A 55,080-nucleotide genomic window follows, 5' to 3' on the forward strand; every position below is an offset into this window, starting at 1 on the left:
GCGGCCCTCCTGGTGAATCGGGAAGTGAACCGCTTCACCTCATGGGACCCGTCCGGGTCGGGCGGACCGCACGCGGGAGACTGGTCGGGTGGGCAGGAACGAGACGGGGGCCGGCCGGGTCACGCTGGCAACGATCGCCGAGGCGCTCGGTGTCTCCCGGGCGACGGTGTCGAACGCCTACAACCGGCCGGACAGGCTCAGTGCCCAGCTGCGGGCACAGGTGCTCCGCACCGCCCACGAGCTGGGCTACGCCGGGCCGGACCCGGTCGCGGCGACCCTCGCGCGGGGGCGGATCGCGGCGATCGGCGTCGTCCTGGAGGACCCGATGTCGTTCACCTTCGCCGACCCCGCGGCCTCCCTGTTGCTGCAGGGCATCAGCGAGGTCTGCGGGCAGCAGGACTCCGCGCTGGTCCTGATCCCCGGCCCGAGCGGGCCGATCGCGCGGGTCGCCCTGGTGGACGGGGTCATCTGCTACTGCGACCTGCCCGACGGGGCCGCGCTGGAGACGATCCGGGAACGCAGGCTCCCGTTCGTCGTCGTGGACGGCCCCACGCACGACGGCGCCGGGCACGTGGGCATCGACGACCGGACCGCGGCCCGGGCCGCCGCACGTCACCTGCTTGACCTCGGGCACCGCCGGTTCGGCGTCGTCGCCATGCCGATGCACCCCGACGGGTGGGAGGGTCGGCCGTCGCCCGAGCGGGAGGCCACCGCCCACTTCCTGGGCACCCGTCGACGGCTGGCCGGGTACCGGGACGCGCTCGCCGAGGCCGGCCTCGGTCACGACGCGGCGGTCGTGGAGGAGCGGGCCCCCTACGGCCGGGACGCGGGCCGGCGGGCCGCCCACGCGCTGCTCGCGCGCGACCCCCGGCCGACCGCGGTGCTGGCGATGAGCGACGAGCTCGCCCTCGGAGTGCTCGACGCGGCCCTGTCGCTCGGGCTGGACGTGCCGGGGGACCTGTCGGTGGTCGGTTTCGACGACGTCCCGGGCGCGGCCCTCGCGCGGCCGGCACTGACGACCGTCCGGCAGCCGCACCGGGAGAAGGGCCGGGCGGCCGCGTCGATGCTGCTGCCGGGCCCCGTCCGGAAGGACCCCGTGGTCCTGCCCACCGACCTGGTGGTCCGGGGCTCGACCGGGCCCCGCCGGCCCTGAGCGTTCACCGGTGGTGTCCGGGACGGGAGCCCGGTGTCCACCCCAGCTCCGCCGACACCGCCGCGGCGGCGGCCGCGGTCGCCCGGCCCACCTCGTCGAACCGGCCGTCCAGGCGCGTGACCGGCCCGGACACGTTGAGTGCGGCGACCACCCGGCCGCGGAAGTCGCGCACCGGTGCCGACACCCCGGCCACGCCCGGCTCGAACTCCTCGTGCGACTCGGCCCAGCCGTGCTCGGCGGCCTCCCGGATCGCGCGCCACAGCTGCGGGACCGTCCGCACCCGCGAGCGCGGGTAGTCCGGCACCAGGTCCTCGACGGCGCCGAAGCGTACGAACAGCTCGTCGGGGGTGGCGTCGGAGAGCAGCACCCGGCCCGCCGAGGTGCACGGCAGCGGCGCGCGCCTGCCCTCCCAGCCGGTCGTGCGGAACGAGTGCCCGGACACCGTCCGCGCCGTCAGCAGCGCGTCGTCGCGCAGCACGCACAGGTGCACGGTCTCCTCGGTCGCGGCGGCCAGCCGGTGCATCACCGGTTCGGCGACGGCCGTCAGCCGGCTGTCCGTCCCCCGCGCGGCCAGGGAGAACAGCCGCCATCCCAGCCGGTAGACGAGCGTGTCCTCGTCCCGCTCGACCAGTCCCGCGTCGGCGAGGGCCCGCAGCGCGCGCGAGACCTGGCTCTTCTCCCGCCCGGTCAGCCGGGCGACGGCGGTGACGCCCAGCCCGTCGGTGCGCACGGCCTCGTCCGACGCCAGTGCCTCCAGCAGCGCGACGTCGCGGCCGAGCCCGTAGCCGTTGTGCACCCCGGCCACGCTAGTACCGGTTGCCCTGAGCGCAACGATGATCTCGATTCCCGGCCGGACCTGGCGCGGCCGCGCGGCCGTCGGAGATTCTGCGCTCAACCGGCTCGGGGCGCACCGCCCCCGATCGCGCCCCGAGCCGGAACCAGCTCCCGACACGATCCCGAACCTGATGAAGATCACCGACATCACGCTGGACCGGGTTCGGCTCCCGCTGGACCCGCCGCTGCGCGCCGCCTGGGACCCCGATCCCCGCACCGTGTTCGACGCGACGATCGTCCGCGTCCACACCGACGACGGCGTCGTCGGCATCGGTTCCGGCGACACGATGGACGGCTTCGACGCCTACCGGCACCTCTTCGTCGGCACCGACCCGCTCGCGATCGCCCGGCACGTCCGCGCGATCGAGACCTGCGCGCTGCACGGCGGTCACTACTGGCCACTGGAGGCGGCGCTGTGGGACCTCGCGGGCAAGGTCGCGGGCCTGCCCGTCGCGACCCTGTTCGGCGGCACGTACGAGGCCGTCCCCGCCTACGCGTCGTTCTGCGTGCTGCGCCCGCCCGCCGAGCGCGCCGAGGTGGCGCACCGGGTCGCCGAGGAGGGCTTCCGCGCGGTCAAGATCCGGGTCGACCGGGACCGCGCCGACGAGGGCGTCGCCGCCGTCGCCGCGGTGCGGGAGGCGCTCGGCACGGATTTCGCGATCATGGTGGACCTCAACCAGGCGTGGCGGATGGCCGGCGACGTCGCCCCCGCCACCGACCTCGCCGCGACCCGGCGCCTCGTCCGGCGGCTCGCCGAGCTGGACGTGTTCTGGGTCGAGGAGCCCCTGCCCTACGCCGACGCCGACGGCATGCGCACCCTGCGCGCCGACAACCCGGGACTGCGGATCGCGGCGGGGGAGATGCAGCGCTCGTTCGGCGAGCTGCTGCGCCTGCTCGACGGCGACGCGCTCGACGTGTACCAGCCCGACGTCGTCCTGGCGGCCGGGATGAGCCGGGTCCGCACGCTGGCCGAGCTCGCGTTGCTGCGCCACCGCGCGTTCACCCCGCACAGCTGGACCAACGGGATCGGCGTGCTCGCGAACCTGCACGTCAGCGCCGGCGTCGGCGGCGGACCGTACTTCGAGTTCCCCTACGACCCGCCGGACTGGACACCGGCGCGTCGCGACTTCCCACTGGCGCAGCCCCTGACCGTCGGCGACGACGGCATGCTGGCGGTCCCGAGCACCCCCGGCCTCGGGTTCACCCTCGACGAGGAGGCGATCGCACGGTGGCGGGTCCGGTGAACGGGTTCACGGTCGAGGCGACCTGCGCCCTGGAGTTCGGTCCCGGCGCGGTCGCCCGGGTCCCCGCGCTGGTCGACGGCCTCGGCGGAGCGGCGGCGTTCGTCGTCACCGACGCGGGGCTGCGCGCCACCGGCATCGTCGACCGGGTCGTCGGCGACCTCACCGCGGCCGGGCTGCGGACCGAGGTGTTCGACGGCATCGGCCCCAACCCGTCGACGACGGCCGTCGAGCACGGCGCGACGACGCTGCGCGCGTTCGGCTCCTGCGTGGTCGTCGCGATCGGCGGCGGCTCGGTGCTCGACGCGGCCAAGGGCATCGCGCTGCTCGCCACCCACCACGGCGCCCGCGCCACCGACGACCTGTGGTCCTCCCCGACCTCCGGGCTGCCGCTGGTCGCGGTCCCCACCACGGCCGGGACGGGCGCGGAGACCAACGGGTTCGGCGTCGTCGAGGACACCTGCGCCAAGCGGAAGGTCTACCTGGGCCACGCCTCGGTCCGGCCCCGCGTCGCCGTCCTCGACCCGGAGCTGACCGTCGGCCTGCCACCCGCGGCGACGGCCGCGACCGGCTTCGACGCGCTCGTCCACGGCGTCGAGTCGCTCGCCTCCCGCGGCGCCAACCCGGTCTCCGACGCCGCCGCGGCGCAGGCCGTCGCGCTGGTGGGCCGGTGGCTGCCCGTCGCCGTCGACGACGGCACCGACTTGGAGGCCCGCGCGCAGCTGCTGCTCGGCGCGCACCTGGCGGGCCAGGCGCTGACCGTCTCCGGGCTCGGTCTGGTCCACGGCATCGCGCACGCGGTCACCGCGCACACGGGCACCCCGCACGGGATCGCGCTCGCGTCGGTGAACGAGCAGGTCATGCGCTGGAGCGCCGACGCCGCGGCGCAGGCGTACTCCCGGGCCGGAGCCGCGCTGGGGACCGGCGACGCCGTGGCCGGGATCGCCGCGCTCGTCGAGGGCATCGGTGTCCGGCGCCCGCTCCACGAGCTCGGCGTGGACCGGGAGCTGCTGCCGGTGCTGGCGGCCGCCGCCGTCGTGGACCCGGTGACGGCCAACGCGCCGCGGACACCGACCGAGGACGACGTGCGGGAGATCCTCGACGCGGCCTGGTGACTCAGAGCCGCGCCGCCACCGACCGGAGCAACCGGGCCACCCGCGCCCGGCCGCCCACCGCCCGGCTGCCGTGGACGAACCCGAACCGCGCACCGCGGGAGCGCAGCACGGCGGCGGCCTCCGCGCGCAGGGCCGGTCCGTCCATGTCGCCGGTCCGGCACGGTCGGTGACCCGGACGATCCACACCGCTCACCCGCCGCGCCCGCCCGCCTCCCGGCTCCCGCACCGTGCGCGGCTACGCTCGCGCACGACTCCACCCGGACCCGGGCGGACCGGCAGCGCCGCCGCCCGGGACCCCAGCGCCCCCGCGACGACAGAGGCAGCTCCTGCGATGACCACGACGGACCAGCGAGGTCAGGTGTCCCCCACCACCCCGGCCACGACCAGCGGCGAGACGCTGCTGCAGCGGGTGGTCCTGCCCAGGCCCGCCGACCCCACCGCCGTCCGCGCGCTCTACCTCGACGAGCGCCCCGGCACCACGCTCACCCCGGTCGAGCCGCTCGCCGACGAGCGCGCGCGTCCGCTCTCGCTGACCGTGTCGACCATCGGCGGCCGCCGCACCCGCATCCTCGACCGCACCGGCGCCACCGTCCCCGCGGCCACCGAGGTCTCCTTCGGCGCCTACTTCAACGCCTTCGCCGCGGGCTACTGGCGGGCCTGGTCGACGCTCACCAGCATCGAGCTGCGGCTGGACCTGGAGGGCTCGGGCCGCGTCGACGTGTACCGGACCAAGGCCGACGGGTCGCAGATCGTCGTCGCGGGTGAGGTCGTCGAGGGCCGTCGCCGGGTCACCCTCGAGCTGGACCTGCGCCCCTTCGAGGACGGCGGCTGGTACTGGTTCGACCTGTCCACCGACGACGCCGACCTCACCCTGCACGGCGGCGGCTGGCACGCCCCGCACGACGCGCCGGGGCGCGCGGCCGTCGTCGTCGGGATGCCGACGTTCAACCGGCCCGCCGACTGCGTCGCCACCCTCACCGCGCTCGGTTCCGACCCGCAGGTGCGGGACGCGATCACCGCGGTGATCCTCCCGGACCAGGGCACCCGCAAGGTCCGCGACGAGGCCGGCTACGAGCAGGCCGCGGCCGCGCTCGGGGACCGGCTGCGGATCATCGACCAGCCCAACCTGGGCGGCTCCGGCGGCTACGCCCGGATCATGTACGAGGTCCTGCACGGCACCGGCCCGCACGCGGGCGGGATCGACTGCGAGCAGATCCTCTACATGGACGACGACATCCTGCTGGAGCCCGAGTCGGTGCTGCGCGCGATCGCGTTCAGCCGGTTCGCCCGCGAGCCGATGCTCGTCGGCGGGCAGATGCTGTCGCTGCAGGCGCGCTCGCAGCTGTCCACGATGGGCGAGGTCGTCGACCGCAACCAGTTCCTGTGGCGCCCCGCCCCGGAGACCGAGGCCCACCACGACCTCGCCGCCCGCACCCTGCGCCAGACCCGCTGGCTGCACCGCCGCGTCGACGTCGACTACAACGCCTGGTGGATGTGCCTGATCCCGCGCCGCGCCGCGGAGCAGCTGGGCCTGCCGCTGCCGCTGTTCATCAAGTGGGACGACGCCGAGTACGGCCTGCGGGCCCGCGCCGCCGGCTTCCGCACCGCGACCGTCCCGGGCGTCGCGATCTGGCACATGTCCTTCATCGAGAAGGACGACTCCTCGGACTGGCAGGCCTACTTCCACTACCGCAACCGGCTCGTCGCCGCGGCCCTGCACGGCCCCGACGACCCGCGCGCGATGCTGAAGGAGACCTTCAAGCGCACCCTGCGCCACCTGATGCTCATGGAGTACTCGGCGGTCGCGCTGCAGATCAAGGGCTTCACCGACTTTCTCGCGGGCCCCGAGGCGCTGTTCCCGAAGCTGCCCGTGGTGCTCGACGAGATCCGGGCCCTGCGCGCGCAGTACGACGACGGCCGCCCGCTCGAGTCCGCCACCGAGGTGCCGCCGGCCGAGCTCGACGCGCTCGGCGCGCAGCTGTTCCCGAAGCCCCCGGTGGGCCGGGCGAAGGCCGCGGTCGGTCTCGCCCGCGGGGTGCTGCGCAACCTGCGCACCCCGGACCCGGCGCTGCGCGAGCGCCCGCAGCGCAACGTGCCGTGGCGCAACGCCCAGTGGTTCGTGCTGGCCGGCCTGGACTCCGCGACGGTGTCCACCCCGGACGGCCGCGGGGTCACCTTCCGCCGTCGTGACCCGGCGATGTTCAAGGAGATGGTCGCGGAGTCGTTCCGGCTGCACCGCGCCGTCGCCGCGGACTGGGAGGGCCTGCGCGCCCGTTACCGGGCGGCGGCGCCCGTGCTGACCGGCAAGGACGGTTGGAAGCAGATCTTCGAGTGAGCCCCGCCCGCCGGGGGCCGCTGCTGCTCCTGCTCGGCGTCGTCACCTGTCTGCTCGGCCTCGCCGCCGCGCTCGCCCCGGTCGACGCCGAGGACCCGGTCGTCACCTGGCCCCGGGCCGGCCAGGCACCGGAGAGCACGGTGCTGCCGCTCGCGCCGTACCGGCCGCTGGAGTTCTCCGCGACCGTCCCGTGCGCCGCGGCGGCCGCTCTCGGCGAGGGCGACGTGCTGCGGACGATGCCCGCCGCGCAGGAGAACCCGGTGACGGCGCCGGGCTTCGTCGCGAGCGTGTCCGGCGGGACGCTCACGCTGCGCACCGGCGACCGGGTGCTCGCCACCGCACCCGCCGCGTCGGGCTGTGTGTTCGAGGTGACCTCCGCCGACGGCGGCACCGTCGTCACCCGCGACGGGGCGGTCCTCGCCGAGCGCCTCGACGTCGCCCCGCCGCAGGTCGCCGAGCTCGCCACCGACGTCACCGGGCCCGCCGCGGCCGGGCTCGCGGTCACCCTGTACACCGATGCGCGCTACGCGTCGTCGCCGTCGCCGCTGAAGGTGGCGCTGCTGGTCGCGCACCTGCTCGCCCTGGCCGCCACCCTCGCCGTCGCCGTGCGGACCTGGACCGGCACCCGCCGGGTGTTCGACGCGCCGGTCCGCCCGGGGGTCGCCGACCTCGTCGTGCTCGTCGTGAGCTGCGCCTGGGCGGTGCTCGGGCCGCTCAACATCGACGACTCCTGGTACGCGCTGATGGCCCGCCAGGGTGCGGAGACCGGGACGATCGGCAACGCGATCTACCAGTTCGACGTCACCGAGGCACCGTTCACGACCAGCCAGTACCTGCTGCAGTGGTGGGGGTCGCTGGTCGGCTGGGGCCTCGGACCGCTGCGCGTGGTGCCGGTCGTGCTGGGCCTGCTGACCTGGGTGCTGCTGCGGTACACCCTCGCCGCGCTCGCGGGTCGGGTCGGGGTCCGGCCCGGGGTGGTCGCCGCGCTCGCCGTCGCGCACCTGGCCTGGTTCCTGCCCTACGGCATCTCCCTGCGCCCCGAGCCCGCCGGGACCGCGGCCGCCGCCGGGGTGCTGCTGCTCGTCGCCGCCGCCTGCCGCACCGGGGCGGTCGGGCTGCTGGCGCCGGCCGTCGTCGTCGCGGTGGTGGGGATGACGACCGCGCCGACCGCGCTGGTCGCCGCGGTGCCGTTGCTGCTCGCGCTGCCGCTGGTGTGGTGGCACCTCGTGCACGCGCGGTGGGCGACCCGGCTCGCGACGGTCGCTGTCGCGTTCGCCGCCGCGAGCGCCGTCGTACCGCTCGGGCTGGCCGACCAGAGCCTCGCCGACGTGCGCGAGTCCGTCGCCGTGCACCGCTGGTACTACTTCCAGTACCAGTGGTACTCCGAGTTCGTCCACTACGCGAACCTGCTCGGCCCCGACGACCAGGGCACCTGGGGGCGACGCCTGCCGGTCCTGCTGACCGTCGCCGTCCTCGCGCTGGGCGCGGTGCGGCTCGCGACGCGGCGCGGCACCGGCGGCCCGCTCGGCCGGGCACTCGGGTTCGCGCTCGCGGCGACCGCGCTCGGCCTCGTCGCCGTCGCGGTCAGCCCGACCAAGTGGGTGAACCACTTCGGTGCCGTCGCCGCACCCGCGACGCTGCTGCTCGGCATCGCGCTCGCCCGCGGCCCGCTGCCGCGCCACGCCCCGCTCCGGCTCGTCGCGGTGGGGACGGCCGTGCTCGGCGTCGTCGCCGCGGTGGTCTACGCCGGGCCGAACCTGTGGCGCCCGTTCTCCGACTGGGGCCAGCCCTTCGGCAACCACTCGGTCCTCGACGCGCCGATCAACCAGCAGGTCCTGGCCCCGCACCTCGGGCCGCTGTACCTGCGCAGCCCGCTGCTGTGGCTGCTCGTGGCCGCCGCCGCGCTGTGGTGGGCCGGGCGGCGGGGGCGGACTCCCCGGCCGGACCGGGCGGTGCTGCGCGTCGCCACGGCGGGCGGCGTCGCGCTGATGCTCGTCGTGTTCGGCGTGGCTCCGGTGCAACAGGCCCCCGGCGCGTCGGTGGCCTCGATGAACCTGGCCATGCTGACCGGCGACGGCTGCGGGCTGGCCGACGCACTGGCCGTCACCGTCCCCGACGAGGCGACGTCCCCGCCCCCGCCCCCGAGCGCGCCGCCCCGCCTCACCGGGGTGATGCGGGAGGGCCCGCCGCCCGACCGGCCGTCGATCCCCGGCCCCGTCTGGCACACCGAGGACGCCGGCACCGGCACCCTCGACGCCGGCTGGTTCGCCGTCCCGGCCGGGACCACGCGGCTGCTCCTGCCGCTGACCGGGGACCTGCGGAGCGACCAGAGCGTCCGGATCGACACCGGCGCGGGCGCGGTCACGGTCGACCTGCCCGGGGAGAAGCTCGGCGACTGGCGGGACGTGGCGGTCGACCTGCCCGGCCCGGCCGACCGGGTCCGGCTCGTCGTCGACGACCGGACGGACGGTCCGGACACCTGGCTCGCCGTCGGCGCCCCGCTGCCCGCCCGCGAGCTGCCCGCCCGCGCGGTGCTCGGCGACGCCCCGGTGTTCGCCGACCAGGCCTCGGCAGTGCTGTGGCCCTGCCAGGACCAGATCGCGGTACGCCACGGCATCGCGCAGGCCCCGCAGTGGCGGCTGCGCACCGGCGACAATCTGGAGGGCGCGACCGAGTCCACCGCGTTCTTCGCGGCGAACGGCGGGACGCTCGCCGGCATCGACCGCACCGCGACCTTCGACGAGCTGCCCTCGCGGCTCGACCCGCCGGCCGGGCGCGCCATGTTCGCGCCGGCGCACGTCGAGCGGGTGCGCTACGAGCACCCGACCGACGGCTACGACCTCACCGTGGGCACCCAGCGGCGGTGGGGGTGGGAGCGGCTGCCGACCCTGGCCACCCGCGACTACACCGGCCGGGACTTCCTGGGCTGAGCGGCGCACGCCCGTCCGTCGCCGGTGTCCACACCCGTTCTCCGGCGTCCACACCGGTCACGACCGGTGTGGACACCTGCGGAGGGGTGTGGATGCCGCGGAGCCTGGTGGGCTCAGCCGGCGTCGTAGAGCCGCGCCCAGGTCTCCCGCGAGGTGAGCCGCGGCTCGGCGGCCTTCCACTCCCTGGCGGCCTGCGGGCCCTCGTTCCAGAGCCGGCGCACCGTCTGCACCCCGCGCGTGGTGAGTTCGCGCAGCCGCTCCCGGTCGCGGGTCCGGATCCGGACACCGGTCTCGGCCATGTCGGTGACGATCGCGCGCTCGAACAGCGACACGTGCCACCAGTGCGCCTCACCGGCCGGGACCATCCCGGAGCGGAACGGCACCCGCCCGGTGGCCTGCAGCACGGCGCGCTTCACCCAGGTCCGCACGACCTTCGACGGCTTGTGCCCGGCCAGGTGCACGACGGACTCGCGCACGTCGAGCCCGGCCTGGGCCAGCGGCACCGCCGTCGTCTCGGGGTAGGCGGCCCGGATCCGGCGGATCTCCGCCGCCGCGGCGGCGGAGCCGTCGTCGAGCACCGAGGGGCCGCGCAGGAAGTCGTCGACGGCGGTCAGCAGCGTCGCCGCCAGCCCGTACTGCATCGCGACCAGGTACTGGGCCAGCAGCTCGACGATCGTCGTGGTCACCGTGCGCCGGTCGAAGCCGGTGCGCAGGGCGGCGGTGATCAGGCCGTTGCGCTGGTTGAAGTAGCGGTGCCACTCGTCCCAGTCCTTCCAGCCGAAGTCGGCGTGCCACACGGCGGCACCGGGCAGCGACACCGTGGCGAAGCCGCGCTCGCGGGCGCGGTAGCCGAACTCGACGTCGTCCCACTGGAAGAACAGCGGCAGCGGGTAGCCGATGGCCCGCACGACCGGTGCGGGGATCAGGCAGGACCACCAGCCGTTGTACTCGGTGTCGACCCGCTGCTCCTGCACGATCGGCAGCAGCCGCTCGTCGCGGCCGAGGAGGAAGCCCTCCTCCAGGGCGCCGGGGACGGGCATGCCCACCCGCAGCTTCTCGGGCACGGCGTACTCGGCGGTGATGTGGACGTGCCCCGGGTGGAGCAGGTTCAGCATCTGCCCGCCGACGATCGTCGGCGCGGTGGTGCACGCGGCGAACCCGGTCAGCCGGACGACGATCTCCGGGTCGAGCAGCACGTCGTCGTCCATGAGCAGGACGTCGTGGTCGTCGGCCGGGTCGCCTGCGGTCGCCTCGTAGAGCCCGCGGGTGAAGCCGCCCGCGCCGCCCAGGTTGGGCTGGCGCTGGTAGGCGAGCCGGTCGCCGAACGCCGCGGCCAGCGGCGCGAACCGGTCGCGCGACTCCAGCGGGTCGCTGCCCTGGTCGACCACCCGGACGGTCGCCACGCGGGCCAGCGCAGCCGGGTCGTCGAGCAGCGCCTGCAGCGTGTTCAGGCAGTCCTCGACGCGGTTGTGGGTGCAGATCGTGATCGAGGTGGGCCGCGGCGGGCGGGGCACCGCGACCGTCCACTCGACGTCGGACACGGTCAGCGTGCCGGTGTCGGTCGCGAACTCCAGCCAGAGCCCGCCGCCGTCGACGAAGCGGTCGATCGCCCCGGTCAGCTCGACGACGCCGCCGCCGTCGACGCCCGTGGTGGCGACGGCGCGGGCGACCTTGTTCGTGTCCGAGGCCATCAGCCACACCCGGCCGCGACCCGCGGCGCGCAGGGACACCCGCACCTCGGGTACCGCGGTCCAGCGCTGCCAGTAGGTGGCGTGCAGCCGCCCCCAGTAGGTGTTGGTGGTGACGTGGGTGGCCGGGACCAGCTCGATCAGGCCCCGCTCGCGGCGGGCGGCGCCGCGCAGGACCTCGGCGTAGAGGTCCTCGGGCACCAGGTGCGTCGGCCCGGTGAAGGGGCCACGCTGTACGACCAGCCGTCCGGGGCGGGCCCCACCGGCGGTGTCGTCGGCCGGGGCGGGCTCGCCCCCGCGGAGGGGCCGGGCGGTGTCCAGCATGGCTCTCGCTCTCGCTCTCGCCTCACATCTCGGATCGGACAGGACGAAGTCTGCCGGGGCCTCAGTCCGGCAGTGGCGTCGGGTCCGGCGAGGGTGCCCCGGCCTGCCCGACCTGCTGCCAGCCCCACAGGGTCCGCTCGCCGTCCTGCACCGGGGCGGGGACCGCCCGCGGGTCGTAGGGCTCGACGAGCCGGATCTGGCCCCAGTCGAAGTCCCAGGCGCCGGGTAGGTAGGTCGGGACGTAGCGCTGGGCGGCGGTCCGGACCAGCCAGCCCTGCGGGCCGCCGAACCGGCTGCGGCCCCACTCGTCGGCGACGGTGCGCTGCTGCGGGTCGGCGAGCATCCGGAACACCGGCACGTCGGCGATGCCCCGGTGCACGCCGAAGCGCGTCACACAGGGATGCACGAACGACGTCGCCCAGTCCAGGTACGCGGTGCCGCGGGCGGCGATCGTCGTCAGCGGGGTCAGCCGCGGCACCCGGGGCTGCGCGACGGCGACCCACGCCCCGGTGCCGATGCCGCGGTCGGACACGATCACCCGCACCCGGTCGGCGTCGGCGGCCGGCCGGCCCGCGAGGTCGACGCGCAGGTCCCGCCACGCCTGGCCGCCCGAGGCGCCGCCGGAGTAGTCCGAGGTGCTGCTGACGGCCCCGCCGGGCTCGATCTCGTCGACGACGGCGCCGTCGCGGGCGAACTGCAGGGTCACGGTGTTGCCGCCGCCGATCGTCCCGGCGACGCCGAGGACCAGCGGTGCGGAGCCGTCGCGGGCCGCGGCGGGCAGCGTGTGCCACGCCGAGCGGTAGTCGCCGACGTTCTCCGGGTCCGGCGACCAGCTGCCCATGACCGGTCCGCCCAGCGGGCCGGTGCCGGTGACGCCGGGGCGGTCGTCGCCGTCGCCGGTGTTGTCGCGCAGTGATCCCGGTCCGGTCGGCGGCAGACCCTCGGGCGTGAAGCCCTCGGCCAGCGGGCCCGGGTCCGCGACGCCCGCCGGTTCCGGCGCGGTCGGCAGCACGTTCGCGGCCGGGTCGGTCTCCACCTGGATGCGCCCGGCGAGCCCGCAGCGCGACCCGGTGGGGTCGGTCAGCACGTCGGCACCCAGGGAGTACGAACCGGCCTGCTTCTCCATGCCCTTGGCCATCGAGGCGACCTGGAACAGGACCATGAGCGCGCAGATCACCGCGAGCGGCGCCGACCCGAGGCGGACGGCCTGGACGGTGCCGATGCGGCCGCGCCGGCGACCGAGGGTCCGTCGCACCGGGCGCGGCACCCCGGAGGTCGAGCGCAGATGCTCCACCCCGGCGACGACGAGCGACAGGAACGCCAGGACCAGCAGCACCGTCGTCGCCTGGATCCCGCTCACCGACACCGGCTTGTCGAACCACGGCACGCCCCAGTTCGAGACGTACCACCAGGTGTTCGGACCGCGGAACGCCAGCGCCGTCACCGCGAGCACCGCGGCCAGGAACAGCGCCTGGTTGCGTCGCGAGCGCAGGACCCCGGTGCTCGTCGCGAGCGCGGCCAGCGCCGCGACACCCGAGGCGAGCGCGGCGAACGCGCCGAAGTGGTGGGTCCACTTCGTCGGGGTGAGGGCCAGCACGGCGAACGACAGCGCGGTGCTCGCGAGCAGCCGCCGCGAGAACCCGAGTGCGGCGCCGGGGATGCGGCCCCGGCGCAGCAGCACGACCGTCGAGACGGTCATGCACAGCCACAGCAGCAGGACCGGGAAGCGACGCTGCAGCGAGCCGTCGCGGCTGTCGCTGAACAGCAGGTCGTAGCGGGCGAGCTCCTGGTACCAGGGCAGGTTCGGGCCGATGTCCTGTCGGACCCGGGTGGCCTCGGCGACGGTGGCGAGGGTCTGGTCGCCGAACACGGCGGTGAGCACGATCAGCCCGGCCGCGAGCAGCGGCCCGAAGGTCGCCGCCCAGCCGGTGGTGCGGATCCGTTCGGTGAACAGCCGCAGCAGGGGGCGGGCCGCGGCCAGGAACGGGGCCAGCGCGATGAGGCCGGTCGGCGTCGCCGCGACGGCGAACGCCCCCGCGACGAGCGCCCCCGCGACCGGCAGCAGCCGCCGGGTGGCCAGCGCGCGCTCCAGCATCACGAACGACACCAGCGCCGCGATCACGACGACCGTCTCCGGGCGCAGCCCGTTGTTGAACGGCAGCCAGAAGCAGAGGAACACCCCGGCCGCGGCCCATCCCGCGGACCGGCTGCGCCGGACCTGGGCGCCGAGGCGGGGCAGCAGTGCCCGGCTGATCAGGAACCAGGACGCGACGCCCATCGCCAGCGCCGGGACCCGCAGCCACAGCACCGACTCCGAGACCCCGCTCCACAGCGAGTACAGCTGGTAGAACCAGCCGAACGGCGCCTCGGGGACGTCGAACCAGCGGTGGTAGTTGCCGATGTAGCCGGCGGTGTCGTTGCCCCGGGAGATGTCGAGGATGTACCCGTCGTCGCTGGTCATCGACCCGATGAGGGCCCACACGACCAGGACGCCGACGACGACGGCGTCCCGCAGGTCGTCCTGCCCGCGCAGCCGCCGGGCCAGCCGGCGGCCGTGCACGACGCGGCGGGCGTCGGCGTCGTCGATCCGGCGCAGGAAGAACAGCGCGCCGAACAGCGCGACGATCGCGACGCCCCCCGCGACGAGCTTGAGCGTCGAGGCGTCGGAGTCGTAGCGGTTGTCGGTGTCGAACCGGACGCTCGTGCCGCCCATCGGGTCACGGCCCGCGTCGAGGTCGGAGTGGATCCCGGTGAGCTGCGGGCGGCCGTCACCGGCGAACTCGTACAGCGTGGCGCCGCCCAGCGTCGCCGTCGTCGCGTCGAAGTCCGAGGTGAACGTGAGGGCGCAGGGCCCGCCCGGCAGGGGGAGCGGCGCGGTGGCGATGCGCTGGCCGCGGTTGTCGAGGGTGACCACCCCGTCGGCGACGGCGACGCGCAGACCGACCGTGTCGCCGTCCGGGGCGTCGGTGGGCGTCGTGGACAGGACGGTCGCGCGGCCGGGGGACCGGTCGTCGAGGCTGCGGATCGCGTCGCAGCCGATCGTCGCGGTCAGGCTCTCCGGCCGGTACGCGACCAGCGGGGCGTTCAGCGGCGCGGTGCCGGTCGTGGCGTTCGGCCAGGTGACGGTCGCCGTGTTCTGCACGACCGGCAGGAACGGGATCGCCAGCGCCAGCACCGCCGACAGCAGGCCCAGCGCGGCGGCGAGGAGGCGGTCGGTCGGACGCGACCGGCGGTCGGTGGAGCCCGATCCCGGGCGGGGATCGGCCTCCGTTGCGGCGGTCAGCACCCGGACGAGGCTAGACGCCACCCCGTGATCATCCGTGACACCCCCGTGACCCGTCACCGTTGGACCGGTCGGCCTAGTCCACTCGGCTGGGTGCTCAAGGTCGACTGCACCCTGTTTCCATGACGCAGCGTGATGAACTGCGACGATCGGGCACTGTTCGGGTGTCACCGGTGACGGTGGTGATCGACTCTCGTTGGGTCGGGTGTGAGCATCTGCACCGATTCGCGCACGACGGCCGACGACCCGGCCGGCGTCGCGTCCGCCGTCGGCGGCACCGCGCCCGAACAGGGTGCTCCGTCCGTCCGAAGTGGAGGAGACGGCGGCGGTGAGGTGCTCGCGCTGACCGGTCTGCGGATCGTCGCCGCGCTCTGGGTCGTCGCGTTCCACTTCCACTTCACCCCGATGGCGGGTGTGGAGACGGTGAACGACTGGCTCGGACCGCTGATCACGCAGGGCGCGCTCGGCGTCGACCTCTTCTTCGTCCTGAGCGGTTTCGTGATCGCCTGGACCTACCTCGACCAGCTGGGCCCGCGGCTGCGGCTGCGCGAGGCCGGCGGGTTCGTGTGGGCCCGTGCGGCGCGGATGTGGCCCGCCTACGTGGTGGTCCTCCACCTCTTCGGCGTGTGGCTCGTGGCGCGGCTGGTGTTCGGGTCGACGACCGACGTCGTCTACCAGTCGGTGCAGCCGTCGTTCACCGTCGGCGCGTGGTTGGAGCAGCTGTTCGGCGTACAGATGTGGGACGAGCAGTACCTCGACGGCGCGTCCTGGGTCGGCCCGACGTGGTCGATCAGCGCCGAGTGGCTCGCCTACCTGCTGTTCCCGCTGCTGGCCCTCGGCTTCTTCCGGCTGCGGAACCTGCCGTTCGCGGTGCTGGCGGCAGGGTCGCTGCTCTGCACCGCACCGATGGCGGCCGCGTTCCTCGTGGTCGGGTCGCCGTACTACCCGTACAGCTGGCTGGTCCGGGTCCTCGGCGGGTTCTCCGCGGGCGTCCTGGCGATGCTGGCCGTGCGGCGGCTGCGCACCACCGAGCGGACCCGCTCCGCAGCCTCGACGACGGCGACGTTCACCGTCGCCGCGGTCCCGTTCGTCCTGCTGGCGGGGTCGGTCCTCGGCGGCGGGCTGCACGGCCTGGCCGTCGTCGCCTTCCCGATCCTGGTCGGGGCACTCGCGCTCGCCGACCGCGGACCGGTGCACCACCTGCTGACCCGTGGCCCGGTGGTGCACGGAGGGCGGATCTCCTACGCCCTCTACCTGGTCCACATCCCGATGTTCGAGATCTTCTGGTTCCTGAGCGACTCCGGTGTCCTCCCCCGCGGCGGGGAGACGGGGCATCTGATCGCGCTCACCGTCTTCGTGGGGACTCTGCCCGTGGCACACCTGCTGTACTCGCTCGTCGAACGTCCCGCGCGCCGGTGGATGCGGGGCCGTACCCGGCCCGCCCCCGAGGCGGTCGAGGCGGTCGTCGCCCCCGACCCGGTCCCCGCCGCCCGTCGCGTCGTGGACAACGACGCGGCGCGCCGTGACCCGGAGACCTCCGTGCTGGCGGTGGTCACCGACGAGCCGGTGACCTCGGTGCTGCCCGTTGTGTCGGCCGGACCGGCCGCGGACCCCGCCCCGGCTGCAGCTACCCGGCGGACGGCGCCGGAACCCGCCCCGTCGCGGGCGTTCGCGCCGACGCACGGCGCACCTGCGCAGGGCGCGCCGACGCAGGGTGCCCCTTCACAGGGCGCACCGATGCACCAGGGCACGCCGACGCACCAGGGCACGCCGACGCACCAGGGCGCAGCGCAGAACGTGCCGACGCAGCAGAGCTCGTCGTCCGAGCAGGGCGCCGTGCAGCGGCCCGCCTCGTCGCAGCCCGCCGTGCCGCAGCCCGCCCGGCCGCAGCCGGTCGCCGCTCGGCCCGGCGCCGGAGAGCAGCAGGTCGCCGCTCGGCCCGGCCCCGGGGAGCAGCAGGTCGCCGCTCGGCCCCGCACCGGGGAGCAGCCGGTCGTCCCGGGCCGGCCGGTGGCCGGGGACGAGCCCGGCGACGTGCCGCCGGTGACCGAGGCGCTGCCGGTGGTCCGCCGCCGCTCGGCGGGCCCCGCCGTCGCCACGACGTCGGGCTGGACGCCCACCACACCTGCGGAGCAGGACCCGGCCGACGACGCGCGCACCGCGGCCATGCCGCTCGTCCGGCCCGTCGCGGCCCCGTCCGCGCCGGTCGCCGAGCCCGAGCCCACCGCCCCGGCGTCCGAGCCGGCTCCGGCCGACCCGATCGCCGTCCCGGCGCCCGCGCTGCCCACCCGGGCACCGCGCCGCCCCGAGGCCGACCCCGCCGACGTGCCCGCCGCGGCCGAGATCGACGTCCCGGCCCCGGCCGGTTCGGCCCGCTGGGTGCTGGAGCGCCTGGCCGCGGCCCGGGCCGCCGACTTCGACGGCGCCGGGCACAGCGACCTCTCGGAGGACCTGGTGGCCGTCGCCCGGATGCGCAGCGGCGGCGCCGGGACCGGCGGGGACCTGTTCACCCCGGTAGTCGAGGGCACCGGCACCACCTCCGGCGTCGACCGGATGGAGCGGCTGCGGTCGCTGCACATCGCTGCCCGTGAGCTCGCCGACGACCGTGGTGTCGTCCCGGCGCCGCGGGCGATCCGCTCCGCCTCGGCGCTGCCCGGCACGCGGACCGGCGTCGAGAACTGCGGCCGCGCCGGCCGTCGTCGCGACGACGCCCACGCCAGCGCCGCGACCCCGATCGTCGCCGCCTCGGGTGCGGCCGCATCCCGTCGCCCCCGGAAGAAGCCGGCGCACGGGGCCTGAGACACCGCTGGGGAGCGGGTAACACGGCCGTGCCCCCGGACCACCACCGTGGTCCGGGGGCACGGCCGCGTCCGCCGACCCGCGCCGGATCCGGTCCGCGGGGCGGGGAGACCGGGCGGTGCCCGCCGGGCGGCGGTCCGCGCACCGCGCGAGCGGTCCGGCGACGCCGCATCCCGGTGCCCGGGACGTGACGCCGGTGCCCGGACACCGCGGCGCCGCGTCGGCGACAATGGACGTGCCCGCCCGTCGCGCCCCAGGACGGGTCCCGCCCACCGACGCGATGGACCGATGATCCCCACGACCCCGCCCCTCGCCGACCTGCCCGAGCCCACCGGTGCCGCACCGCCGGAGCGGGCCGCACTGCACTGGTACCTGCGCCTGGTCCGTCACCACCTGGGCCGTGGCCCCTACCTCGACGTGGCGGGTGCCGGCGGGGCGCTGCTCGCCGGGCTGGCGCGGCTCGGCCCGGCCTCGGGGCTGGCCGGCTCGGAGGCCGAGGCGGAGCGGATGCGTGCCGGTGCGCCGGGCTGCCCCGTGCACCTGAGCCTCGACGCCCTGCCGGGTCCGGTCGCGTCGGTGACCGCGGTGGAAGTGCTCGACCGGCTGCCGGACGTCGCGCTCGCCGGTGACCTCGGCCCGGGAGGCTGGTTCCGGGCGCTCGAACCGGGCGGGCACGCACTCGTCGTCGCCGCCGACGCCGAGGGCCGCGGCCGCGAGCTGGCCGGTGCCCGCTGGGTGCCGCCACGCGTCCCGCGCGGGCACCTGCGGATCCGGGAGATCCTCGTCGAGGCCGGGTTCGAGATCGTCCGGGAGGGCTCGGACGGGCTGACCCGTGGCCCCTACGGCGGCATCCCCACCTGGGCCGACCCGCGTCTGGCCGCGACCCGCGCGCAGCGGTCCGCGGGGCGGCTCACGTGCGAGGCGGGCGCGGGTGAGCGCGCGGTGATCATCGCGAGGAGGCCGGCGGCGCCGTAGCGTGCAGGGCATGAGCGATGTGCTGCCCATCGGCCCCGACGAGCTGCTCACCACCACCCGGTCGGTCCGCAAGCGCCTTGACCTGGAGCGTCCGGTCCCGCTGGAGGTGGTCCGGGACAGTCTCGAGGTCGCGTTGCAGGCCCCGAGCGGTTCGAACCAGCAGGGCTGGCACTGGCTGGTGCTCACCGACGCCGAGAAGCGGAAGGCCGTCGGCGAGTACTACCGGAAGGCGTTCACCGCCTACCGGAACTCCGCGCAGTACCCGACGACCCGCTCCCACGGCGACGCCGACCGCGACGCCACCCAGCTCCGCGTCGCCGACAGCGCGCAGTACCTCGCGGACCGGATGGGCGAGGTCCCGGTGCTGGTCATCGGCGCGATCAACGCCAAGGCCGAGCTGCCGGCGTCGAACCAGGCCGGGCTGTGGGGCTCGCTGCTGCCGGCCGCGTGGAGCCTGCAGCTCGCCCTGCGCGCGCGTGGTCTGGGCAGCGCCTGGACGACGCTGCACCTGCAGTACGAGAAGGAGATCGCCGAGCTGCTGGGCATCCCGGACGACGTGCGGCAGGGAGTCCTGCTGCCGGTCGCGTACTACACCGGCGACACGTTCAAGCCCGCGAAGCGCCAGCCGCTCGACACCGTCCTGCACGTCGACGGCTGGTAGGCCGCCCCGTCCGGGCTCAGATCGGGAGCTTCCGGAAGATCGGCCGCGGCACGTGGCGCAGGGCGCTCATCACGAAGCGCATCGGCGCCGGTGCCCAGACCAGCTCCTTGCCCGTCCGCACCGCGTCGACGATGACGTCGGCGACGGCCTGCGGGGTGGTCGCGAGCGGTGCGGCGTCGAGGCCCTCGGTCATCTTCGAGTGCACGAAGCCGGGCCGGACGATCGTCACGGTCACGCCGAACTCGCGCAGCGCCTCGGTCAGCCCGGTGTAGAACGCGTCCATCCCGGCCTTGGTGGAGCCGTAGACGAAGTTCGAGCGGCGGGCCCGCTCCCCGGCGACCGAGGAGATCGCGACGATCGAGCCGTGGCCCTGCGCGCGGAACCGCTCGGCCAGCGCGACCCCGGTGGAGACGGTCGCGGTGTAGTTGACCTGCGCCAGCTCGACGGCGTGGTCGACGTCGGTCCAGGCCTTCTCGTTGTCGCTGAGCAGCCCGAACGCGACGACGGCGACGTCGATGTCCCCGCCCGCGAAGGCCTTCTTGATGACCTCGGGGTGGGTCTCGATGTCCCGGGCGTCGAACTCGACGGTCTCCACGCCGCACCCGAGCGCCTCGAGCTCGGTGCGGGCGGCGTCGAGCCGGGGGCCGGGGCGGGCGGCGAGCACGACCCGCAACGGGCGGTCCGCGGCGAACGCGCGCACGGTGGCCAGGCCGATCTCGGAGGTGCCGCCGAGGAGCAGGATGCTCTGCGGGTTGCCGACTGCGTCGATCATGATGGTGCTGGCTCCGGACGTCAGAGGGTCAGTGCGAGGCGGCGGGACATGTCGGAGGCGAAGACGCCGGTGGGGTCGACGCCGTCGCGGATCGCCTTCCACTCGGCGAACCGCGGGTAGCCGGCGGCGAAGGCCTCCGGCGACGTGCGCGACTCCTTCGCCAGGTACAGGCGCCCGCCGGCGGCCAGCACCATCTCGTCGAGCTCGGTGCAGAAGCGGGACAGGCCGCGTGCGATCGGGAAGTCGACGGTGATCGTCCAGCCCTCCGTCGGGAACGACAGCGGTGCGTCGTTGCCCGCGCCGAAGCGCTTGAACACGTTCAGCCCGGACTTGTGCGGCGAGGCCGCGATCTTCGACACGATGCGGCGCAGCTCGGTCTCGGCTCCCATCGGGACGACGAACTGGTACTGCAGGAAGCCCTTCGAGCCGTAGACCCGGTTCCAGTCCCCGAACACGTCGAGCACCTGGTAGAAGGCCGTGATGTTCTGCACCGAGCCACGCTGGCGCTTCGGTGCCTTGCGGAACCACAGCTCGGAGAACGCGGTCAGCGACAGCTTGTTGGCCAGCCCGTTCGGGAAGACGTCCGGGAAGGTCAGCAGCTGCGGCGCGTCGAACTTGAGCGGCTCGGACCGCAGCTTCGCGGGGAGCTGGTCGACGGTGGCGAGCGAGCCGCGGGTCAGCACCGACCGGCCCATCCGGGCGCCGGTCGCGGTGGTGTCGAACCAGGCCGCGGAGTAGCCGTAGGTGTCGTCGGAGCCGTCGGTGAGCAGCTCGAGCAGGCCGTCGAGGTCGTCGGTGCGGTCGGTGTCGACCACGAAGTACGCCGACTCGGTCCGGTGCAGCCGCACCCTGGCCCGCACGATCACCCCGGTCAGGCCCATCCCGCCGACGGTCGCCCAGAACAGCTCGGCGTCCGGCCCGGAGGGGGTCAGCTCGCGCACCGAGCCGTCCGCGGTCACCAGCGCCAGCCACTCGACGTGGTTGCCGAAGCTGCCCTTGGTGTGGTGGTTCTTGCCGTGCACGTCGGCGCCGATCGCTCCGCCGATCGTGACCTGACGGGTGCCCGGCAGCACCGGGACCCACAGCCCGAGCGGGAGCGCGGCGCGCATGAGCTGGTCGAGGCTGACGCCCGCGTCGACGTCCGCGACGCCGGTGTCCGGGTCGATGGCGTGGATCCGGTTCAGCCCCGGCATGTCGAGGACGACGCCGCCCGCGTTCTGTGCCGGGTCGCCGTAGGACCGGCCGAGCCCGCGCGCGATCACGCCGCGCTCGCCCGCCGTGCGGACGGCCTCGGCCACGTCCTCGGCGTCGCGTGGGGTGACGAGCTGGGCGATCGTCGGCGCGGTCCGCCCCCAGCCGTGCAGGGAGGCGGTCCGTCGCGCCGGGGCGTCGGTCCTGGTGCTGCGGGGAACGGTCGTGTCCGTCATCGTCGCTAGGGTAGCGAGGGGCCCCGACGGCGACGGGTGCGACCCTGGGCGGGTGCTCGACGAGCGGCAGGTCCGCCTCCCGCTGCCACCGGCGCGGGGCCGGGGCACGACCGCGGGGCTGTACGTGCTGCTCGGGGTCGGCTACCTGCTGGTCTCGCTGTGGCTGCAGCGCCGGGTGCTCGCCGACCCGGGCGGTCTGCTGATCGGCCACGTCACCGCCGACGCCGACATGTTCTCCTGGTGGATCCACTGGTTCCCGTTCGCCGTGACGCACGGGGAGAACCCGCTGGTCACCGACTGGATGCACTGGCCGTACGGGCTCAACGCACTGTGGAACACCGCGGTGCCGCTGCTGGCGCTGGCGCTCGCCCCGGTCACCCTGGTCGCGGGCTCGGTGACCGCGTTCAACGTCGGCCTGATCCTCGGCCCGGTCGTCTCCGGGCTGGTGCTGGTCGTCGCGCTCGGCCCGTACGTGGGCCGGGCCGGTCGCGGCTGGGCCGCCCGCGGGATCGCCGGAGCGCTGTACGCGTTCTCCCCGTTCCACCTCGCGCACGCGATCGCCGGGCACCTCAACCTCACGTGGTCGCTGCTGCCGCCGCTGCTCCTGCTGCTGGCCCACCACCTGTTCGCACGGGGGCCGCTGCGCCGGCCGTGGACGGTCGGGGCGGTGGCCGGGCTCGTCCTGGTCGGGCAGCTCGTCCTCTACACCCAGACCCTCGCGATCGGCGTGATCTTCCTGGTCGTCACCGCGATCGTGCTCGCGCTGCGGTTCCCGCGCCGGGTCCCGGCCCACCTGCCGGGGCTGGTCCGGGCCGGACTGGCCTGCGTCGGGGTGTTCGTGGTGCTAGGCGCGTACCCGCTGTACCTGGTGCTGGCCGGGCCGAACCGGCCGCGCGGCCCGATCCGCAACGTGCACGCCACGGGGGCGGACCTGGCGAACCTGCTGGTCCCGACCCGGCTGACCGCCGTTCGTGCGGTCCCTGACGGCACGGACGCCGAGCTCGGCGGCCACATCGGTGAGCAGGGCGGCTACGTCGGCCTCGCCGCGCTGGCGCTGGTCGTCGTCGCGGTGCTGGTCGTCCGGTCGACGACGCTGCGGGTGGTCGCGGCGGTCGGGTTCCTGTCCTGGGTCGCCTCGCTCGGCACGAGCGTGGTGCTGCTGGGCGACTACACCGGGATCCCGCTGCCCTGGCTGGTGTTCGCCGAGGTGCCGCTGCTGTCGGAGGTCGAGCCGGTCCGGATCGAGGTGGTGACGGCGATGTGCGTGGCCGTCGTCGTCGCGCTGTGGGTGGACCGGATGCCGCTCGACACCCCGGCGACGGCGGTCGGCGCCGTCGCCCTGACCGGGCTGGCCGTGGTGTCGTGGCTGCCCGCCGACGCCCAGGAGGTCCGGCCCGCTCCGGTGCCCGCCTTCTTCGCGGCCGGGGCGGCGCCGCTGGGCCCGGCCGACGTCGTCGAGATCTACCCACGCATCACCGCGGCCTGGGACGACGGTGCACAGGGCCTGCGGTGGCAGGCGGCCTCCGGCCCGGCGTTCCGCATCCGCGGCGGCTACTTCATCGCCTCCGATCCCGACGACGACGTCGCGATCCAGTCCCGCTGGAACCGCTACCAGATCGGGGCGCAGTGGGTCGCCGACGGCAAGGACGAGCCCAGCGACGACTACGCCGCCGCCGCTCACCGCGAGCTGCGCGACCTGGGGATCACCGCCGTCGCGTTCGTTCCCGGGTACGCCGGGGGAGACGAGGCCAGGGCGCTGGCCTGGACCCGCCGGGTGACCGGCGACCCCGGCCGGTTCGACGGCGGGGTGTGGCTCTTCCGGCTGCCGGACGGCGCACCCGTCGGCTAGGTGTTTACCCTGGTGGGGTGACCGGCGCGCGGCTACCCGGAGAGGGTCGGGAGATCAGGATCTCCGACGCCGACCGCGAGCGCGTCGCGGCGCGGCTCAACCACGCGTTGGGCGAGGGCCGCATCTCGGTCGAGGAGCTGCAGGAGCGGCTGTCGGTCGTCTACGGCGCCCGGTTCGGCTCCGAGCTGCTCCCCGTGCTGTCCGACCTGCCCGGGGACCCGCTGAACCTGTCCGCGGACGTCCTCGCCACGCCGGTCGGCCCGCCCACGGTGCTGCGCGGCGGCATGAGCGGGGTCAAGCGCCGCGGCGACTGGGCGGTCCCGGCCCGGCTGCGGGTGCAGACCTCGCTCGGCGCGGTGCTGCTGGACTTCTGCGACGCGCAGCTGCCCCTGCCCGTCGTCGAGGTGGAGCTGGAGCTCGGCGCCGGTTCGGCCCGGCTGCTGGTCCCGGAGAACGCCACCGCCGACGTCGACGGCCTCGTCTCCCAGTACGGCTCGGTCCGCTCGAAGATGCCCAGCCGCGCCGTCCACGGCCGCCCGCACTTCCGCGTCTACGGCCGGACGGCCGCCGGCTCGGTCACGGTGCGGCCCCGCTACACCTTCGCCGGCCGTCACTTCTGACCCGGCTCACCGGAAGCGGCGCCCCTCGTCGCGCCGGTAGGCCCAGCCCACCAGCAGGGCCAGCCCGACCGTCCACGCCGCGAACGCGCCCAGTGCCAGACCGCTCGGGGCCGGTCCGCCGAGCGACCAGAGCAGCAGGTCGCGGGCCCCGCGGGTGGGCAGCAGCTCGGTCGCGCGGGCCAGCCAGCCGGGGAACAGCTCCGGCGGCAACAGCAGCCCGCCGCCGAAGGCCATCGGGAAGAACGCCAGCTGGGTCACCGGCAGCGCCACCTTGGTCGGCAGCGAGTAGCCGATCGCGAGCCCGCCGAACAGGAACGGCAGCCCGGCCACCAGCAGCGCCAGCACCGCGCCCGGCAGTCGGGCGGCCTCGACGGACGCGGGTGTGAGCAGCGCGCCGAGCACGACCACCGGCAGCATCCCGAGCAGCGCGAACAGCACACCGACCGCGAGCCGGCCGACCACCCGGGCCGACGCGGGCGCGGGCAGCGTGCGCAGGTAGGGGTCCCACGGCTTCTCGCGGTCGTCGGCGACGCCCACGCCGAAGGTGAACAGGAACCCGCTGAGCACGCCGAACAGCGCGAGCTGGGCGACCGTGCGGGTCGCCGCGACCGGGTCGTCGCCCCAGTCGAACGGCAGCACGAAGAAGCACAGGGTCAGGGCGGGGAACAGCGCGGTGGACAGCACCGCGACCGGGATCCGCAGCTGCTCCAGGATCAGGTAGCGGGCGTGCGCCGTGGCGATGCTCATGCCTGTCCTCCGGTCAGGGTGAGGAACGCGTCCTCCAGCGAGGCGCGGGAGACGGCGAGGTCGGCGAACGGGACGTCGTGTCGGACCAGGGCGCGGACGAGCTCGTCGGCGTCAGGGGTGTGCAGCACGACGCGGTCGCCGTCGACCTCGGCCCGGTCCACACCGGGCAGGTCCTCGGGCACCGCCGGTCCCCCGGGCACCGTCGTGATCCGGAACGCGACCCGGCCGCCCCGGACGGCGCCACGGACGGCGTCGACGTCGCCGTCGGCGCGGATCCGACCGCCGGCCAGGACGACGACGCGCTCCGCCAGCGACTCGATCTCGTCCAGGTAGTGGGTGGTCAGCAGGACGGTCCCGCCGCCGGCGTGGAACTCGCGGACGGTGTCCCAGAGCGCGTGGCGCCCCTCGACGTCCAGGCCGGTCGTCGGCTCGTCGAGCAGCACCAGCCGAGGGCGGCCGATGAACGCGAGCGCGAGCGCGAGGCGGCGCTTCTGGCCGCCGGACAGCCCGCCCGCCTGGCGTCGTTCCAGCCCGTCGAGGCCGAAGCGCCCCAGCAGCTCACCGGCACCGACCGGGTCGGGGAAGTGGGCGCCGACGAACCGGACGATCTCCCCGACGCGCAGCGTGTCCGGCAGCCCGGTCTGCTGCGGAGTGGTGCCCAGCGCGACCCGGTTCACCGCGTCGCGTGGGTCCCCGCCGAACAGCCGCACCGTGCCGGTGTCCGGTCGGCGCAGCCCGGACACGAGGTTGACCAGCGTCGACTTGCCCGCCCCGTTCGGTCCGAGCAGGCCGGTCAGGCTGCCGGGCTCCAGGACGAGGTCGACGTCGTCGAGGGCGACGGTGTCGCCGTAGCGGCGGGACACCCCGCGCAGCTCCAGCGGGGCGGTCACGACGGCACCTCCGAGGGGTCCGAGGACGGGTCGAGCAGCGCTCGCAGGGCCGTCGTGTAGTCCTCGAAGGCCCGCCGGCCCGTTCTCGTCAGTTCGACGAAGGTCACCGGGGTGCGTCGTTGGTGCGCCTTGGTGATCGCGACGTAGCCCGCGTCCTCCAGCTTGCGCAGGTGGGTGGACAGGTTGCCCGCGGTCATGCCGAGCAGCTCCTGCAGCCGCGGGAAGGTCATGCGGTCGCCGTCGTCGAGGGCGGCGAGGGTGGCGGTGACCCGCAGCCGGGCCTGGGCGTGGATGACGGGGTCGAGCTCGGTCACCGGACCGCCCGCGCCCGCGTCCACAGCCCGGTGGCGACCAGCGCGCCACCGCCGACGACGGCGAGCGTCAGCGCGTGCCACGGCGCCGGGACGAACGGCAGCGCCGCGCCGAGCACCAGCAGGCCGAGCCCGAGCGCGTAGTCGGGGACGTCCCGCCGGACCGCGGCCCCGACCGCGAACAGGCCGCCGGTGACGAACACGAACAGTGCGGGCATGGCAAACCCGACCGGCGCCCCGAGCCGGCCCAGACCGACCGTCAGCGCGACGACGCCGATCATCGCCACCGGCCAGACCCAGCCGTAGAGGGCGCCGTGGAGCTGGCTCGGCCCGGCGACGCCGCGTCCCATCCGGGCGCCGACCACGCCGCTGCTGATCGACCCTCCGGCGATCGCCAGCCCCGTGAGAACGCCCGCGGTGAGCGCGGTGACCGCCCCGGCCCCGTTCGCGAACCAGGCGAGCCCGATGACCGCCCAGGCCGCGCCCCAGATCAGATAGAAGATCCAGTACGGCGGGACCTGCCGGGCCTGCTCGCGCTCGATGATCGCGAGCGCGTCGGCCGGTGAGCGCGGCGGCTGGTCGTCGACGTCGGTGTCCGTCCGATCCTGCATGCTTCCCCCACTACCAACTGGTTTGCCTTGTCACCAACTTTGTACGGCAAAGTGCATTGCCTTGTCCACGGTCGCGTACGGATCGGCAGGTCGGAGGTGCGCGACCTGCGCTTCGGTGGGTCGACGCGGTCGTTGCGGCGCGCGCCGCTACCCTCGATGGGTGACCGCCACCGAGCCCACCCGGGCCGAGCCCCCGGCCACCGGTCCGGCCGACGCCCCGGCCCCGCGCCTCGGCCTCGTCCGCCAGCTGGGCAGCTTCGTCGCGATCGGCGTGCTCTCCGCGATCGTCGACTTCGGCGTCTACCACCTGCTCCTGAACGCGGGCCTGTGGGTGCCGTTCGCCAAGGGCATCAGCTTCATCCTCGGTACGACGACGGCGTACCTGCTCAACAAGCGCTTCACCTTCACCGGCGCGAACACCGGCGGCCGCGCGAGGTTCGCCGGCTTCGTGGCGCTCTACGGCACCACGCTGGCCGTCAACGTCGCGGTGAACTCGTTGGTCCTCCACGTCCTGCCGCCGATGGAGTGGGACGTGACGTTGGCGTGGGTGATCGCCCAGGGCACCGCCACCGCGATCAACTTCGTCATGCTGCGCTGGGTCATCTTCAAGGACTGACCCGCTCTCGCACCCCGGCTGCGGTCACCGCACCCTCCGCGGAGGGTGCGACGACGTCACGCGGGGTGCGGCAACACGGTGAGGAGTCGCCGCAGGCGGGGCACCATGCCGTTCGGGCCCCGGCCGTCGATGTCGTACCAGGTCCAGCGCACCACGGTGAGCCCGATGGCCCGGATCCGGTCCTCCCGTTGCTTCTCCCGCCACAGGACGTCCTCGAGATCCTCGTCGGGGTGCAGCGTGCGCCCGTACTTCATCCGTCCGTCGAACTCCCCGACGACCCCGTGCTCGGGCCATGCGAAGTCGGTCCGGTAGCCGAGCCCCGGGACCTCCCACTGTGTCACCGGTGCGGGTATGCCGGCGGCGTGCAGGTGGAAGCGGCTGCGGGACTCGCCCGGACTCTCCGTCAGCGCGTCGGCGAGGGCCAGGGTGCGTCGCGCACGCGGCATTCCCCGTCGCCCGGCGAACCGGTTGAGGACGTCGTCGAGCTGCGCGCCATCGACGGCACCGGGCGGTGGTGGCAGGGCCGGGTCGCGGCGGACGTGCCGGTGGAGCGCGGCGTCGAGCGTGATCAGCGCCTGCTCGGTGCCCAGCGTGCGGGCGAGGTCGACCGTGGTCCGGGCGGCGGAGGTGACCCGCAACCCGTCCAGCTCCACGACGTCCTGGTCGGGCAGGGGTACGGAGTGCACGTGCGTACCCGGTCGGATACGGCCACCGCCGGGGCGGTCGCGGAAGACGTGCAGTCGACCCAGCGGTACCCGCCACAGCGGCAGGCCGAGCAACACGGCTGCCGTCACACCGCCGTAGACCGCATCGTCGGCCAGCTCCGGGGCGGCGGCCTGCGCCCTGGCCCGGTGGAGCTCGGCACTGGTCGGCTCCGTCTCACCGGGAAGCCTGTAGACACCGGGCCGGATACCGAGCAGCCGACCGCCGCGCACGAGCCGGTCGATCTCGTCCCGCTCGAACCCGGCTGTCAGGAGGGTGTTGCGCCGCAGCAGGCCACCGGGACCGAGCGGCACCGAGTCGAGGGGGTCCATGCCCCCACCCAAGTCGACCCGGCGCGGGACGACGCTCCAACCCACCACCCTGTGGACAACTCTCGTTGTTGTGGACAACTCACATCTGCTGAGCTCTCGCACCCCTGCGGGGGTCGTCGCACCTGCCGTAGAGGGTGCGAGGACCTCACGAGGGGTGCGGGAGGTGATCCGGAGGGGTGTCCGATCAGGGGGCGCGGTGGAACTGTTCCCGGCGACCCTGGCGGAGCAGGGTGAGCCAGTCGCGGAAGGCGCCCGGGTCGCGCTTGGTCACCAGGAAGTACCAGGCGAACCTCGGGAGCTCCAGGAGGCCGATCCTGCGCATCCCCGGCTGGGACATCAGGTAGCCGCGGTTGCGGTAGGTGTAGTAGCGCTTGACCTCGTCGCCCGGGTCCTGGGCGTGCAGCCGCCCGCCGAGCATCGGCTTGAACTCGTCGGAGCCGTAGGGGTGCAGGTAGGTGGCCTGCAACGCGGTGCCGAACGGCAGCCCGGACCGGACCATCCGCCGGTGCATCTCCACCTCGTCGCCGCGGACGAACAGGCGCAGGTCCGGGACCCCGACGACCTCGAGGGTGGAGGCCCGGAACAGGGCGCCGTTGAAGAAGCTGGCGATGCCGGGCAGCAGGTCGTCGGGGCCCAGCGCCGAGCGGGACCGGTGCCAGGTGACGCCGCGGCGCAGCGGGAAGGCGAGGCGGTCCGGGTCGGCCTTGTCGGCGACCACCGGGGACACCGCGGCGAGCTGGTGCCGCTGCGCGACCTCGAGCAGCGTGGCGAGCGTGGACTCGTCGGCGGCGTGGCCGTCGTCGTCGGCCAGGAAGATCCACTCGGCGCCCATCGCGAGGGCGTGCAGCATTCCCAGGGCGAAGCCGCCGGCACCGCCGAGGTTGGACCACGACGGCAGCCAGGTCGTCGGCAGCGGGCACGCCTCGACGGCGTCGCGGGCGGGCCGGTCCGGCCCGTTGTCGACGACGATCAGGTGGGCCAGCGGGTGGGTCTGCTTCGCCATCGCCGCGAGCGAGTCGACGAGCAGCTCGGCGCGGTGCCGCGTCACGATGACGCCGACGACCGAGCCGGGCGGGAGTGGTCCGGTCACGACGGGGTCCGCCCCTTGTAGTGGTCGAGGACCTCGTGCAGCGGGCCGTACTCCTTGATCGTCCCGTGCTCCATCCACAGCGCGGTGTCGCACAGGTCGGCGAGGAACTCGTCGGAGTGCGAGGCGAAGACCAGGATCCCGGAGCGGTCGACGAGCTCGTGCAGCCGGTCGCGGGCCTTGTTCAGGAACTCCGCGTCGACGGCGCCGATGCCCTCGTCGAGCAGCAGGATCTCGGGGTCGATCGAGGTGACGACACCGAGCGCGAGCCGCACCCGCATGCCCGTCGAGTACGCCCGCAGTGGCATCTCCAGGTAGTCGCCGAGCTCGGTGAAGGCGGCGATGTCGTCGATCCGCGCCTCCATCTGCTTGCGCGTCATGCCCAGGAACAGGCCGCGGATCAGGATGTTCTCGTAGCCGGAGATCTCCGGGTCCATCCCGACGGCGAGGTCGAACACGGGCGCGACCTTGCCGCGGACCATCGAGCGGCCACGGGTGGGCTCGTAGATGCCGGCCATCAGTCGCAGCAGCGTGGACTTGCCGGCGCCGTTGTGCCCGACGAGTGCGACGCGCGCGCCCTTGTCCAGGCTGACGGTGATGTCGCGCAGCGCCTCGATGATCGGCACCTTGGCGTCGGTGCCGATCCGGCCGCCCGCCCTGCCGAGGACGGCCTTCTTCAGCGAGCGCGTCTTGGCGTCGAAGATCGGGAAGTCGACGGCGGCGCGGTCGATCCGGATGCGGGGTTCAGTCACAGCGGCTCACACCCAGTACGCGACGCGGGAGCGGTAGTTGCGCAGGCAGATCAGCGCCGCGGCCCAGCCGACCAGCGTGATCACGCCGGTGACCAGCCAGTACCGGCCGACGATCTCCTGGCCGAGCAGCGGCTGACGCACGATCTCGACGAAGTGGAAGACCGGGTTCAGCTCGACCAGCTGCGCGCGCTCGCGGGCCACGTCGTTCTTGCTGAGCGTGTCGACCGACCAGACGATCGGGGTCAGGTAGAAGATCAGCTGGGTCACGCTGGCGATGATCGGCGGGATGTCCCGGAAGCGGGTCGCGAGGATCCCGGACAGGATCGCGACCCACGCGCCGTTGACCGCCAGCAGCGCGAAGGCCGGGACGGCCAGCAGCGTCGACAGCCCCAGCGGATGCGGGAACACGATCATCAGCACGACCCAGACGACCAGGTTGTGCAGGAAGAACAGCGTCTGCCGCCACACGAGCCGGTAGATGTGCAGGCTCAGCGGGGCGGGCAGGAACTTGATCAGGCCCTCGTTGGCGATGAAGACCTCGCTGCCCTCGAGGATGCAGCCGGACACGAAGTTCCAGATCAGCAGCCCGACGGCGACGTGCGGCAGGAACGTCGCCAGCGACATCCCGAACAGCGCCGAGTAGAGGATGCCCAGGCCGAGGGCGATGACGCCCATGCTGATCGAGATCCACAGCGGCCCCAGGACGGAGCGGCGGTAGCGCTGCTTGATGTCCTGCCAGCCGAGGTAGCCCCACAACGGCCGTTGCCGCCAGCCCTGGGCGAGGTCCGCGAACGCCCGGCGCCAGCTGCGCGGGCTCGACACCTCGGACGGGTCGACGACGTCGCCCGGCTCGTTGTCGGTCACGGTCACGGCCACCCGGTGAGGGTACTCAGACGCCGTCCGCGGGCCCGGCAGGGGAGCCCCCCGCCGGGACACCGCGAAACCGCAGGTCGTCGGCGTGGGTCAGAGGTACTGCCCGGTCCCGCGACCCATGCCCTCCGGTACGCCGCCCTGCTCGGGGGCCCCGCCGCCCATCCCCGGCGGCAGCCCGCGGCGCATCTGCTCCAACTGGGCGCGGGCGGCCATCTGCTGGGCGAACAGCGCGGTCTGGATGCCGTGGAACAGGCCCTCCAGCCAGCCGACCAGCTGGGCCTGGGCGATCCGCAGCTCGCCCTCCGACGGGGTCGTGTCCGCCGTGAACGGCAGGCTGAGCCGGTGCAGCTCCTCGCGCAGCTCCGGCGCGAGACCCTCCTCGAGCTCCTTGACGGAGTTCTCGTGGATCTCCTTGAGCCGCTCGCGGGACGCCTCGTCCAGCGGTGCCGCCTTCACCTCCTCCAGCAGCTGCTTGATCATCGTGCCGATCCGCATGACCTTCGCGGGCTGCTCGACCAGGCCGGCCGGACTCTGCGTGGACCCGTCGTCGTCCTGCGGGACCGACGCCATGCCCACCGGCCGCCCGTCGGCGCCGACCACCACGACCCGGTCTCCGGACGTCTCCTGCTCGTCGCTCATGTGCCCCATTCTGGACCCGCCCGCTCAGGAGTTCACGAGGAGGAGCTTGCCGGTGACCCCGCCGGCGGCGAGCCTGCGGTGGGCGTCGGCGGCGTCGGACATCGCGAAGCGCTCGAAGACGACCGGCTTCACCCGGCCGTCGGCGAACAGCGGCCACACGTTCTCCCGGACCCCGTCGACGATCTCGGCCTTCGAGTGCGGCCCCTCGACCGGGCGGCCGCGCAGGCCCATCGCCGAGACGTGGCCGCGCTTGGCCAGCAGGGCGCCGATGTTGAGCTCGGCCTTCACCCCGCCCTGCATCCCGATGATCATCAGGCGCCCGTCGCGGGCCAGCGCCGAGAGGTTGTTCGCCAGGCCCTTGGCACCCATGTTGTCGAGGATGACGTCGGCGCCGTGGCCGTCGGTGGCCTTCTTCAGCTCCTCGGCGATGTCGTCGTGGTAGTCGATGACGATGTCGGCGCCCAGGTCACGGCAGAACTGCATCCGGTCGGCGTGGCCCGCGGTGGCCGCGACGCGTGCGCCGAACGCCTTCGCGACCTGGATCGCGTGCGTGCCGATGCCCGACGAGCCGCCCTGGACCAGGAACGTCTCGCCCTCGGCGAGCCGGCCCTCCAGGAACACGTTCGACCAGACGGTGCAGGCGACCTCGGGCAGGCCGCCCGCCTCCTCCAGCGACACGCCCCCGGGGACGGGCAGCAGCTGCGGGGCCGGGACGGCGACCTTCGTCGCGTAGCCGCCGCCGGCGAGCAGGGCGCAGACCTCGTCGCCGACCGACCAGCCGGTCACGCCCTCGCCGAGCGCGGCGATCCGGCCCGCGCACTCCAGCCCGAGGATCTCCGACGCGCCGGGCGGGACCGGGTAGTTCCCCTGGACCTGCAGGAGGTCGGCCCGGTTGACGGCCGAGGAGACGACGTCGAGCACGACCTCGCCCGGCCCGGGCTCGGGGTCGGGCACCTCGGCCCACGTCATCTGCTCGGGTCCGCCGTACTCGGTCAAGGTGATCGCCCACATGGGAGCCGACCGTATTCCGTGGCGCGCATCCCGGCGATCCGGCACGGTCGACCGATGGACGTGCTCCCCGCGCCGATCGACCCGGTGCCCGACCCGTGGCCGCTGGCCGGGCTGACCCTGCGGACCCCGCGCCTGGAGCTGCGCATCGAGGACGACGCGTCGCTCCGCGAGCTGGTGGAGGCCGTGCACGGCAGCGGGATCCACCCGTCGTCGGAGCTGCCGTTCCGCACGCCGTGGACCCGGGCGGACCCGCGGTACCTCGGGCGTGGCATGGCGCAGTACTACTGGGGGAACCGGGCGAGGGCGTCATCGGAGTGGTGGACGCTGACGTTCGTCGTGCGGGCGCAGGGCCGGGTCGTCGGCATGCAGGACGTGGTGGGGGACCGGTTCGGCGTGCGGCGCGAGGTCTCGACCGGCTCGTACCTGGTGCGCCACGCCCAGGGCCGCGGCCACGGCACCGAGATGCGGGCCGCGGTACTGGCGTTCGCCTTCGACCACCTCGGCGCGCTGGTGGCGCGCTCGGAGTACCTGGCGGGGAACGCGCGGTCCGCGGCGGTGTCGGCCCGGCTCGGCTATCGCGACGACGGCACCGCCACGATCGTCCACGACGACGAGCGCGTCACCGAGTACCGGGTGCGCCTCGACCGGGAGGCGTTCGCGCGGCCCGGGTGGGAGCTCGTCGTCGAGGGCTACACCGCGGACCTGGCGGAGTTCCTCGCCGCGGCGCCGCCGGTCGGCTGACGAGCCGCGGTCAGCTGAAGATCAGCGCGCGGTGCCGGGGCAGTCGCAGCCACACCTGCCCGGCGACGAGCAGCACCGCCAGCACGGCGAACCACTGCACGCCCTGCACCGCGGGCACCACGTCGACCGGCAGCGTGTAGGCGAACGTCACCCGCAGGGCGGCGTCGAGGAACAGGCCCGCCGCCCAGCCCGCCGTCAGCCACCGCCAGATCGAGCGGAACCGGGCGGAGGAGGCCCAGCGACGGTCCCACTCGTCGGGGCTGTGGCCGGACTCGGCGAGGGTGAGCCTGCCGATCACGAACATCACCGGGCGCGACGAGAAGACGCTCGCGAGCAGTACGACGCCCAGCGCCGCGGTGACCACGGCCTCGCGGGCGAGCAGGACGCGGTCGTCGCCGCCGAGCAGCGCGGTCGCCGCGCTCGCCACGCACAGGACGAGCACGAGCACCGCGAACCACTCGACGCGCCGGTGCCGCAGGAGCACCCACAGCGCCCGCGCCGCCGGGACCGCGGCCCCGGCGAGCAGCGCCGGCCCGGCTGCGACGCCGACCGCCCGCAGGACGTAGAACAGCACCAGTGGCGCGGCGATGTCGCCGAGCACGGTGGCCGCGAGCTCCCGGCGCTTCACGACGCCGTCACCAGCGACGACAGCCGCTCGGCGACCCGCTCCGGGAACTCCCCGGGCAGCGCGTGCGTGGCGTCCGGCCACACCTCGACGGTGCCGCGTGGCAGCAGCGCGGCCCGGTCCCGCGCCCGGCCGGCGTCGAGCATTGTGCTGCGCCCGCCGAGCAGCACCAGGGTGCGGACGCCGACCGCGGCCACGTCGCGGGCCGTGGGCAGCGGTGGCAGCGGGATCGCGGAGGCGTAGCCGGACAGGCCCGCCTCGATGAGCCGGGCGACCGGGTCGTCGGCGACGTCGGCGCCGCCTCCCAGGCGGGTGACGAACCGCCGGCGCAGCCACGACGGGGCGCCGGGCTGCGCGCCGATCGAGGCGGCCACCGTGCCGGCCGGGACGCCCGTGAAGGTGCGGGCCGGGTCGAGCAGGCCGAGCGTCCGGATCCCGGCCGGGGCGCGGCGGGCGACCTCGAACGCCAGGCGCCCGCCCATCGAGGTCCCGACGAGGTGGCACGGCCCGAGCGTGTCGAGGACGTCGCGGAGCCAGCGGACCTGGTCGGCGACCGACCGGAGCGGCACGTCCTGGGTGCTCGCGCCGGGACCGCCGAGCGGGTCGAGGAGGTGCACGGTCGCCCGGCGCCGCAGCGTGGGCACGTTCGGCGCCCAGCTCACCCCCGGCGACCCCGCCCCGGGCAGCAGGACGAACGGGTCCCCGGGAGGTCCGTCGCAGGTCAGAACGCGGACGACGCCGTGCGTGGTGGGGATGTCGCGGCTGCTCGTCGGCCCCAGTCCGGCGGCCACGTCGTCGTACAGCGCGCGGAACCGGTCCCGGGCCGCGGTGCTGGTGAAGTGTCCGGTGCGCATCGTCCCCCCCGTTTCACGATACGATCGGACTGTAAAATCGGGCGGAGCTTTTCGCAAGCCGATCGGATCGGAACGAGGTGGAGATGCCGAAGGTGGTCGACCACGGGCAGCGCCGCGGGGAGATCGCGGAGGCGCTCTGGCGGATCGCTGCGGCCGAGGGGCTGGAGGCGGTCAGCCTGGCCCGGGTGGCGCAGGAGGCAGGGGTCTCGAAGGGGCGGGTCCAGCACTACTTCGCCTCGCGTGACGAGCTGCTGGACTTCGCCGCCCAGCACCTGCGGCTGCGGGTCGACGAGCGGGTGCGCGCGCGGATGGCGGCGGCCGCGCCGTCGTCGCCGTTGGGGGAGGTCCGCGCCCTGCTGGTCGCACTGCTTCCGCTCGACGACGACGCCCGCACCGACGCCCGCGTCGGCTCCGCCTTCCTCATCCGTGCACTCGGCGACGACCGGCTGCGCGAGACCTACCGGACGGGCGACCGCCTGATCCGTGCGGCCGTCGCCGACCGGCTCGCCGCGGCCCGCGACGCCGGCGAGCTCGCCGCGCTCGACCCGGACCGGGAGGCGACCGTGCTCCTCGCGCTGGCCGGTGGCCTCGCGGAGTCCGTCCTGCTCGGCGACGCCGACGAGGCCGGCGCGCTCGCCGTGCTGGACCACCAGCTCGGGCGGCTACGGCCCTAGTCGAGGCTGCGTGCGGCGAAGGTGTCGCAGGAGTCGGGGTTGCCGCTCTGCAGGCCGGTGGTGAACCACTTCTCGCGCTGCGCGGAGCTGCCGTGCGAGAACTGCGACTCGTCGACCCGGCCGCCACCGAGGTTGGACTGGATGTAGTCGTCGCCGATCCGGGACGCGGTGTCGAGGGCGGCGTCGATGTCGGACTGGTCCAGCTGGGTGATCAGGGGCTTCCCGGACGGGCCGGGCGTCGTCGTCGCGTGGTTGGCCCAGATGCCCGCGTAGCAGTCGGCCTGCAGCTCCAGGCGCACCGAGCCGGAGGTCGGGCCGGTGTCGTTGCCCGCGCGGCGGTTGGTGCCGGTGAGGTTCTGGATGTGGTGGCCGTACTCGTGGGCGATGACGTACGCCTGCGAGAACGGTCCGCCCTTCGCGCCGAAGCGGGTCTGCAGCTCCTGGAAGAAGGTGAGGTCGATGTAGATCTCGGAGTCGGCGGGGCAGTAGAACGGCCCGCTGTCCGACGTCGCCGACCCGCAGCCGTTGGTGCTGACCCCGCCGGAGAAGAAGTTCGTGCGCGGCGGGGTGAAACCGGAGGAGAACTGGGTGGCCCAGTAGTCGTCGAGGGAGTTGACGACGGCGACGACACGGCAGTCCGTCGAGGTGTTCGCCGACTCGCCGGTGGCGCAGTTCTGCTGCAGCGACGAGTTGTCCGCCGTCTGGCCGGCGCCGACCTGGTCGAGCCCTGGGTAGCCGCCGCCCGCGCCCATCCCGGACATGTCGACGCCCGCGAAGTTCGACAGCAGCAGGTACAGGATGACGCCGACGAGGCCCAGGCCGCCGCCCGCGCCTGCCACCCGGCCGCCGACCCCGCCGCCCCGGCCACCGCCGGAGCCTCGCAGGTCGTCCACGCCGGACGTGTCGAGCTGGGCGTTCTCGTCGAACCGCACGTCGTCCTCCCGAGATGAGACCGGGGGAATCCCACCACACCGCGTCGGACCGCACCGGCGCGGACGTCCCCCGCCACCCGTCAGGGTGTCCCGGGTCCGGCCCGCCACGTCGCGGCCGCGACGCCGTGCGCGGCACGGAAGCGGCGGGCGAAGTAGCCGGGGTCGGGGTAGCCGACCCGGGCACCCACATCGGCGACCGGGAGGTCGGTGGAGGCGAGGAGCCGCCGTGCCTCCCGCATACGGCGCTCGGTGATCCACTGCTGCACGGTCCGCCCGGTCCTGCGCCCGACGACGGTGGTCAGGTGCCCGGGGGTCAGTCCGACGGCGGCGGCGACCTCGCGCAGCGACAGCTGCTGGGCGAACCGCTCCTCGACGACGGCGAACACCGCCGCGAGCAGCGGGTCGCCGGACTCGGCGGGCACGTCGTCGACGAGCCGACCCAGGGCCACCAGCAGCAGGGTGAGGTGCGCGCGAGCAGCCTCGGCGTGACCGTCGCGGCGGCGGGTCAGCTCGTCGTCGAGGTCGGCGAAGCGGGCCCGCCAGGTCGCCCGATCCTCGGGCGGGACCCGGATCCGCTGCCCGCCACCGCGGTGGCGTCCGACGAACGGCGCGAGCAGCGGATGGTCCTGCCAGGACGCGGGCGCGACCGCCTCGGCCGGGAAGATCACCGACCACAGCTCGCCGGGCGGTTCCGCGCTCTCCCGGGCGTGGTCGACCACCGCGCCGGGGGCGATCACGAACGCGTCGCCCTCGCCGAGCTCCCAGGCGCGCCCGTCGACCCGGTACGTGCAGGTGCCGCGGACGACGTGGACGAGCAGCAGGAAGTCGTGCGCGTGCGGCCCCCGTACCCGGGGCAGCGACGCTCCCGGCCCGTCGACGTGCTGGACCGCGATCGGCACCGGGGAGTGTGCGAAGCCGACCAGCGGAACGCCCGAACTTCGTCCCACCACGGCCACAGATAGTGCCTTGTAGGCAGCTCGCAGGCCAGTAAGGGTCGGTGACGTACACGAAGTTCGTCCGAGGGGAACCGATGACCACGCACGCCCACACACCCGCGCTCGTCAGCTCGTGGCTGCTCCCCGGCTACGACACCGCGGCCCGGCTCAGCGGCGCCGTCCCGATGTACTGGCGGCTGCTGGCGCAGGCGGGCATCGGCCCGCGGGACCGCGTGCTGGAGATCGGCTGCGGGACCGGGAACGTCCTGCTGCGCGCCACGGAGGCCGTTCCGACGGCCACGGTGCACGGCGTCGACCCCGACCCGGAGGCGATCGCGATGGCCCGCCGCAAGGCGGCAGACGCCGGTGTCGAGCTGCAGCTGCAGATCGGTGTGGCCGAGGACCTTCCTCTCGACGACGGCAGCGTCGACCGGGTCCTCTCCTCGCTGATGCTGCACCACATCGCCGCCGACGCCCGGGTCGCGGCGCTGCGGGAGGCGCACCGCGTCCTGGCGCCGGGCGGGAGCCTGCACCTGGTCGACCTCGATCACGACCCGCGCACCGCCGGACGGATGCGCGTCGTGAACAGGGTGCTGTCGCTGCTGGCACGCTTCGATCCGGCCCACCGCCGGTCCCCCCACGGCGGGCACGGCCACGGTCACGGCGGGCACGGTCACGGGGCGCAGCCGGTGCCGGAGCTGCTCGCGGCCGCCGGGTTCACCGATGCGGTGGTGGTCGGGCACGGGGCGACCAGGATGGGGCCGGTCACCTACTACCGCGCGGAGCGCTGAGTGGTCCCGTTACCCTCCCGAGCGGAAGCGTGGCAGAGCGGCCGAATGCACCCGCCTTGAAAGCGGGCGTCCGAAAGGACCGGGGGTTCGAATCCCCCCGCTTCCGCCACAGGTCAGAGGCATGATCGACGACCAAGACCGGTTCGCCCGGGCGGCGTCGCTGCCGTCCGCCTCCTGCCTCCCGCCTGCGGACCGCCGCGCGACCTGCCGCGGTACCGAGCCGCGCGGTGAAGTATCGACAACGATGAGCGGATGAGGTACGAGACGTCGGGGAGCTTCTTTCGGGGCTTCACCGACGAGCGGATTGCGGTCGGCGATGTCACCCTGAGAGTGCGCTACGGCGGAGACGGTCCTCCCGTGTTGCTGCTGCACGGCCATCCCCGTACCGCGGCGACCTGGCACCGCGTCGCCCCGCTGCTGGTCGATGCCGGATACACCGTGATCTGCCCTGACCTGCGCGGCTACGGCGCGTCGTCCAAGCCACCCACGACCCATGACCATGCCCCGTACTCCAAGCGAGCAATGGCAGCCGACATGAGCCGGCTGCTCGGCCGGCTCGGCCACGAGGACGCCGCCGTCGTCGGCCACGACCGAGGCTCGTACGTGGCGTTCCGCATGGCGATGGACACCCCACACCTCGTGTCCCGGCTCGCCGTTCTCGACAGCGTTCCGATTGGCGAGGCATTGGCCCGCTGCAACGCGCGATTCGCGGCGGAGTGGTGGCACTGGTTCTTCTTCGCTCAGCCCGAGGTCCCCGAGCGTGTGATCCTCGCTGACCCCGACGCCTGGTACCGCGGCAGCATCGACCAGATGGGCCCGGAGGCCTACGCCGAGTTCCACCGGGCCATCCACGACCCCGCGACGGTCGGCGCCATGGTGGAGGACTACCGGGCCGGGCTCGGTGTCGACCGCGCACACGACGACGCCGATCAGGCAGCGGGACGCCGACTCACCTGTCCCACGCTCGTGTTGTGGTCCAGCCGCGACGACATGGAGAAGCTCTACGGGGATCCCCTCACGGTGTGGCGAACGTGGGCGAACGATCTGTCCGGTGGCGTGATCGATTCTGGACACCACATGGCGGAAGAAGCACCGGGGCAGCTCGCCGAGGCGCTGCGCGGCTTCCTCGGGCCTCTCGTCGACGCGTGACGCGGCGAGACGACAGGCGGTCCTGACCACCACCATGACCGCAACCCACACGTGAGCTCGTCATAGCCGCCTGGCCGAATATATGCGAAACGCATAGAGTGCGGTGCGTGGAGCCAAGCCTCGAAGCAGCCGTGAACGAGTGGCATGCCAGCGTCAACGCCGGCGACCTGCAGCGATCCGCGCGAGCCGTAGGAGATCCGGTCGTCGTCATGGGCCCGAAGGGTGCGGGTCCGATCACGCCTGAGCAGTTCGCCGAGTGGGTGGGGCGGTCAGGGATCACGCTGGTCCCTCGGTCCTGGCACCCGGTCAGCGAGCGGCTGATGGTGGTCGAGGAGGACGCCACCTGGCCCGGCAGCGAGGAGGTCACGCGGGTGGCGACGGTCTTCCGCGTGTCCGACGGAAAGGTCACCGCTGCGCTCAGACTGCCGGATCTCGAGGGTGCGCTGGCGCTGGCCTGCAACGACCGCGAGATGGCAGCGACCGAGTGACGAGCCAGGGGCCGGGGCAGGTCCTGTTCCACTTCGTCCGGCACTGGGCCCGTCGGTCCTCCCCGGCCGACGCAGGTGGGGAGCAGGGACGGTTGGTGCTGGTCTGCGAAGCAGTCCATGCACTCCGTCAGCGAGGTCTTCCCGCAACCGTGAACGACGTCGCACGTGAGATCGGGCTCGACCAAAGTGGTGCATCACGGTTGATCGGGAGCGCGGCGAAGGCCGGGTACCTGACCATGGTCGTCGCGCCGGGCGACGCTCGACGACGCGAAGCATCGGTCACCTCGGCGGGGCGCTCGATGGTGGACGACGCGCATCGTTGGCAGGAGGAGATCTTCGTTCGGCTGACACCCGGATGGAGCGACACGAAGCGCCGCGAGTTCCAGCAGGCCATGGTCGACCTGATGGACAGCTCCTACGCAATGGACGCATGAGCGAGGACAGGTCCCACGGAGAGCGCTGCCAGTCGTGTCGTCCCGCGGGTCAGCGGGGAACGACCGGACGTCCCGTGGCCAGCGCGGCGTAGGCGAGATCCTGGATGGCGAGACCGACCGACTCGAACAGGGTGACGTCGTCGGGGCGACGTCGCCCGTGCGCGCCGGTGAGCACCTCGCCCAGCTCCAGACCCACGTCGTCGAGGGTGACGGCGCCCTCGTCGAGGGCCAGGAGCACCTCGCCGGACTTGCGCAGCTGCACCTCCCGGGAGTCGACCACCACCCGCGCTCGCGCCAAGGCCGCGCCGTCGATCTCGCGGTGGTCGGGGCGCGGCGGCGCTCCCACGGCGTTGACGTGCAGACCGGGACGGAACCAGGCGCCGTGCACGTGTGGCTCCCGTGCGGGGGACAGCGTGCACAACACGTCGACCTCGGAGACGACGCCGTGGACGTCCGGGGACACCGTGACCCCGAGCGGGGGGCTGCCGTCGGCCCGCTCCCGGGCCCGCAGGGTGTGCCGGAACTCCTCGATACGTCGTGCGGTCCTCGACCACACGACGACGTGGTCGATCGGCCGGACCCGGCGGATCGCCGCGACGTGCTCGACCGCCAGGGGCCCGGCGCCGACCAGTCCGAGGACGCTGCTGTCACCACGGGCCAGCGCATCGGTGGCGACAGCGCTGGCCGCCGCCGTCCGCATCCTGGTGCCCGGTCCGCCTGCGAGCACGGCCAGCCGGGTTCCCGTCGTGGCGTCGAGGAGCAGCACCGTGGACTGCTGGAGCGGCCCGTCGGCCTGCGCGTCGGTGAGGACCTTGACGACGGTGAGGCCGAGACGACGCGACGTCGCCACCATCGGCAGGAGCACCGTCGACGGGCCCGTCTCCACGACCGCGGGGACGGGCTGCTCGGCGTCGCCGAGTGTCAGGTCCACGTGCAGGGCCCGGACGGCGTCGATCAGCTCGCCCAGGTCGACCGTGCCCTCCGGGGGCGCTTCCACGGGGATCAGGGTCACCGGAAGGCCTTCATGAACGAGTCGTCGGTCAGCTCGTCGTAGCGCGGTGCCCGGGACACCATCGACGCCTCGGCGATCATCCGCATCCACCGGTCGCTGCCCGCGGGGTCGATCGCGACCGTGGACCACAGCTCGCTCGCGGTCATGGCGGCGACGGCGTCGCGCAGGATCGCGAGGTCGCGGGTGGGCCAGCGGGTGGTGAGGATCGACTCGACGACGTCGGAGGGGGTACTGGGCAGGGCGGTCATCGCGGCGTCGATGCAGGCCGTGAACCGGGTGAGCCGGTCGCGGAGCTCGTCGACGCGGTCGGTGCGGGCGTAGTAGACGCTGTTGGGCATGATCCCGCCGCCCTCGAGGTTGCGGAACACGATGGTTCCGGTGCCTGCCGCCTCGACCTCCAGCGCCGTGACGAGGTCGAGGACGATGGCGTCCCCGAGCCCCGCGTGGAAGAGCTCGACGAACATCGCCGTGGACAGGTCGCGCAGGAAGGTGATCCCGGTCGGGTCCACACCGGACTCGCGGGCCAGCCCGGCGGTGACGGCGTACGGTGCGCTCCCGCCGATACCCGGCGCGAGCACGACCTCGCCGCGCAGGTCGTCGAAGGTGAACGAGCGCGGCGTGCCGCGATGTACGACGGCTTTCGGGGCCTGGTGGTTGAGCTGGCAGACGACGGTCAGGTCGCGGGGGGTGCCCGCGTACATGCCCGGCACCCACAAGCCGCCCAGCGCGATGTCGGCGGCGCCCGACTCGAGGTCGTCCAGCACCCCGGTCCAGGGGTCGCAGGCGACCGCGGTGACCTCCAGCCCCGCATCGGCGAACACGCCGGTGGTGTCGGCGAGGTACTCCGGCAGGTAGTTGAGGCCGTTGGCCGTCGCGGAGATGGTCAGGGTGTCCATCGGGGCTCCTTCTGGTCGTGCGTCGTCGTCAGCGACGGGACGGGGTGCCGGTGTCGGCGGCGGGCGCGACGTTCTCGTTGATCTCCTCCAGCGAGCTGCCCCGGGTCTCGGGTGCGAACCGGGAGGCCGCGACGAGCAGGGCGTACATCACCGCGACCATGCCGAAGACCCCCGCCATGTCGTACCGGGCGAACAGCGCGACGGCGAGGAACGGCATGACCGCGCCCGCGATGTTGCCGATGCCGTTGACGATGGAGGTCCCGCTGCCGCGGATCGCCGTCGGATAGAGCTCGGGCGACCACACGGCGAGCGTGGTGTTGGTGATCATCGTGAAGAACTGGAGCAGCGCCCCCAGGACGAGGATGAGCGGAGTGCTGTCGGCGAACACGGCGAACGCGACGGCGGTGAGGCATCCGAGGACCCCGGCGCCCCCCACGGCGACGCGACGACCGACCCGGCCGGCGAGCAGTGCGGCGGCACACGCCCCGAGCAGCGAGCCGCTGTTCATGATCATGGTGAACAGCAGGCTCTCGGAGATGGAGTAGCCGCGCTGCACGAGCAGGGTCGGCATCAGGAAGTTGAGGGTGACCTGTGCGCCGAAGGCCATCCAGGACGCCGTGCCGATCGCCGCGGTGCGGGCCCGGACGCTGCGGGCGAACACGGCGGCCGGGGACGAACGCAGCTGGCGCACGGGGATGTCATCGGTGGTGAGGGGACCGCTCGGAGTGCTCGCCGGCGGCCGCAACGACGACGAGGTCAGGATCGCCAGCGACCTGTTCGCGTCGTCGACGCGGCCCTTGGAGAGCAGGAACCGCGGGGTCTCCGGCAGCCGGCGGCGGTAGACCACGACCAGCAGCGCGGGGGCGGCGAGCAGGACGAACGTCCAGCGCCAGGCGAGTCCGTCGCCACCGAGGGCGGGCGCCAGCGGGCCGAGGAGCAGGAAGAACAGGCCGTAGGACAGGAAGTTGCCGACACCGCCGGAGCCGACGTTCAGCACCGCGACGAGGGCGCCCCGTCGCCGGGTCGCGACCATCTCCGAGAGCATCGCGATCCCGATGGTGAACTCGCCGCCGAGTCCGATGCCGACGACGAAGCGGCTGGCCAGCAGCATCTCGTAGTTCAGTGCGACGGCACTCACGAGGCCGCCGAGGCTGTAGACCAGCAGGTTGAACGACAGCGACAGCCGACGGCCGTAGCGGTCTGCGAGCCAGCCGCCGAGCAACCGGCCGACCAAGCCCCCCAGCACCGTCGCGGTGTTGACGAGTGTCAGCTGGGCGTCGGAGATCCCGAGTGCGAGCTTGAGGTTGGTCCCCATCGCGCCGACGGAGTTCTGCTCGAGCGTGTCGAAGAACATGCCGGCGAGAATGATCATGAGCACCCAGAACTGGGCGCGGGTGAAGCCCGCCCGGTCGAGCGTCGCGGCCACGGTGCCGGACAAGGACGGTGCAGGGGTCTGGAGAGGGTTCATGGGTCTGAGCTCCGCATGGACAGGTCCTCCCGACTGATCGAGGAGGGCGGGGGCCGAGCGACGAACGACCTCATTGGTATACGAAAAGAGTTTCCAGGACGTGTCCTGCCGTGTCAATGGCGTGACTTTGGGCCCTGCTGAGGGAGCTTGGTATACGAAACGCGCCGAGTGTCAGTCCGCGGGCAGGATCGCGGCGAGGCCGCGCAGTGACGGCGCCCGTCCGTGCTCGATGTGGGCGAAGGCGAGCGCGCCCGCCAATTCGGCGTTGCCGCTGTAGATGGCGTCACAGAGCGCGACGTGCTCGCCGTACTCGACGTGCGGGTCGCGGTCGGCGGTGAGGGCGAACAGCCAGCGGATCCGCCCCAGGAGGGGCGTCATGGTCGCGATGAGCAGCGAGTTGCCGGTCATGGCGATGATCTGGGCGTGGAGGTTCGTGTTGGCCTGCCGGATCGCGTCCTCGTCGCCGGCCCGGGTGGCCCGGGCAGCCTCGGCGAGCACGTCGCGCAGGGCGTCGTCGGCGCGCCCCTCGGCGACCGCCCTGGCGGCCTGGCGGGCGGCGAGGACCTCCAGCGACAGGCGGACGTCGAACAGCTCGGCGACGTCCCGGAGCGTCAGCTGCCGGACCAGTGCCCCGCGGTGGGGCGAGGTCGTCACGTATCCCTCGAGCTCGAGCTGTCGCAGTGCCTCACGGATCGGTACCCGGGACACGTTCAGGTCCTCGGAGAGGCTGCGCTCCCGCAGGCGGCTGCCCGGGGGATGGACGCCGTGGATGATCCCCTCGCGGATGGCGACGTAGGCGGACTGGGCGAGAGATGTCGAGGTGCCCTCGACGTCCGCGACCATGCCTCGCCTCCTGGTGTCCGCGGGGTGTGGCGCCCCCCGATCGCTCCCACACTACGGCGCCGCCGATGACGACCCTGCGCGACGGCGGCCGGTCCTGTGGGGCGGCACGTCGAGCAGCAGCTCCCGCGCACTCGCGGCACGGTCCTCTATGCCGTGCGCCGGGATCCGAACTCGAAGAGACTGCCGTCGTCGAGCCGCATGACCTCGATTTCGTCGAGTCCCCGGGCATTCAGACGTTCGTAGAAGCGGATCGCGCTGACGTTCGTGCGGAGTACCCACCACTCCAGGCGTCCGCAACCACGCTCGGTCGCGAGATCGGCGAGGTGTCCGAGGAGGGCCTCGCCGATCCCCCGGCCGCGGAAAGCCCCATCGACATACAGGTCCTCGAGATGGATACCGGGCCGTCCGAGAATCGTGCTGTACGTCGGATAGAATAACGCGAACCCGACGAGTTGGTCGCCCATTGCTGCCACGACCGACTCCGCAAGAGGAGATGGGCCGAACAGCGCAGCCGCCAGGTCGGCGGGTTTCGCGATCACGTCCCCCGGAAACGACTCCTCGTCGGCCAGCTCGACCACGAATCGATGCAACGTCTCGATGTCGTCGGGTTTCGCAGGCCGTAGGAGCAGGTCGGACGTGGACGGCTTCCCGGCCGGATCCTTCATTCCCGATGATGAGCACGGAACTCGGCACGTGGTCAACCCAGGCTTGCGGTGGCGGACGCGGGGATCCCATTCGAATATCCCGCCGAGAACGTCGTCGCCGAGAACGGACGAGAGATCGCCGGCCACGCTCTCGGATCCCGTCTCCGATACCAGCCCCGCCGCTCCAGTACGAAGGTCAGCAGCGCCGTCCCGTCGTCGAGCAGGGTCACGGTGTGCGAGGCGATCAGCCACTCCTGCCCGAACGAGTCCAGCGGGCTCCCCAGTTCCACCTCGGTGGCCTTCCCGGGGGACAACGCCAGATCGTCCTGGGCGACGCGCATCGTGATCAGCCGACGTTTCACCGGGGCAGCCTAGGAATGTCGACGGGCCGCATTGGCGTGTTTCCGGACGGCGAAGTCGTGCGCCACGTCGAGCAGCTCCCGCACCAGCGGCCAGGTCGTCTCCGGCTCCACCACCGCCACCCAGTGGTGGGCGGCGTAGACCGGGTGCGGGAACAGCACGTCGCGGGACGTCGGGTCGGTGCCCGGGTCGGTCGGGAACAGCTCCCGGTAGCGGGCGGTCGGCAGCCCGATGTTGAGCCGGAACGCGCCGGGCCGGTCGAGGTCGGAGGCGGTGTCGTTCACGTCGGACCGCACGACGGTCGCCCAGCCCTGGCGGGGGCGTTGCTCGTAGTCGTGATCCGGGTCGTGGATCGCGAACGCGTCCCCGTTCCCCTCCACGATCCGGGTGCCGGGGAACCCGGCGAGTACGGCGATGACCTGCTCGGCGTCCATGCCGCCAGGTCAGCACCTTTCCATGATCGTTCGTCCGGCGACAGTGTGTCAGATCACATTTTTTCGGCGACGGTGGCGAGCAGGTCCAGTGACGCCCGCAGCCGGTCCGCGGTGGTGGCGCGGGCGCGCTTCTGGCGGAACGCGTCGTCCGGGTCGAGTTCGGTCCAGTCGTAGGTGCAGGTCACGCGGGTCGTGCCGTCGCCGACGGGCTCCAGCTCCCAGCGCCACAGGTGTCCGGGCGGCGGCTTCCCCGGCTCCGACGGCAGCCACGTGACGAGCCGCCCCTCGACGAACTCCACGATCCGGTTCTCCCGCACCGCGCCCTGGGTGAGCAGCATGGAGAAGACGTCGCCGACGGCGCGGACCCGCTGCCCGTCCGCTGCCTCGGCGAGGTTGTCGTTGCCGTCCCAGGACGGCTGACGGGCGGGGTCGGCGATGAGCTCGAAGATCGTCGCAGGGTCGGCGGCGACGGTCCGGCTGCTGCGCACCACGGTGGGCGGGGTGTCGGTCACGACCGCAGTGGACCATCGCCCGGCCGGGATCGGAAGATGTCGGACCCCGCTGTCACGATCGCGGACATGACCGACCGCGCCCGTCCCCCGATGCAGGCCGACGCCCTCACCACGCTCACGGCCTGGCTCGACTTCTACCGCGCCACCCTGATCGGCAAGGTCGAGGGACTGACCGGCGAGCAGGTGCGGGAGGCGTCGGTGCCGCCGTCGTCGCTCACGCTGCTGGGGCTGGTCCGGCACCTGGCGTCCGTCGAGCGGAACTGGTTCCGCCAGTTCCTGGGCGGTGAGGACGTGCCGTCGTTGTACCCGCGGCAGTCCGGAACGGGCCATGACGGCGGCTTCGAGCTCGGGAGCGCGGACCTCACCGAGGCCCGCGCGGCTTGGGAGGCCGAGGTCGCCCGGGCCCGCCGGGTCGTCGAGGAGGCCGGGCCGGACGGCACCGGGTCCCTCGGTGGGAACGCGGTGTCGGTGGTGTGGATCCTGACCCACGTGATCGCCGAGTACGCGCGCCACGTCGGGCACGCCGACCTGCTGCGGGAACGGATCGACGGCAGCACCGGCGTGTGAGGCCGCGTTCCGCGGAACGCGGGTCGTCGTAGGGCGGGGCCGTCGGACGGTGGAGTTCACCGTCCGACGGTGGCGATCGTCAGCGGAAGCCGCGGAACACCCGGTCGGGCTGCAGCTGCGCGTGGTCGGCGAAGTCGGCGAACTCCATGTTCGCGGTCGACACGTTGTTCTCCACCGACCACAGATCGGCTGCGGCGATCCGGAGCGTTCGGCCGGGATCCTGCCGCAGGTCGGCCGCGACGATCGGGAAGCCGTCGTCGTGCAGGGTCCGCTCGTCGACGACGAACAGCAGCGGATGGTGGGCGGCGAGCCCGTCGTCGAGCGCGAACACGACGACGCGGTCGGCGGTCCAGCCGCCGAAGAGGTCCTCGGTGACGACGTCGAACGCGGCGAGGAAGGTCTCCTCGTCCGGATCCCGGGGCGCGATGATCCCGAGCAGCTCGTTCCAGGGGCCCTCACCCGAGTCGGTGCAGGTCCGCACCAGGGGCGGGAGGAACGTCACGGGGAACTCCACCCCGCCATCCTCCCGTGGTCGGATCGGGACATGAGCACCGCACCCAGCGTCGACGGCCGCCGGTTCGCCGGCGTCAGCAACTCCGGCGACGGCGAGGTCGGCCGGGCCACCGTGTTCGACTACCACGAGTCCGACGGCCTGGTGTGGGCCGAGTACTCCGGTGGCGACGTCCGGCTCGGCCGCCTGGCCGGCACCCGCGAGGGCGACCGGCTGAGCTTCCGCTACGTGCACGTGTCCGTCGACGGCGCGTCCAGCTCGGGGCAGTGCGAGGCCCGCCTCGAGGTCCTCGACGACGGCCGGCTCCGCTCGCACGAGACCTGGGCCTGGGAGTCCCGGCCGGGCACGGGGGAGAGCGTCGTCGAGGAGGTCACGGGTCGGACGTGAGGAATGCCGCCCCACCGGAAACCGGGGTCGGCCTCCGGAACATCCCGGAGGGGGAACCGGACACCTCGGGCATGCTGGACCCATGCTCCGCCTCATCCTGAACGTGGTCTGGCTGGTCCTCTCCGGCTTCTGGCTGTTCCTCGCCTACACGGCCGCCGGGATCATCGCCTGTCTGCTGATCGTGACGATCCCGTTCGGCATCGCCTCGTTCCGGATCGGGCTCTACGCGCTGTGGCCGTTCGGCCGTGAGGTCGTGCGCGACCCGCGGGCCGGTGCGGCGTCGGCGATCGGGAACGTCCTGTGGATCCTGCTGTTCGGCTGGTGGCTGGTGGTCGGCCACGTCGTGACCGCGATCGCGCTGGCCGTCACGATCATCGGCCTGCCGATGGCCTGGGCGAACCTGAAGCTGATCCCGGTGTCGCTGCTGCCGCTCGGGTCGCGGATCGTCGACACCGACGTCTACGTGTCCGGCTCCCGGGTCGCCGCGCAGGTCTAGCCGGCGTCGGTCAGGAACTCCACACCGGCCCGGGCCAGCAGGCCGGGGTCGTGCACCCCGCACAGCTCGCGCGCGGAGTGCATCGACAGCACCGGGATGCCGACGTCGACCGTCCGGATGCCCAGCCGGGTTGCCATGATCGGCCCGACGGTCGACCCGCACGGCACCGTGTTCTTGGAGACGAACACCTGGCTCGGCACGTCCGCGGTGCGGCAGGCCCGCTTCCAGGCGGCCGCGCCCGGCGCGTCGGTGGCGTAGCGCTGCACCGCGTTCACCTTCAGCGACGGCCCCCGGTTCGGCACCGACAGGTGGTCCGGGTCGTGCTTGTCCAGGTGGTTGGGGTGCGCGGCGTGCGTGACGTCCACCGACAGGCAGCGCGACCGCGAGAACACCGCGTGCCGCTCGTCGAAACCCCCGGCCAGCCGGGTCAGCACCGTCTCCAGCAGCGGTCCGGCGGCGCCGGTCGCACTGGCCGAGCCGATCTCCTCGTGGTCGAACCCGACGAACACCGGGACGGTGCCCGGGTCCCGCTCGACCGCGGTGAGCAGCGCGCTGATCCCGGCGTGCACCGAGGCCAGGTTGTCCAGCCGCGGGGCGGCGAGCAGCTCGTCGTCGCGGCCCAGGGTGGCGGGCGGGGTGAGGTCGTAGGTGAACAGGTCGTGCGCCGCGACGTCCTCCGGGTCCTCGCCGACCCGCACGGCGAGGAACTCGACCAGGTCGCCGCCGTCCGGGTCGCCGAGACCCCAGATCGGGAGCAGGTGCCGCTGCGGGTCCAGGGTCAGGCCCTGGTTCACGCCGCGGTCGAGGTGGATCGCCAGCTGCGGGATGCGCAGCAGCGGCCGGTCCACCCGGACCGGGACGACGCGGCCGTCGTAGAGCGCGAGGCGCCCGGCGAGGCCGAGGTCGCGGTCGAGCCAGGAGTTCCACAGCGCGCCGCCGTAGACCTCCACCCCGACCTGGCGCCAACCGGCGACGCCGACGTCGGGGTTCGGCTTGACCTTGAACCCGGGCGAGTCGGTGTGCGCGGCGAAGATCCGCAGCGGGGCGCCCGGCCCGGACGCGGGCTGCCACCAGGCCAGGATCGTGCCGTCGCGCACGAGGTAGCGCCCGCCCGGCCCGTCGGCCCACGGCTCGTCCTCGCGCTGCTCGGTGAAGCCCGCGGTGGACAGCCGGCGGACGGCCTCGGCCACCGCGTGGTACGGCGACGGGCTCGCGGTGAGGAACGAGGCGAGGTCACGTGCAGCGTCGGTCACGTGGGGCATCCTGGCAGCAATGACCAACGGGTTCGACGTGGTGGTGGTGGGCGCGGGATCCGCGGGGTGCACCCTCGCGGGCCGGCTCGCCGAGCGCGGGGTGCGTACGGCCCTGGTCGAGGCGGGTGCCGTCGTCGTCCCGCCGGACTCGATCCCGATCGCGTCGCTCGCCGCGACCGCACCCGGCCACGTCCTCAACTGGGCCTACCGGGCGACGCTGTGCCAGGGGCGGGAGTGCACCGTGCCGCGGGGACGCGTGCTGGGCGGCTCCGGTGCGATCAACGGCGGCTACTTCGTGCGCGCCGTCCCGGCGGACTTCGCGGACTGGGGCGTCCCCGGCTGGTCCTACGACGACGTCCTGCCGTACTACCGGCGGCTGGAGCGCGACCTCGACTTCTGCACCTCCGACCGGCACGGCGACGCGGGCCCGCTGCGCATCTCGCGCCCCTCGGGCCGGCTGCGGGCCGCGACGACCGACCCGTTCCTGGCCGCCTGCGTCGCGCTCGGCCACCCCGAGGAGCCGGACAAGAACGCCGGCGGCCCGCCCGGCGCGGGCCCGATCCCGACCAACGCCGTCGACGGGCGCCGGGTCAGCGCCGCCACCGCCTACCTGCCCCCGCCGTGGGGGAACGCGGAGTCGGCCGGGAGGAGCGCAGGCGCAGCGAGCGGCGGCACCGACGCGCTGACCGTGTTCGGCGGAGCCCCCGCCGAGACGCTGGTGATCGAGGGTGGCCGGGTCACCGGGGTGCGTGTCGGCGGGCGCACCCTGCACGCGGCCGAGACCGTCGTGACCGCGGGCGCGGTCGGCACCCCGGCGCTGCTGCAGCGCTCCGGGATCGGCCCGGAGGACACACTGCGGGCCGCGGGCGTCGCCGTGGCGCACGAGCTGCCCGGGGTCGGACGCGGCTGGTCGGACCACCCCGCGGTGTTCCTGCCACTGCGCAGCGGCCTGCCCGACCCGCCCGCCGACGCCGTCGCCGCGCAGGCCGCGCTCCACCTCGACTCCGGCACCGACCCGGCCGGTGACCTGGAGATCCTGCTGTTCGCGCACCCGTTCGCACCCGGCGGGCCCGCGCACCTGATGTGCGCGGTGCAGCGCCCGGACAGCCGCGGGATGCTCGCCATCACCTCCCCGGACCACGACGACCCGCCCCGGCTGGACTTCCGCTACCTGCGCACCACCTCCGACCGGCACCGGATGCGGGCCGCGGTGCGGATCGCCGCGGACATCCTGCGCGCCGCGGGCTGGGACCGAGCCGCCCCCGACGACGGCGGCCCCGCCGGCTGGGAGCTCGGCAACGACACCCGGCTCGACGGCTGGATCCACGACCACCTGACTACCTCGGTGCACCTGTCCGGCAGCGCTTCGGCGGGTACCGGACCGGACGCCGTCGTCGACTCCGACCTGCGGGTGCACGGCCTGGGCGGGCTCCGGGTGGCGGACACCTCCGTCCTGCCCCGCGTGCCGCGGCGCGGGCCGGCCGCGACCGCGATCATGATCGGGGAGCGCGCCGCCGACCTGGTGTGCGGCACCGAGGGGGAACGCCGTGCATGACGAGGTCACCGTCCACATGACGGCACCGCCCGAGCGGATCTGGGAGCTGGTCTCCGACATCCGCAACACCGGCCGGTTCTCACCCGAGACCGTCGACGCGCAGTGGCTGGACGGCGCGACCGGCCCGGCCGTCGGCGTCCGGTTCCGCGGCAAGGTCGTCCGCAACGGCCGCGGACCGACCTACTGGTCGACGTGCGAGATCACCGCCTGCGAGCCGGGCCGCGAGTTCGGCTTCGTCGTGCTCCTGCCCGGTGACCGGCGGGTCATCCACTGGCACTACCGGTTCACCCCGGCCACCGCTCCGGACGGCGCCGAGGGAACCGAGGTCACCGAGTCCTTCCGGATGGAGCCCTCGGCCGCCACCCGGGTCTACTGGGCGCTGCTGGGGTGGGCCCGCGGGCGCACCAACCGTGCGGGGATGCGGACGACCCTGGAACGGATCCGCGCGGTGGTGGAGGATCCGCAGGCGTGATCCGTGCCGCCCGCGTCGCCGACGTGCCCGCCCTGCGTGAGATCGAGCGCGCGGCGGGGGAGTCGTTCCGGGCGATCGGGCTCGACGTCGTCGCCGACGACGACCCGCCACCGGCCGCGGTGCTGGCTGCCTACGTGGTGGCGGGGCGGGCCTGGGTGGCCCAGAGGAGCGCAGGCGGAACCGGGGACGCAGGGCCGCTGGTCGGCTACCTCATCGCCGATCTCGTCGACGGCTGCGCGCACGTCGAGCAGGTGTCGGTGCTGCCGTCGCAGCGCGGACGGCGGATCGGGGAGGGGCTGGTCGAGCACCTCGCCGGCTGGGCCCGGGACCGCGGGCTGCCCGCGCTGACCCTGACCACCTACCGGGACGTGCCGTGGAACGGCCCGTACTGGGCGCGGCTCGGCTTCCGTGAGCTGATCGCGCCCGGCCCGGGGCTGCGGGCCATCCGGGAGCACGAGGCCGCGCGCGGTCTCGACGTGTGGCCGCGGCTCGCGATGCGTCGCGAACTGGCCGGTTCCTGACGGTCCCCGGCCGTAGGGTCGGGCCCATGAGCAACCCGTTCCTCGCCCCGAGCGCGCTGCCGTGGGGTCTGCCCGACACCTCCCGGATCACCGACGAGCACTACCTGCCCGCGTTCGAGGCCGGGACGGCCGAGCAGCGCGCGGAGGTGGCGGCGATCGTCGCGGGGGAGGGCGAGCCCACCTTCGACGACACGATCGTCGCCCTGGAGCGCTCCGGCGCCACCCTGGACCGGGTGGCGCGGCTGTTCTACACGCGGGTCTCGGCGGACTCCTCGCCCGCGGTGCGCGAGATCGAGGCCCACGTCGCGCCGATGCTGGCCGCGCACGCCGACGCGATCGCGCTGGACCCGGGGCTGTTCGCCCGGATCGACGCGCTGCACGCCCGTCGTCACGACCTCGGTCTCGACGCCGAGTCGCTGCGGCTGCTGGAGCGCCACCACCGTGACATGGTGCGCGCCGGGGCCCGGCTCGGCCCCGACGAGCAGGCCCGGCTGCGGGAGCTGAACGCGGAGCTGTCCGGGCTGACCACCCGGTTCGGTGCTGCGCTGCTGGCGGGGGCGAACGCCGCGGCCGTGCACGTCACCGACCGGTCCCGGCTCGACGGCCTGTCCGAGGACGCGATCGCCGCCGCCGCGTCCGCCGCGGCCGAACGCGGCCACGACGACGGCTGGCTGATCACCCTGGTCCTGCCGACCGCGCAGCCCGCGCTCGCGGTACTGACCGACCGGTCGCTGCGCGAGGAGCTGTTCCGCGCCTCGACGACCCGCGGGCAGGCCGGGGAGCACGACACCTGCGACATCGTGCTGGCGATCGTGCGGCTGCGCGCCGAGCGGGCCGCGTTGCTCGGGTACCCCGACCACGCGTCGTACGTGATCGACGACGCCACCGCGGGGACCGCGGAGGCCGCGGTCGCGATGCTGGAGTCGCTGGTCCCCGCGGCGGTCGCCAACGCCGACAGGGAGGCCGCGGAGCTGGCCGGCGGCGTCGAGGGCGACCTGGAGCCGTGGGACTGGGCGTTCGAGGCGGAGCGGGTGCGCCGCGAGCGCTACGCCGTCGATGACGCGGCGCTGCGCCCGTACCTGGAGCTCGACCGGGTGCTCACCGACGGCGTGTTCCGCGCCGCGTCCGAGCTGTACGGGATCTCCTTCACCGAGCGCACCGACCTGCCCGCCTACCACCCGGACGTGCGCTGGTGGGAGGTCCGTGAGAGCAGCGCAGGCGGAACGAACCTCGACGCCGACAGCGACGGCGAGCCGCTCGGGCTGTTCGGCGCCGATCTGTGGGCGCGGCCGTCGAAGCGGGGCGGTGCGTGGATGAACTCGCTGGTCGACCAGTCGTCGCTGCTCGGGACGCGGCCGGTGGTGCTGAACACGCTGAACCTGAACAAGCCCCCGGCCGGGGAGCCCGCGCTGCTCACCCTCGACGAGGTGCGCACCCTGTTCCACGAGTTCGGGCACGCCCTGCACGGGCTGTTCTCGGAGGTGGAGTACCCGACGTTCTCCGGGACCTCGGTGCCGCGCGACTTCGTCGAGTTCCCCAGCCAGGTGAACGAGATGTGGCTGGAGGACCCGCAGGTCCTCACCTCGTTCGCCCGTCACCACGTGACCGGCGAGCCGCTGCCCGACGAGCTGCTGGCCGCGTCGCAGGCCGCGCGCGGGTACGGCGAGGGCTTCGCGACGACGGAGTACCTGGCCGCGTCGCTGCTGGACCAGGCGTGGCACCGGCTGTCCCCGGCCGAGGCCGCCGGGATCACCGACGTGCTCGCGTTCGAGCAGCAGGCGCTGGAGGCGGCCGGGGCCGCGCACCCGCTGGTCCCGCCGCGCTATCGCAGCACGTACTTCAACCACGTGTTCGGCGGCAGCGGGTACGCGGCGGCGTACTACTCCTACATCTGGGCCGAGGTGCTCGACGCCGACACCGTCGCCTGGTTCGGCGAGCACGGCGGCCTGCGCCGGGAGAACGGCGACCGGTTCCGTCGTGAGGTGCTGTCGCGTGGCGGCGCCGTCGACGCGATGGAGGCCTACCGCGCGTTCCGCGGCCGCGACCCGGAGATCGCGCCGCTGCTGGCGCGCCGTGGCCTGGCCGGCTGACCCGGCACACACGACCGCCCGCCGTCCGGTGGGGAGCGCCGGGCGGCGGGCGGTCGTGTGGGGAGTGCTACTTGTACTGACGCATCCAGGCGACGCGCATCTCCGACGGCTCCGGCGAGCCGCCGTCGGGGAAGTAGTCGAGCTGGATCGTGGCGTGCATCGGCCCCGGGGGGAACGTGCTCGGGTCCTCGGAGCGGAACCACTCGACGCCGTCGATGTAGCCGACGATCGCGTCCGGGGTCCACTCCACGGCGTAGTTGTGCCACTGGGTGATGTCGATCTGCTTCTTGGCGTCCTTCTGCGAGTTCGAGCTGCCGTAGTGCAGGAAGAAGGACACGTCGTCGCTGGCGCTGGTGGTCTCGGCGAAGTCGATCTCGCCGCCCTCCGGCCAGGACACCTCGCTCGGCCACAGCAGCAGCACGGGGTGGTACTGCTTGTCGCCCTTGGGGAACTGGGCGCGCATCTCCCACTTGCCGTACTTCTGCGGGGTGCCCCAGGCCATGCCGCCGGTGTTGCCCTGCGAGTCGCCGCGGATGACCAGGTTGCCGTTCTCCACCGAGATCGCGTCGGAGGTGCGCTTGCCCTGGCCGTCGTGGCCTTCGCCGTTGTAGGGCGACCAGTTGCTCCCGAGGGTGGACCCGAGGAACTCGTCGCCGCCGATGGCCTGCCAGCCCATCTTCAGCGCGGCCTGGATGCCGTCGCCGGCGACCTGGACGGCGCCGCCGATCGGACCGGCGGGGGCACCACCGGACCCGCCGGAGTTCGCGGCGGCCCGTGCCCGTTCGGCGGCCTCGCGACGGCGCTGTTCGGCACGACGCTCGGCAGCCTCCTGCGCGGCCAGTGCCTGACCGATCTGGCC

Annotated in this window: 55 protein-coding genes and 1 tRNA gene (1 of these 56 only partly in view); 25 read left to right on the forward strand and 31 right to left on the reverse strand. The window is 73.9% G+C overall.

Annotated elements, in window-relative coordinates:
• Positions 1–88 precede the first annotated feature (88 nt).
• A complete protein-coding gene (locus Ae717Ps2_RS27710; protein WP_075309137.1) occupies positions 89–1,153 on the forward strand; it encodes a LacI family DNA-binding transcriptional regulator in 1,065 nt (354 codons plus the stop codon).
• A 4-nt stretch (positions 1,154–1,157) separates the two neighbouring features.
• Here the strand turns inward: Ae717Ps2_RS27710 and Ae717Ps2_RS27715 are convergent, their stop codons facing one another.
• Complete coding sequence (locus tag Ae717Ps2_RS27715; protein WP_233147697.1) at positions 1,158–1,949, reverse strand: IclR family transcriptional regulator; 792 nt, start codon at positions 1,947–1,949, stop codon at positions 1,158–1,160.
• A gap of 169 nt (positions 1,950–2,118) precedes the next feature.
• Here Ae717Ps2_RS27715 and Ae717Ps2_RS27720 point away from each other — a divergent pair, with 169 nt between their 5' ends.
• Both Ae717Ps2_RS27720 and Ae717Ps2_RS27725 read left to right on the forward strand, forming a co-directional pair.
• Positions 2,119–3,231, forward strand: a complete 1,113-nt coding sequence (locus Ae717Ps2_RS27720) for a mandelate racemase/muconate lactonizing enzyme family protein (protein WP_075309133.1) — start codon at positions 2,119–2,121, stop codon at positions 3,229–3,231.
• Positions 3,216–4,343, forward strand: coding sequence for an iron-containing alcohol dehydrogenase family protein (locus Ae717Ps2_RS27725; RefSeq protein ID WP_233147698.1), 1,128 nt, complete (start codon positions 3,216–3,218; stop codon positions 4,341–4,343). The genes Ae717Ps2_RS27720 and Ae717Ps2_RS27725 overlap by 16 nt, the downstream gene beginning before the upstream one ends.
• Position 4,344: 1 nt before the next feature.
• Here the strand turns inward: Ae717Ps2_RS27725 and Ae717Ps2_RS37490 are convergent, their stop codons facing one another.
• Entirely contained in the window at positions 4,345–4,488 is a 144-nt protein-coding gene (locus Ae717Ps2_RS37490; RefSeq protein WP_158071553.1) for a hypothetical protein, read from the reverse strand.
• 186 nt (positions 4,489–4,674) lie between these two features.
• On the opposite strand from Ae717Ps2_RS37490, the gene Ae717Ps2_RS27730 reads away from it, so the two are divergent.
• Both Ae717Ps2_RS27730 and Ae717Ps2_RS27735 read left to right on the forward strand, forming a co-directional pair.
• Positions 4,675–6,678: a glycosyltransferase gene (locus Ae717Ps2_RS27730; protein WP_075309131.1), complete on the forward strand. Its 2,004-nt coding sequence runs from the start codon at positions 4,675–4,677 to the stop codon at positions 6,676–6,678.
• A complete protein-coding gene (locus Ae717Ps2_RS27735) occupies positions 6,675–9,608 on the forward strand; it encodes an arabinosyltransferase domain-containing protein (RefSeq protein ID WP_075309128.1) in 2,934 nt (977 codons plus the stop codon). The genes Ae717Ps2_RS27730 and Ae717Ps2_RS27735 overlap by 4 nt, the downstream gene beginning before the upstream one ends.
• A 113-nt stretch (positions 9,609–9,721) precedes the next feature.
• Here the strand turns inward: Ae717Ps2_RS27735 and Ae717Ps2_RS27740 are convergent, their stop codons facing one another.
• A complete protein-coding gene (locus Ae717Ps2_RS27740) occupies positions 9,722–11,620 on the reverse strand; it encodes a glycosyltransferase (RefSeq protein ID WP_020624287.1) in 1,899 nt (632 codons plus the stop codon).
• A 61-nt stretch (positions 11,621–11,681) separates the two neighbouring features.
• Complete coding sequence (locus Ae717Ps2_RS27745; RefSeq protein ID WP_158071554.1) at positions 11,682–14,906, reverse strand: arabinosyltransferase domain-containing protein; 3,225 nt, start codon at positions 14,904–14,906, stop codon at positions 11,682–11,684.
• A gap of 204 nt (positions 14,907–15,110) precedes the next feature.
• Between Ae717Ps2_RS27745 and Ae717Ps2_RS36480 the strand changes: the two genes are divergently transcribed.
• The 3 genes from Ae717Ps2_RS36480 to Ae717Ps2_RS27760 all read left to right on the forward strand — a co-directional run bounded on the left by Ae717Ps2_RS36480 (position 15,111) and on the right by Ae717Ps2_RS27760 (position 19,338).
• Entirely contained in the window at positions 15,111–17,702 is a 2,592-nt protein-coding gene (locus Ae717Ps2_RS36480) for an acyltransferase (protein ID WP_075334059.1), read from the forward strand.
• Positions 17,703–17,990: 288 nt separating this feature from the next.
• On the forward strand, positions 17,991–18,677 hold the full coding sequence (locus Ae717Ps2_RS27755) for a hypothetical protein (protein WP_075329717.1): 687 nt from the start codon (positions 17,991–17,993) through the stop codon (positions 18,675–18,677).
• Positions 18,678–18,687: 10 nt separating this feature from the next.
• Positions 18,688–19,338, forward strand: coding sequence for a nitroreductase family protein (locus tag Ae717Ps2_RS27760; RefSeq protein WP_075312561.1), 651 nt, complete (start codon positions 18,688–18,690; stop codon positions 19,336–19,338).
• 16 nt (positions 19,339–19,354) lie between these two features.
• On the opposite strand, the gene Ae717Ps2_RS27765 is transcribed toward Ae717Ps2_RS27760, so the two are convergent.
• Positions 19,355–20,110, reverse strand: a complete 756-nt coding sequence (locus Ae717Ps2_RS27765) for a decaprenylphospho-beta-D-erythro-pentofuranosid-2-ulose 2-reductase (RefSeq protein WP_075334060.1) — start codon at positions 20,108–20,110, stop codon at positions 19,355–19,357.
• A gap of 20 nt (positions 20,111–20,130) precedes the next feature.
• Positions 20,131–21,537, reverse strand: coding sequence for an FAD-binding oxidoreductase (locus Ae717Ps2_RS27770; RefSeq protein WP_075309122.1), 1,407 nt, complete (start codon positions 21,535–21,537; stop codon positions 20,131–20,133).
• Positions 21,538–21,589: 52 nt separating this feature from the next.
• On the opposite strand from Ae717Ps2_RS27770, the gene Ae717Ps2_RS27775 reads away from it, so the two are divergent.
• Together Ae717Ps2_RS27775 and Ae717Ps2_RS27780 are read left to right on the forward strand one after the other, a co-directional pair.
• On the forward strand, positions 21,590–23,386 hold the full coding sequence (locus tag Ae717Ps2_RS27775; RefSeq protein ID WP_075309121.1) for a hypothetical protein: 1,797 nt from the start codon (positions 21,590–21,592) through the stop codon (positions 23,384–23,386).
• Between the two features lie 17 nt (positions 23,387–23,403).
• On the forward strand, positions 23,404–24,006 hold the full coding sequence (locus Ae717Ps2_RS27780; RefSeq protein WP_020627916.1) for a DUF1707 domain-containing protein: 603 nt from the start codon (positions 23,404–23,406) through the stop codon (positions 24,004–24,006).
• Positions 24,007–24,012: 6 nt separating this feature from the next.
• Here Ae717Ps2_RS27780 and Ae717Ps2_RS27785 read toward each other — a convergent pair whose 3' ends face one another.
• Genes Ae717Ps2_RS27785 through Ae717Ps2_RS27800 form a run of 4 tightly spaced genes read right to left on the reverse strand, consistent with a single transcriptional unit; the run spans position 24,013 to position 26,565 of the window.
• Complete coding sequence (locus Ae717Ps2_RS27785; protein WP_075309120.1) at positions 24,013–24,753, reverse strand: ABC transporter permease; 741 nt, start codon at positions 24,751–24,753, stop codon at positions 24,013–24,015.
• Positions 24,750–25,643 carry an ABC transporter ATP-binding protein gene (locus Ae717Ps2_RS27790; protein WP_075309119.1) on the reverse strand — a complete coding sequence of 298 codons (894 nt, stop codon included), beginning with the start codon at positions 25,641–25,643 and terminating at the stop codon, positions 24,750–24,752. The genes Ae717Ps2_RS27785 and Ae717Ps2_RS27790 overlap by 4 nt, the downstream gene beginning before the upstream one ends.
• Positions 25,640–25,957, reverse strand: coding sequence for a transcriptional regulator (locus tag Ae717Ps2_RS27795; protein WP_075312557.1), 318 nt, complete (start codon positions 25,955–25,957; stop codon positions 25,640–25,642). The genes Ae717Ps2_RS27790 and Ae717Ps2_RS27795 overlap by 4 nt, the downstream gene beginning before the upstream one ends.
• On the reverse strand, positions 25,954–26,565 hold the full coding sequence (locus tag Ae717Ps2_RS27800) for a hypothetical protein (protein WP_075309118.1): 612 nt from the start codon (positions 26,563–26,565) through the stop codon (positions 25,954–25,956). The genes Ae717Ps2_RS27795 and Ae717Ps2_RS27800 overlap by 4 nt, the downstream gene beginning before the upstream one ends.
• Positions 26,566–26,725: 160 nt before the next feature.
• Between Ae717Ps2_RS27800 and Ae717Ps2_RS27805 the strand changes: the two genes are divergently transcribed.
• Complete coding sequence (locus Ae717Ps2_RS27805; RefSeq protein ID WP_075309117.1) at positions 26,726–27,181, forward strand: GtrA family protein; 456 nt, start codon at positions 26,726–26,728, stop codon at positions 27,179–27,181.
• A gap of 56 nt (positions 27,182–27,237) precedes the next feature.
• Here Ae717Ps2_RS27805 and Ae717Ps2_RS27810 read toward each other — a convergent pair whose 3' ends face one another.
• The 6 genes from Ae717Ps2_RS27810 to Ae717Ps2_RS27835 form a co-directional block, all read right to left on the reverse strand.
• The gene (locus Ae717Ps2_RS27810; protein WP_020627922.1) at positions 27,238–28,215 is read right to left on the reverse strand and encodes a type IV toxin-antitoxin system AbiEi family antitoxin domain-containing protein; all 978 of its coding nucleotides are present in this window, start codon (positions 28,213–28,215) and stop codon (positions 27,238–27,240) included.
• 184 nt (positions 28,216–28,399) lie between these two features.
• The gene (locus Ae717Ps2_RS27815; protein WP_075309116.1) at positions 28,400–29,305 is read right to left on the reverse strand and encodes a glycosyltransferase family 2 protein; all 906 of its coding nucleotides are present in this window, start codon (positions 29,303–29,305) and stop codon (positions 28,400–28,402) included.
• Positions 29,302–30,054 (reverse strand): ABC transporter ATP-binding protein, encoded by a 753-nt coding sequence (locus tag Ae717Ps2_RS27820; protein WP_020627924.1) that lies wholly within the window; start codon positions 30,052–30,054, stop codon positions 29,302–29,304. The genes Ae717Ps2_RS27815 and Ae717Ps2_RS27820 overlap by 4 nt, the downstream gene beginning before the upstream one ends.
• Positions 30,055–30,060: 6 nt before the next feature.
• Entirely contained in the window at positions 30,061–30,930 is an 870-nt protein-coding gene (locus Ae717Ps2_RS27825) for an ABC transporter permease (RefSeq protein WP_020627925.1), read from the reverse strand.
• A gap of 87 nt (positions 30,931–31,017) precedes the next feature.
• Positions 31,018–31,575 carry a bacterial proteasome activator family protein gene (locus Ae717Ps2_RS27830; RefSeq protein WP_051050488.1) on the reverse strand — a complete coding sequence of 186 codons (558 nt, stop codon included), beginning with the start codon at positions 31,573–31,575 and terminating at the stop codon, positions 31,018–31,020.
• Between the two features lie 15 nt (positions 31,576–31,590).
• Complete coding sequence (locus Ae717Ps2_RS27835) at positions 31,591–32,577, reverse strand: NAD(P)H-quinone oxidoreductase (RefSeq protein ID WP_075309115.1); 987 nt, start codon at positions 32,575–32,577, stop codon at positions 31,591–31,593.
• Between the two features lie 54 nt (positions 32,578–32,631).
• Between Ae717Ps2_RS27835 and Ae717Ps2_RS27840 the strand changes: the two genes are divergently transcribed.
• Positions 32,632–33,318, forward strand: coding sequence for a GNAT family N-acetyltransferase (locus Ae717Ps2_RS27840; protein WP_075334394.1), 687 nt, complete (start codon positions 32,632–32,634; stop codon positions 33,316–33,318).
• 10 nt (positions 33,319–33,328) lie between these two features.
• Here the strand turns inward: Ae717Ps2_RS27840 and Ae717Ps2_RS27845 are convergent, their stop codons facing one another.
• Positions 33,329–33,946 carry a VC0807 family protein gene (locus Ae717Ps2_RS27845; RefSeq protein ID WP_075309112.1) on the reverse strand — a complete coding sequence of 206 codons (618 nt, stop codon included), beginning with the start codon at positions 33,944–33,946 and terminating at the stop codon, positions 33,329–33,331.
• The gene (locus Ae717Ps2_RS27850; RefSeq protein ID WP_075334061.1) at positions 33,943–34,797 is read right to left on the reverse strand and encodes an alpha/beta fold hydrolase; all 855 of its coding nucleotides are present in this window, start codon (positions 34,795–34,797) and stop codon (positions 33,943–33,945) included. The genes Ae717Ps2_RS27845 and Ae717Ps2_RS27850 overlap by 4 nt, the downstream gene beginning before the upstream one ends.
• An 83-nt stretch (positions 34,798–34,880) precedes the next feature.
• On the opposite strand from Ae717Ps2_RS27850, the gene Ae717Ps2_RS27855 reads away from it, so the two are divergent.
• On the forward strand, positions 34,881–35,471 hold the full coding sequence (locus Ae717Ps2_RS27855; RefSeq protein WP_075312551.1) for a TetR/AcrR family transcriptional regulator: 591 nt from the start codon (positions 34,881–34,883) through the stop codon (positions 35,469–35,471).
• On the opposite strand, the gene Ae717Ps2_RS27860 is transcribed toward Ae717Ps2_RS27855, so the two are convergent.
• Complete coding sequence (locus tag Ae717Ps2_RS27860; protein WP_020627932.1) at positions 35,468–36,403, reverse strand: neutral zinc metallopeptidase; 936 nt, start codon at positions 36,401–36,403, stop codon at positions 35,468–35,470. The two genes, Ae717Ps2_RS27855 and Ae717Ps2_RS27860, sit on opposite strands and share 4 nt — an antisense overlap.
• A gap of 80 nt (positions 36,404–36,483) precedes the next feature.
• A complete protein-coding gene (locus Ae717Ps2_RS27865; protein ID WP_233147699.1) occupies positions 36,484–37,302 on the reverse strand; it encodes an AraC family transcriptional regulator in 819 nt (272 codons plus the stop codon).
• 131 nt (positions 37,303–37,433) lie between these two features.
• Here Ae717Ps2_RS27865 and Ae717Ps2_RS27870 point away from each other — a divergent pair, with 131 nt between their 5' ends.
• From Ae717Ps2_RS27870 to Ae717Ps2_RS27890, 5 genes are all read left to right on the forward strand, one after another.
• Positions 37,434–38,129, forward strand: coding sequence for a class I SAM-dependent methyltransferase (locus tag Ae717Ps2_RS27870; protein ID WP_075309106.1), 696 nt, complete (start codon positions 37,434–37,436; stop codon positions 38,127–38,129).
• 23 nt (positions 38,130–38,152) lie between these two features.
• A tRNA-Ser gene (locus tag Ae717Ps2_RS27875) sits at positions 38,153–38,238 on the forward strand.
• A 143-nt stretch (positions 38,239–38,381) separates the two neighbouring features.
• A complete protein-coding gene (locus tag Ae717Ps2_RS27880) occupies positions 38,382–39,278 on the forward strand; it encodes an alpha/beta fold hydrolase (protein ID WP_075309084.1) in 897 nt (298 codons plus the stop codon).
• A 107-nt stretch (positions 39,279–39,385) separates the two neighbouring features.
• Positions 39,386–39,766, forward strand: a complete 381-nt coding sequence (locus Ae717Ps2_RS27885; protein WP_075309082.1) for a hypothetical protein — start codon at positions 39,386–39,388, stop codon at positions 39,764–39,766.
• A 95-nt stretch (positions 39,767–39,861) separates the two neighbouring features.
• Positions 39,862–40,200, forward strand: a complete 339-nt coding sequence (locus Ae717Ps2_RS27890) for a MarR family winged helix-turn-helix transcriptional regulator (RefSeq protein ID WP_255407977.1) — start codon at positions 39,862–39,864, stop codon at positions 40,198–40,200.
• A 49-nt stretch (positions 40,201–40,249) separates the two neighbouring features.
• Here Ae717Ps2_RS27890 and Ae717Ps2_RS27895 read toward each other — a convergent pair whose 3' ends face one another.
• From Ae717Ps2_RS27895 to Ae717Ps2_RS27930, 8 genes are all read right to left on the reverse strand, one after another.
• On the reverse strand, positions 40,250–41,197 hold the full coding sequence (locus Ae717Ps2_RS27895) for an ornithine cyclodeaminase family protein (RefSeq protein ID WP_212567617.1): 948 nt from the start codon (positions 41,195–41,197) through the stop codon (positions 40,250–40,252).
• A gap of 11 nt (positions 41,198–41,208) precedes the next feature.
• Positions 41,209–42,108, reverse strand: coding sequence for an ABC transporter substrate-binding protein (locus tag Ae717Ps2_RS27900; protein ID WP_075334064.1), 900 nt, complete (start codon positions 42,106–42,108; stop codon positions 41,209–41,211).
• A 28-nt stretch (positions 42,109–42,136) separates the two neighbouring features.
• Complete coding sequence (locus Ae717Ps2_RS27905; RefSeq protein ID WP_198932242.1) at positions 42,137–43,576, reverse strand: MFS transporter; 1,440 nt, start codon at positions 43,574–43,576, stop codon at positions 42,137–42,139.
• A gap of 171 nt (positions 43,577–43,747) precedes the next feature.
• Complete coding sequence (locus tag Ae717Ps2_RS27910) at positions 43,748–44,419, reverse strand: GntR family transcriptional regulator (protein WP_020627941.1); 672 nt, start codon at positions 44,417–44,419, stop codon at positions 43,748–43,750.
• 146 nt (positions 44,420–44,565) lie between these two features.
• On the reverse strand, positions 44,566–45,084 hold the full coding sequence (locus Ae717Ps2_RS27915) for a GNAT family N-acetyltransferase (RefSeq protein ID WP_075334065.1): 519 nt from the start codon (positions 45,082–45,084) through the stop codon (positions 44,566–44,568).
• Positions 45,085–45,116: 32 nt separating this feature from the next.
• Complete coding sequence (locus Ae717Ps2_RS27920; RefSeq protein WP_075309077.1) at positions 45,117–45,425, reverse strand: hypothetical protein; 309 nt, start codon at positions 45,423–45,425, stop codon at positions 45,117–45,119.
• A gap of 9 nt (positions 45,426–45,434) precedes the next feature.
• Positions 45,435–45,857 carry a DUF6194 family protein gene (locus Ae717Ps2_RS27925; protein WP_020627944.1) on the reverse strand — a complete coding sequence of 141 codons (423 nt, stop codon included), beginning with the start codon at positions 45,855–45,857 and terminating at the stop codon, positions 45,435–45,437.
• Between the two features lie 53 nt (positions 45,858–45,910).
• A complete protein-coding gene (locus Ae717Ps2_RS27930; protein WP_075309076.1) occupies positions 45,911–46,369 on the reverse strand; it encodes an SRPBCC family protein in 459 nt (152 codons plus the stop codon).
• A 36-nt stretch (positions 46,370–46,405) separates the two neighbouring features.
• Here Ae717Ps2_RS27930 and Ae717Ps2_RS27935 point away from each other — a divergent pair, with 36 nt between their 5' ends.
• Positions 46,406–46,936, forward strand: coding sequence for a DinB family protein (locus Ae717Ps2_RS27935; protein ID WP_233147701.1), 531 nt, complete (start codon positions 46,406–46,408; stop codon positions 46,934–46,936).
• Between the two features lie 79 nt (positions 46,937–47,015).
• Here the strand turns inward: Ae717Ps2_RS27935 and Ae717Ps2_RS27940 are convergent, their stop codons facing one another.
• The gene (locus Ae717Ps2_RS27940) at positions 47,016–47,450 is read right to left on the reverse strand and encodes a hypothetical protein (RefSeq protein WP_075309075.1); all 435 of its coding nucleotides are present in this window, start codon (positions 47,448–47,450) and stop codon (positions 47,016–47,018) included.
• A 30-nt stretch (positions 47,451–47,480) separates the two neighbouring features.
• Here Ae717Ps2_RS27940 and Ae717Ps2_RS27945 point away from each other — a divergent pair, with 30 nt between their 5' ends.
• Positions 47,481–47,834 carry a hypothetical protein gene (locus tag Ae717Ps2_RS27945; protein WP_075334066.1) on the forward strand — a complete coding sequence of 118 codons (354 nt, stop codon included), beginning with the start codon at positions 47,481–47,483 and terminating at the stop codon, positions 47,832–47,834.
• 82 nt (positions 47,835–47,916) lie between these two features.
• Positions 47,917–48,330 carry a YccF domain-containing protein gene (locus tag Ae717Ps2_RS27950; RefSeq protein ID WP_075309072.1) on the forward strand — a complete coding sequence of 138 codons (414 nt, stop codon included), beginning with the start codon at positions 47,917–47,919 and terminating at the stop codon, positions 48,328–48,330.
• Here the strand turns inward: Ae717Ps2_RS27950 and Ae717Ps2_RS27955 are convergent.
• The gene (locus Ae717Ps2_RS27955) at positions 48,327–49,583 is read right to left on the reverse strand and encodes a M18 family aminopeptidase (RefSeq protein ID WP_198932243.1); all 1,257 of its coding nucleotides are present in this window, start codon (positions 49,581–49,583) and stop codon (positions 48,327–48,329) included. The genes Ae717Ps2_RS27950 and Ae717Ps2_RS27955 overlap by 4 nt on opposite strands.
• Before the next feature lie 19 nt (positions 49,584–49,602).
• Here Ae717Ps2_RS27955 and Ae717Ps2_RS27960 point away from each other — a divergent pair, with 19 nt between their 5' ends.
• Genes Ae717Ps2_RS27960 through Ae717Ps2_RS27975 form a run of 4 tightly spaced genes read left to right on the forward strand, consistent with a single transcriptional unit; the run spans position 49,603 to position 54,221 of the window.
• On the forward strand, positions 49,603–51,138 hold the full coding sequence (locus Ae717Ps2_RS27960; RefSeq protein ID WP_075309068.1) for a GMC family oxidoreductase: 1,536 nt from the start codon (positions 49,603–49,605) through the stop codon (positions 51,136–51,138).
• On the forward strand, positions 51,131–51,610 hold the full coding sequence (locus Ae717Ps2_RS27965) for an SRPBCC family protein (protein WP_075309066.1): 480 nt from the start codon (positions 51,131–51,133) through the stop codon (positions 51,608–51,610). The genes Ae717Ps2_RS27960 and Ae717Ps2_RS27965 overlap by 8 nt, the downstream gene beginning before the upstream one ends.
• Positions 51,607–52,131, forward strand: a complete 525-nt coding sequence (locus Ae717Ps2_RS27970) for a GNAT family N-acetyltransferase (RefSeq protein WP_075309064.1) — start codon at positions 51,607–51,609, stop codon at positions 52,129–52,131. Before Ae717Ps2_RS27965 ends, Ae717Ps2_RS27970 begins: the two co-directional genes overlap by 4 nt.
• A gap of 26 nt (positions 52,132–52,157) precedes the next feature.
• Complete coding sequence (locus tag Ae717Ps2_RS27975) at positions 52,158–54,221, forward strand: M3 family metallopeptidase (protein WP_075334067.1); 2,064 nt, start codon at positions 52,158–52,160, stop codon at positions 54,219–54,221.
• Positions 54,222–54,288: 67 nt separating this feature from the next.
• On the opposite strand, the gene Ae717Ps2_RS35520 is transcribed toward Ae717Ps2_RS27975, so the two are convergent.
• Positions 54,289–55,080 carry the final stretch of a family 16 glycosylhydrolase gene (locus tag Ae717Ps2_RS35520; protein WP_158071555.1) on the reverse strand. Its footprint extends 1,005 nt past the window's final position, so the window shows 792 of its 1,797 coding nt (coding positions 1,006–1,797); the start codon falls outside the window, past its right edge; its stop codon occupies positions 54,289–54,291.

Source organism: Pseudonocardia sp. Ae717_Ps2 (genome assembly GCF_001932475.1).
Lineage (GTDB): Bacteria > Actinomycetota > Actinomycetes > Mycobacteriales > Pseudonocardiaceae > Pseudonocardia.

Excerpts from the sequence above, each read along its gene's own strand:
- Ae717Ps2_RS27720 (WP_075309133.1), top strand. The coding sequence starts at position 2,119 with ATGAAGATCACCGACATCACGCTGGACCGGGTTCGGCTCCCGCTGGAC.
- Ae717Ps2_RS37490 (WP_158071553.1), bottom strand. The coding sequence starts at position 4,488 with ATGGACGGACCGGCCCTGCGCGCGGAGGCCGCCGCCGTGCTGCGCTCC.
- Ae717Ps2_RS27730 (WP_075309131.1), top strand. The coding sequence starts at position 4,675 with ATGACCACGACGGACCAGCGAGGTCAGGTGTCCCCCACCACCCCGGCC.
- Ae717Ps2_RS27740 (WP_020624287.1), bottom strand. The coding sequence starts at position 11,620 with ATGCTGGACACCGCCCGGCCCCTCCGCGGGGGCGAGCCCGCCCCGGCC.
- Ae717Ps2_RS27755 (WP_075329717.1), top strand. The coding sequence starts at position 17,991 with ATGATCCCCACGACCCCGCCCCTCGCCGACCTGCCCGAGCCCACCGGT.
- Ae717Ps2_RS27760 (WP_075312561.1), top strand. The coding sequence starts at position 18,688 with ATGAGCGATGTGCTGCCCATCGGCCCCGACGAGCTGCTCACCACCACC.
- Ae717Ps2_RS27765 (WP_075334060.1), bottom strand. The coding sequence starts at position 20,110 with ATGATCGACGCAGTCGGCAACCCGCAGAGCATCCTGCTCCTCGGCGGC.
- Ae717Ps2_RS27770 (WP_075309122.1), bottom strand. The coding sequence starts at position 21,537 with ATGACGGACACGACCGTTCCCCGCAGCACCAGGACCGACGCCCCGGCG.
- Ae717Ps2_RS27785 (WP_075309120.1), bottom strand. The coding sequence starts at position 24,753 with ATGAGCATCGCCACGGCGCACGCCCGCTACCTGATCCTGGAGCAGCTG.
- Ae717Ps2_RS27800 (WP_075309118.1), bottom strand. The coding sequence starts at position 26,565 with ATGCAGGATCGGACGGACACCGACGTCGACGACCAGCCGCCGCGCTCA.
- Ae717Ps2_RS27810 (WP_020627922.1), bottom strand. The coding sequence starts at position 28,215 with ATGGACCCCCTCGACTCGGTGCCGCTCGGTCCCGGTGGCCTGCTGCGG.
- Ae717Ps2_RS27830 (WP_051050488.1), bottom strand. The coding sequence starts at position 31,575 with ATGGGGCACATGAGCGACGAGCAGGAGACGTCCGGAGACCGGGTCGTG.
- Ae717Ps2_RS27835 (WP_075309115.1), bottom strand. The coding sequence starts at position 32,577 with ATGTGGGCGATCACCTTGACCGAGTACGGCGGACCCGAGCAGATGACG.
- Ae717Ps2_RS27840 (WP_075334394.1), top strand. The coding sequence starts at position 32,632 with ATGGACGTGCTCCCCGCGCCGATCGACCCGGTGCCCGACCCGTGGCCG.
- Ae717Ps2_RS27850 (WP_075334061.1), bottom strand. The coding sequence starts at position 34,797 with ATGCGCACCGGACACTTCACCAGCACCGCGGCCCGGGACCGGTTCCGC.
- Ae717Ps2_RS27855 (WP_075312551.1), top strand. The coding sequence starts at position 34,881 with ATGCCGAAGGTGGTCGACCACGGGCAGCGCCGCGGGGAGATCGCGGAG.
- Ae717Ps2_RS27870 (WP_075309106.1), top strand. The coding sequence starts at position 37,434 with ATGACCACGCACGCCCACACACCCGCGCTCGTCAGCTCGTGGCTGCTC.
- Ae717Ps2_RS27880 (WP_075309084.1), top strand. The coding sequence starts at position 38,382 with ATGAGGTACGAGACGTCGGGGAGCTTCTTTCGGGGCTTCACCGACGAG.
- Ae717Ps2_RS27900 (WP_075334064.1), bottom strand. The coding sequence starts at position 42,108 with ATGGACACCCTGACCATCTCCGCGACGGCCAACGGCCTCAACTACCTG.
- Ae717Ps2_RS27905 (WP_198932242.1), bottom strand. The coding sequence starts at position 43,576 with ATGAACCCTCTCCAGACCCCTGCACCGTCCTTGTCCGGCACCGTGGCC.
- Ae717Ps2_RS27910 (WP_020627941.1), bottom strand. The coding sequence starts at position 44,419 with ATGGTCGCGGACGTCGAGGGCACCTCGACATCTCTCGCCCAGTCCGCC.
- Ae717Ps2_RS27915 (WP_075334065.1), bottom strand. The coding sequence starts at position 45,084 with ATGAAGGATCCGGCCGGGAAGCCGTCCACGTCCGACCTGCTCCTACGG.
- Ae717Ps2_RS27925 (WP_020627944.1), bottom strand. The coding sequence starts at position 45,857 with ATGGACGCCGAGCAGGTCATCGCCGTACTCGCCGGGTTCCCCGGCACC.
- Ae717Ps2_RS27935 (WP_233147701.1), top strand. The coding sequence starts at position 46,406 with ATGTCGGACCCCGCTGTCACGATCGCGGACATGACCGACCGCGCCCGT.
- Ae717Ps2_RS27945 (WP_075334066.1), top strand. The coding sequence starts at position 47,481 with ATGAGCACCGCACCCAGCGTCGACGGCCGCCGGTTCGCCGGCGTCAGC.
- Ae717Ps2_RS27950 (WP_075309072.1), top strand. The coding sequence starts at position 47,917 with ATGCTCCGCCTCATCCTGAACGTGGTCTGGCTGGTCCTCTCCGGCTTC.
- Ae717Ps2_RS27960 (WP_075309068.1), top strand. The coding sequence starts at position 49,603 with ATGACCAACGGGTTCGACGTGGTGGTGGTGGGCGCGGGATCCGCGGGG.
- Ae717Ps2_RS27975 (WP_075334067.1), top strand. The coding sequence starts at position 52,158 with ATGAGCAACCCGTTCCTCGCCCCGAGCGCGCTGCCGTGGGGTCTGCCC.